The organism is Psychrobacter immobilis (genome assembly GCF_904846175.1).
GTDB classification, from domain to species: Bacteria; Pseudomonadota; Gammaproteobacteria; order Pseudomonadales; family Moraxellaceae; genus Psychrobacter; species Psychrobacter immobilis_E.
The window spans coordinates 230,686-288,356 of the sequence record NZ_CAJGZM010000004.1 but is presented as its reverse complement, the minus strand read 5'-3'; the positions used below and the strand labels follow the sequence as shown (position 1 = coordinate 288,356).

The following is a 57,671-nucleotide window of genomic DNA, read 5'->3' as shown; positions in this document are numbered from 1 at the left end:
AACAACTGAATAAATGGCGGTGAAGGAGGGATTCGAACCCTCGATACGCTTACACGTATGGTTCCTTAGCAGGGAACTGGTTTCAGCCACTCACCCACTTCACCGAACGATTTAAGACACTTATCGAAATATTTTTATTAAAAATGCTTCTTTAAACACAGTATCGATGCTAATGATACGTCTTATGCCGTGGGCGGTATTATAGCAAAGCCAAAACGAATTGCAAGCGTTGTCTACAGATTTAACGCGGCTTTTGCCATAATTATCGATTTAAATGCCTTTATCTGTTTCTAAAGATAAAAAAATGCCTGATTTGGCTATGAAAATCTAGATTAGTTTTCGGTTTTACTACTAATGAGTTTTTATCACTAATTGACCAAAATCTAATGGCTATGGCTTTTTGGGTAATCGATAGCTATAGTATTTATGATTCATTATAGAATAAATAAAAGGAAGGGTTATGCGACCAGTGGTACTGTGTTTTTCAGGATTGGATCCGTCGGGCGGTGCTGGATTACAAGCAGATATCGAGGCTGTCGGTCAAGCAGGCGCTCATGCCGCAATCGCTTGTACGGCAATTACCATACAAAACTCGCAGCAAGTATTTGGTTTTGAGGCTTGTGCAGCAGCACTGGTAGAAGCGCAGGCGACCACAGTGCTCGATGATTTACCTGTTGCGGTAATTAAGTCAGGTATGCTTGGCACCACTGACAATATCGCGATGCTGACGCGCCTATTTGCTGAGCAAATTATCGCTGCTGACACACCGTTTGTACTCGACCCTGTATTGGTTGCCAATAGCGGTGGCAGCTTAGGAGATGAGCAAACTTTGGCAACTGCGTTTAGGAAACTGCTTCCCTACGCGACTTTAATCACCCCAAATACCCACGAGCTACGAGCCTTAAGCGCTGAGCAAGATTTGCATATCGGTGCGCAAAAATTATGCGCCCAAGGGTGTTATGCGGTATTGGTTAAGACCTCACACGACTTTGATAGCGGTGATATCGAGCAGTATCTGTATATCAAAGGTGAGATGGTACATAAAAGTATTTTGCCGCGCCTAAAAGGCGAATTTCATGGCTCTGGCTGCTCATTAGCGAGCTTTATCGCTGGACGCTTGGCAATGGGTGACGCACTTATCGAGGCAGTAAAGTCTGCGGATAGTTGGATTACCCAAACGCTGCGCGCCGCCGATGCGCCGCATCCTGATGATGCTGACGCCCAATTAATACCCAATCGTTTTATAGAATTTTAGAATAATCTATAGATGGTAAATAAAAAAAGGCGCTCTATATTTTATAGATGAACTGACCCCCATAAGTTGGACACAACTTATGGGGGTATTTTCATGCGTTACAATCTAGACTTTAAGATGCAAGTCATCGCATACTATCGGCAAGGCCATAGTAGTCATGCCACCGCTAAGAAGTTTAACGTCAATCCAGAGTTTGTACTCAAATGGGTTAAGCAATACCAAAGCGGTGGCATAAATGCCATCAAGCCAAAGACAAGTAAGGCCAAATACAGCAGTGAGTTTAAACATCACGTGATTACCACCATGCTTAAGGAAGGATTAAGTCAATCCGAGGTCGCTCTAACGTTTGATATCAGCTCACCGGCCTTAATTAGCCACTGGCACAAAGCGTATCGGCTTTATGGTATGTCTGGACTAATATCCAAACCTAAAGGTAGAACCGCCATGAGTAAACCCTTTATTACAGACAAACCTGATGATGAAAAGACGCTAGCAGAGCTTAAGCGTGAACTGGAATATTTGCGTGCAGAGAATGCTTACCTAAAAAAGCTCGATGCCTTGCTCAAAGCGGAGGAACAAGCAGGCAAAAAGCAAGGCTCATCGAAGGACTAAGACAAGAGCACCCTTTATCTGCTTTGCTAAACATCGCTAAGATGGCTAAGAGTGTCTTTTACTACCATAGGTGTCAGTTTGATGTTAAAGACAAATATGCAGACTTAAAACATCATATTGCTCAGATATACCACAAGCACAAAGGCAGGTATGGTTATCGTAGAGTCACGGCGGCGCTAAAGCAGTTAGGGGTTTATCAAAACTATAAGCTCATCGCTAAGCTTATGCATGACATGAAGCTTAGCGCAAAGATAAGACGTCAGAAGTACCGATCTTACAAAGGACAACAAGGCAAGATTGCGAAGAACTATTTAAAGCGCTAGTTTCATGCAGATAAACCAAATAAGCGCTGGCTCACCGATATTACTGAGTTTAAGGTGGGTGACGATAAGCTGTATTTGTCGCCCATACTTGATTGTTATAACAATGAGATTGTCAGCTATACACTCTCAAAGCGCCCGACTTATGACTTAGTGAGTAATATGCTAGGGCGAGCTTTAGCAAAGACGAAAGTGTGTCGTGATAAGACACTCATGCTACATTCTGATCAAGAATGGCATTATCAAATGAGACCGTTTGGAGTGGTGCTTAAACAGCATGGTATTAAGCAAAGTATGAGCAGAAAAGGCAATTGCTTAGATAACGCACTGATGGAAGGGTTCTTCGGTACGCTGAAGTGTGAGACGATTTATATTGAAAAACCTCAAACGATTGAGGATTTAGAACAACAGATTCACGAGTATATTCATTATTACAACAATGAGCGTATTCAGATCAAACTAAAAGGACTGAGTCCTGTGCAATACAGAACTCAGTCCTTGGGGTAAACTAAACCGTCCAATATTTGGGGGTCAGTTCAAGAGCACCCTTTTTTTAAATCTTTTAAGAGGTAGTTATTTTTTCAACTCAGCAAACTTTAACTTAGCCCAACATCGGCATAAAGCTTGATGCCAATCCACCTATAAATATCTCAAGTAAATAAAAGGCAAAAAATGCAATCATTGGCGATAAGTCAATCATGCCTAAGTTTGGCGTGATACGGCGAAACGGCGCTAAAATTGGCTCTGCTAAATTAACAATGATACCAATTATCGGATGCTGAGATTGGGTAAACACCACAATCCAGCTCACAATGATAGACCCGATAACGAGATAACGGCACATACGCAAAAAGTCTAATACTAAGCTGATAGTACCAGTAAAGAATAGCGGTACAGGCGCAATACCTTTATGGGTTAATGCTGCTTTTCCTGCGATATCAATCAGGCGAATCAAAAACATCAGCACAATAGCGGCAATACTAATACGACCTTGACCAACAGTTGGGAAAATACGCCCAAACACATCAACGATATGCGTTGCTTTATAAGCAGGGGCAATCATAGGATTACTAGCATCCATTCCCGCAAACTGTAGCATAAAGCGGATAAATACTAACATCATGGCGAAGGTGGTGACCAAATCAAAAATTTGCAATAACAGGTTGTTCATGAAGTGCTACTCAATGTGACATTATTAACGGGATTTAGGGTGACGAATGTCATTATCAGGCATTTTTATGACTTTACATTTTTTATGATTATTAATAGGGCATCTCATGAATCTGACATACCCTATCAGTAGAGCACTAACCATTAAAGGCTATTTACTCATCTCTTCACTTAACGCTTGGCTACGATCATAACAAGCCTGCATGGCCTCACTGATTTGACGACTGATGTCATTGGCTTGCATGGACTCAATGGCCGCTTGGGTCGTGCCGTTTGGTGAAGTGACTTTACGACGTAGCTCGCTTGGTGCGTCTTCACTACCTAGCGCCATTTTTGCTGCACCCAGCATGGTTTGCATGGCCAGTGCTGACGCTTGTTCTTTATCCAATCCTAACGCCACTGCCCCATCGACCATCGCTTCAATGAAATAGAACATATAAGCGGGCGCTGAGCCTGATACGGCAGTCACCGCATGCATGTGTTCTTCATTACCGACCCACATGACCAAACCTGATGCTTCCATCACTGCGGTTGCCAATTGCTTTTGTTCGGCAGAAATATCGTCCGTACCGTAGAGACCGGTCGCGCCCATTTGAATCATCGCTGGCGTATTTGGCATCGCACGGACGATGTTGCTATATCCGCCAAGCATATTTGATAACAGCGCAGTCGATAATCCTGCTGCCACTGAAATCACCAGCTGCTTGTCTAAAACATCAGAAAAACCACTGACCACTGCTTTCATGACTTGTGGTTTGACTGCCAATACCACGATATCAGCACCGATAACCGCCGCTTTTGCATCGGCAGTTGGATCAACCGTATTCAATCCTTTAGCAGCCAATTGCTCGCGCGCTTCGCTATTCGGATCCGCAACAGTAATCAGACTCGGTTTGACGCCGCAGCTGACTAGCCCGCTAATCAAAGCCTGCGCCATATTTCCGCCACCGATAAAGCTGATTTTTTTATTATCTAAGACTGACATAGCTGTCTCCTATTCAAAAAATGCAAAGGCATTCAAACTAACATAATGATAGGTAAAATGACACTCAGTTTACCATACTGCTACTAGCGCCGTTTGATAAATTCAAAGGCTCAGTAATGGCGCTACCGTTTAAGTAATCATTATAGTGGACGCCGCATATTTATTATTTACCATGTTTTACGCATAGTTAGCCGGCTTTTGATAAGGGTGGCAAGTTGTTTTACATTCACATTAATACTCGACTGTTCAGCAGCCAACACCCAGCTTTCGAAAGGTGATAATAATAAAATAGGACAGTTTATCGGGCGCTCATTTCCAATATTTCTGTCATTTATAAAAGTTACGCTAACTACCACCAAACTCTCACGCATCCATGATGGAATACCTAAGGTTTGATAGAGCTTTTTGCCCGATTGTGGACGAGACGTCAGTACAGTTTGCACACGCTGATGACGCTCTAATGGCGCAAAGGTGAACTTAACCTTATCTTTATAGATTCCTAATGGTTGCGCTACTTCATTTAGCATAATCTGCAATTGCCAAGTAAATTTATTATCATTACGTAAGGTCATGGAAACGGACTTACTGTCAGTTGTATGAATAACAGTAAGATTAGACTCAGTATGACTAGATAAGGTCTGCGTCTGCTCGGTAAAGGGTAACTCTAACCATTTGAGCCAGTCACTGCTGAGACGATAAAGCTGCTGACGGTAGCGGCGAACAGTATACGACTGCTTGCGACCTTGCCAAAATAGCACCGTTTGGTGATCATTATCATCACGTTGGCTTAGGCGTAAAACATCATCAACGAGCTGCTTTGCAGGAGGCAATGGCTCATCTTGACCGAGCCAATGGTGCAATAATTGTCGCTGACGATAGGATGGTAAGGTTTGTAGTTTATCTATATTTAGTACGCGCTGTGCATATTGAAGTTGTAACAGTGCAACCTCTATCTGCTGCAAATCCTCGACTGCTTGGGCATTGATAATTAATTGAGCATCGCTTAATAACTGCGCGCTACGAGCAATATTATCAATGACGTTTGGATTATAGGTCGCCAATATCGGCATGATATCTCGGCGCAGTCCACTACGCACATTATCGCCAGCCTCATTGGTTGGGTCATCGATATAGGGTAGCTTTATAAGCTGTGCATAGGCGCTGATATCGGCGCGTTTCACCGTTAGCCAAGGTCGCCATAACGCTATGCGATGTGCGCCTTGCATCTGTACACGCCACGACTGCATACCTGATAAACCATTTACTCCAGCGCCTTGAATCAAGCGCATTAATACGGTTTCCGCTTGGTCATCGGCATGATGCGCTAGTAGTAATACATCATCTTGATTAAGTTGCGCACGCATCACATCATAACGTGCTTGGCGTGCTGCCTGCTCATCATGACCATTTACTTGTGCGGGTAAAATCCGACACGGTATCTTTTGTACCTTTGACCAATCGGCAACATGCGCTGCCCAAGCGCCACTATCTGCTTGTAGACCATGGTTAACATGCAGCAATTGCGGCAAAAATGGCAATTTACCTTGGCGATAAAGCTGTACGCAAAGTGCTGCCAGTGCCAATGAATCACGCCCACCACTACAGGCTAGCCAAACTCGCCGTCCATGCAGCTGTTCGCCATATTCAGCCAGACTGCTTAATAATGCTTCTGCCAGAGCAGCATCGACGGGCAATGTGGCTATCGGTTTAATAGCATATGGGAGGATTGCACTATTCGTCATTATTAACCTTATTAATCTTTAACTTATTAACAGCCGAACCACTTTAACGCCAATGCAGATTTGCTAGGATAAATGAAGCCGCACAAAAAAACGTGCCATAAAATGACACGTTTTTATTTTAACATTAAGCGTAAATCGATATCGTTAAAAGCTAAGTTTAAATACCTTAGCAATATAAAATCTTAGCAAGGCAACATCACTTCTGAGTTAAAAGATTTTAATTTCTCATAACGCAGCTCGCAACGCTCATGCGCATCCATGTCTTTAAGCTCATCTAATTGCTCAACGATTAATGCTTTTAGCGCTATAATCACTGGCTGCGGCTGAATATGTGCGCCCTCGCCTTCGTCGATAACCGCATCAATTAAGCCCATTTGATAGAGATTGATGGCATTCAACTTCAATGCTTCACTAGCATCTTGGGCTTTTTCAGCAGTTTTCCATAAAATAGACGCACAGCCTTCAGGAGAGATAACCGAGTAAATACTGTTTTGTAGCATATTTACCTTATCGCCAACGCCTATTGCCAATGCGCCGCCTGAGCCACCTTCACCGATAATGGTGACGATGATAGGTACTTTTAGGCTAGAAAACACAGCGATGCTTTCAGCGATGGCTTGCGCTTGGCCGCGCTCTTCAGCTCCGATACCGGGGTAAGCGCCTTGGGTATCGACAAAGGTCATCACCGGAATATTAAAACGCTCAGCCATTTTCACCAAACGAATAACCTTACGATAGCCTTCGGGGTTTGCCATGCCAAAATTATGGGCGATACGCTCACGCGTACTACGACCACGATGCTGGCCAATCACCATCACAGGCTGACCATCTAGGCGCGCAAGACCGCCAAGGATAGCTTTATCATCTGCATAAGCACGGTCGCCATGCAACTCATCAAATTCGGTAAACAGCTGATTCACATAGTCCATAAATAATGGACGTTTGGCATGCCGTGCAAGCTGAACGCTATCCCAGACGGTACTCATAGACGATTCCCTTTCGTAATTCTATATAATGTGGTGATGTTTAATAATGACACTGTTAGTTGATACTGTTATCAGCTTTTGGATAATCGATTATCAAAGTACAGTTGTAAACTCAATAGAAGCTATAGTAGCACATCTTAAATCGCATGACATTACTCACAACGCCGCTTTTGTTACGTTAATCTGTAGCGCCATTATTACAATAGTAACGGCTTAGTATTAAGAATCAGTATTAAGAATCATGGTTAGCGCTCAGCGCTGATGCCTTAACCACATTCGGCCTCAACGACGCTTAGCTTCACGCCCCATTTAGCGAATTGCTCAACCTCAGTATGTAAATCTGATAATAGGAAAGCATAGTGCTCACTACTCTCTCCAAGCGTGATTTGCCAGCGATTATTATCAATTACTTTTAACGCTAGCTTTGGCAACTCGTACTCACTACGGCTATGATGCGCGAGTACCGCTAGACGTAGCAGCAAACACAGATAAACGAGCGAATCACCACCGATGGTACAGGTCTGCTCTAACATATCAGCTTTAAGCTTACGACGATGATTGAGCATCAATTGCGCCATCCGCTTTTGATCAACTTGCGAAAACCCGGGAATATCAGAATATTCAATCAAGTAAGCACTGTGCTTATGATAGCCGCTATGCGCAATCGCCAAGCCTATTTCGTGTAAGGACGCCGCCCGTCTGAGTAAATCGCTATCTTCACTAGTGAGTGCAAGCTTTTCTTTGACTTGCTCAAATAGAGTAAGACTGGTTTTGACCACTTGTTTGGCTTGTTTTTTATCACCAGAATAACGCTTTATCAACGCCAAAACACTGCGATCACGCACATCTTCGCTAGCAAAGCGGCCAAGCATATCGTACATGACGCCTTCGCGTAGCGCGCCATCTGAGTAAACCATGGTTTCAATGCTCAACACCTTCATGATGGCACGCAGTACCGCAACGCCCGCTGGGAAGACCGCTTTACGGTGCTCTTTGACGCCTTCTAAGTCTATATCATCAACGTTGCCAATTTTAAGCAATAATTTTTCTAACTTTTTAACGCCTTTATAGGTAATACGCTCTTGCTCATCCGCCCAGCCTTTTGAGACAAGGACGTTGCGAACCGCTTTAATCGTGCCACTCGAGCCAACGACACTACTCCAGCCCACTTTTTGATAGCGGCCATTAATCGCCAGCACTTCTTTACGCGCAGCTGAGATAGCATTATTAAAAGCTTCTTTGGTAATCAAGCCGTCCGCAAAATACTTTTGAGTAAAAGCGACACAGCCCATCTGTAAGCTTTCGGTCAATAACGGATCGAACTCTTGCCCAATGATAAACTCTGTCGAACCACCACCAATATCAACGACCAAGCGTTTGTCACTACTAGCATTAGTGTGCGAGACGCCCAAATAAATCAAGCGCGCCTCTTCACGTCCGGCGATAATCTCAATCGGTTTGGGCAAAATTTTGTTGGCACGGGTGATAAAGTCATTGGCGTTTTTGGCTTGGCGTAAGGCGTTGGTCGCGACGACACGAATACGCTCAGGCGGCACCGAATCCAAACGCGCGACAAAGCGACTTAAACATTCAAGACCGCGCTTTTCAGCAGCAGCGCCCAAAATATTATTCTCATCGAGTCCGGCAGCGAGCTGCACCTTTTCAGACATAGACACCACTTTTCGCACCTCACCATGGTCGAGGCGCGCAATAGCTAGATGAAAACTATTGGAACCAATATCAATGGCTGCCATCATTTCATCATCTGCAAGTGGTGGGTTTTTCAGGTAGTCTTTGGGCATAAGCGAGATCGTTACCGTGTCAGATAAAAGAGAAAATCATTAAAAGAGCTGAGTTATTTAACAAAGAAAGTGTTTTTAACTATCACTGTCATTGCTCGAAACTATAGCGCCGTGCTATTCAAACGCCGCCAAGCATAGCAAGTTAAGCACGGCCAGTTTTGTCATTAAAGCATTTATGCCAAACAGTGGCAAGTAAGCGGCTACCATCGCTAAACACAGTATTAACAAGGCAAGTAAGCGCTTGGATAAACTAAGTCAACCTGCATTAAACCTTAGCTAAACAGTCATTAAATAACAATGCTAAAGTTAGCTTCTACTGCTTGTTTTCATAGCAGCGCTTTGCTACATTAAAAACACAATCTATTGCGTTAAATAATAAGTATATTGTAAGAAAGAACAAGCACTTACTTATATCGATAAATGCTCTATCTATACCATTCGATATATACAATAAGTACTAGCTTTCACCAGTTAAGTCCATCACGGAATGATGACGCTCAATCAATCACACCCTGCAAGGAAGCAAAAGTTATGAAGCAGACAACCGCCCAAGCCGCAAAAACAAAATTGTCTACTGACACGAAAAAAACTAATCATGGCAATCTTATTTACGTAAAACGTTTAGTTAAGCTAAAATTTTACGATTTTTATTTAAATGAGCATCAAAACATGGCTTGTCGACGTTTGCATTTCGCCGGTAGTAGCTTTGGTCTTTTGGGATTGGCAAAATCTGTTAAAAACCGCTCGGCAAAGCCACTACTGAAAGGTATTGCCGCAGGATATGCCTGCGCGTGGGTTGGACATTTTTTCTTTGAGAAGAACAAACCCGCTTCTTTTAAATTCCCTCTACAGAGCTTTGCCAGCGACTTTCGCATGTATAGCGATGTGCTACGCGGCAGACTCAGCTTAAAAGACCGTAAGTTTGATAAAATCTAATAAGCATCATTTAACAGATTCAATTCAATAAACTCAATTTAATAAGCAAAAAAAAGCCAGCATGATGAATCATGTTGGCTTTTTATCTTTACTATTAAGATTCAAATACTCTTAACGTATTTAAATAGTGTTTAAACAGTTTTGAAACAGTTCTTAAACTAAGCTTTTGCCATTTCAGCAAAAATATCATCAGCGGCTTTAATGGAGGCTTCAATGTCTGCATCACTATGCTTAATTGACATAAAGCCTGCTTCATAAGCCGATGGCGCCAAATAAATACCGCGATCTAACATGCCATGGAAGAAGGTATTAAATACGTCCATATCGCACTCGGTGACGTCATCGAAATTCTGCGGTACGTTTGTTGCCTTGTCTTTAACAAAGAACATACCAAACATACCGCCCAATTTATTTGTACGCATATTAATCCCATGTTTGTCTGCTGCAGCTTGGAAGCCATCAACGAGCTGATCTACTTTCGCTGATAATTCAGCATAAAAACCATCGACGGTTAAGTCTTCAAACATCGCGATACCGGCACGCATTGCCAATGGGTTGCCTGATAACGTACCCGCTTGATAGACGCCGCCAAGTGGCGCGATACAAGACATCACTTCTTTTTTACCACCAAAAGCACCAACCGGTAAACCGGCACCGATGATTTTACCAAAGCAGGTTAAATCAGGGTCAATGCCAAAATGCGCTTGTGCACCGCCAAGTCCGACGCGAAAGCCGGTCATTACTTCATCAAAAATCAATACCGCGCCATTGGCGGTACATTCTGCACGCAAGGTATCATGGAATTCTTGGCTCGGAATGACCATATTCATGTTGCCAGCGATTGGTTCAACAATCACGCAAGCAATCTCACTACCCCATTTCTCAAAGCAATCTTTAATCGCCTGTGGGTCATTATAAGGAATGGTAATCGTATGCTTAGCAAAATCCGCTGGCACGCCTTTTGACGTTGGTTCACCAATATCAAGCATACCCGAGCCCGCTTTTACCAGTAGGCTGTCTGAATGACCATGGTAGCAACCTTCAAATTTGACGATTTTGTCACGCTCCGTAAAACCGCGCGCTAAACGAATCGCGCTCATGGTCGCTTCTGTACCAGAGCTGGTCATACGAATCATCTCAACGCTCGGGACAATTTCGCAAATTTTATCGGCAACAGTGGTTTCAAACGGCGTTGGTGTACCAAAGCTCAAACCATCATCAGCGGCTTTTTTAACGGCATCAATGACTTTTGGATGCGCATGACCCAAAATCATCGGACCCCAAGAGCCGACATAATCGATATAAGCATTGTCTTCGGTGTCATAGATTTTGCTGCCGTTAGCACGGTGCATAAAAATAGGCGTGCCACCGACACCGGCAAAGGCGCGAACCGGTGAGTTTACGCCGCCAGGAATATGCTTACGTGCTTGCGCAAAAAGTTGTTCATTTTTAGTACTCATAATTATTCTCTACTTATTCATTCGGTCTTATTTTATTAACAATACATTAGGCTTTTTTAACCACCGACGATTTCAGCTTCATTGGTCCATAACCATCGAGTTTACAGTCGATATCATGACCATCAGACGCATCGGGCAGTAGGCGGATACCTTTTGCTCTGGTGCCGACTTTGATAATGGTTGATGAGCCTTTGACCTTTAAGTCTTTGATCACGGTGACGGTATCACCATCTTGCAGCTCATTACCGACCGCATCACGGATGACCGCATCTTGCTCTTCAGCTTGCGCCGCATCAGTGTCAGCCGCGGTCCATTCATGAGCACACATGGGACATACCAGTAACGAACCATCTTCGTACGTATATTCAGCATCGCATTTTGGGCAATTGGGTAAGCTCATAATTTCCTCGTCAGCCGTGATAAATTGGGTGTATTCTACAGCTAACATTGTACCGTAACTCGCCAGCTTTAACCAATCGCTTAGATTGTAAACGCCGTACGGTGATTAATGGATACATTCGTTTATCTCTTAAAACAGGCGTTTTTTATCACATGGTTTTTTATGGTACTCTGCTTTAACCAAGTTTGATTTGATAGCCATTTGCCTTTAGATGGTAAAAAACCTCAAACACCATTTCTCAAACATTATTTTAACAACTACTTTAATAACTCAGTATTAACCCTAATATCTGAGGCTATAGCGACTGATAAATAGGACAACAATAATGACTCAATCAACACTGCCACAATTTGCTCAGCTAACCATTCAAGGTGAAGACGCGGAAAAATTCTTACAAGGACAATTGACCTCTGATGTCACCAAGCTCGGACTCAGTTATCAAGCAACGGCGCTTAGCAATTTAAAAGGTCGCATTGATTTTGGTCTATGGATAAAAAAACAAGACGAAAAACATTATGATGTGGTTATCAGTGCCGATTGCGTTGAGGCTTTCCAAGCCCATTTAAAAAAGTTTGGCGCCTTTTCAAAATTTGACATTAGTGCACCAATGCCGATTTATCCTTGCGTGGTTGATGGGTTGCCAACCTTTAGCCATAAACAGGAACATAACACGCCAGCAGACACCCAAGCGTGGATGCAAGCGAGTCTCGCAATCGGTAACTATTGGATAGTTGCTGCCACACAAGGTCTGTTTCAGCCGCAAGAGCTACGGCTGCATCAGCGCGGCGGTATGGATTACGATAAAGGCTGCTACCTTGGTCAAGAAGTCATTGCCCGTATTTATTTTAAAGCGGCGCCAAAAGCCTTTTTAAATTATGTTAGCGGGACAGGCGACGTACCAGCAGCAGGTGACAAGCTCGATAAAATCCAAGTGGTCAATGCGATTGCAGATGAGAGTGGCTTTAAGGCATTGGTCGTCGCCCGTCCAGAACATATAGCGGATAGCGAGCTTACGATATTAGACTTACCGCCAGCACTGCAAGCGGATGTCGCCCGCCAAAAATAATGCGAAGTAATCAATAACAAGAAACAGTAAGCACTATTTAAAGCACTTTTACTAAGAACCCAGCAGAGCAATTTATGAGTCATATTGCGGTACTCGGAGCGGGTGTGGTGGGCGTGACCACCGCATGGTATCTTCGCCAAGCAGGCTACGATGTAACCGTCATTGAACGTGAGTCAGACGCAGGTATGCAAACCTCATTTGCCAATGGTGGGCAAATATCTGTCTCGCATGCAACGCCTTGGGCAAATCCTGCTGCCCCAATGAAAGCCCTTAAATGGCTGTTTCGCGAGGATGCGCCGCTGCTATATCGCTTGCGTGCTGATAAGGCGCAGCTTAAGTGGGCGATGCATTTTTTAAAAGAATGCCGCGCAGAACGAGCCAATGCCAATTTGGTACAAATGGTACGCTTAGGTTTATATTCACGAAATACACTACAACAGCTGCGTGCTGATATCGGTATTGATTATGAGCAGCAAACGCGCGGCATCATGCATTTTTATACCAACCAAGCTGAGTTTGATGCCGCCATTGCACCAACTAAGCGCATGCAAGAGTTAGGCTGTGAGCGCCATATTATTGATATCAATAATGCCGTCAGCCTCGAGCCCGCGCTCTACCCTATTGCCCATAAGCTCAAAGGCGCAACTTATACCAGTCGTGATGAATCAGGTAATGCCCATTTATTTACCCAGCGCTTAGCCGAGCGCTGCGTCGAAGTTGGCGTGCAGTTCTTATATGATACCGAGATTTTGGCGTTAAATGCGGACACCGACTCTACTAGCCCGCATATCCATAGTATTACTATTCGACCCAAGGGTGAAAACGCGCAGACTTTTAGTGCGGATAGCCATGTACTAGCGCTTGGCAGTTATAGCGTAGCGCTGATGAAGCCACTGAATATGCATCTGCCTATCTTTCCCGCTAAAGGCTACTCGGCTACTTATCAAATCAATCCCCGCGCGCCGCATCTGGCACCCTTCGTCAGTCTCATCGATGATGAGTTCAAATTGGTCACCTCACGCCTCGGTGACAAATTACGCGTGGCTGGCACGGCAGAATTTAACGGCTACAATTTGGATTTAAATAACATACGTTGTGAAGCCATTACTCGCCGTGTGCAGCAATTATTTCCCAAAGGCATTATTGCTAATTCTGTCCAATATTGGACAGGACTGCGACCGATGACCCCATCAAATGTGCCGTTAATAGGACGCGCGCATAGGGGTCAAGTCTGGCATGGTAGTCACAATATAGACGCTAGCTTCGATAATTTATGGCTAAATACTGGTCATGGCACACTTGGCTGGACCCATGCTTGCGGCTCCGCAAAGGCTCTTAGTTTACTAATACAAGGTGAGACACCGCCAGTCGATTTTGATTTTGTTGGTGAAGCAATGCAAAAAAGACGCTGATATAAGCGCCTTTCTTATTTACGTTAAAGACTTTTATTCTAGAGCTGTTCTATGCAGCGCTTCCTGATTTAATATTAGCATCAACGTCAGAATCAATGGTCTTCAAATCAACCACTTTTGGCTCGATTGCTTCCAATTGTACAGGTACGCCATTGACTGCCGCATTGCCACTTAACTGGTCAATTAAGGTATCGTCCGTCAAGTCATTAACACTGACGCCGGCATGCGCTTGCGCAATCTTTTGTTTCACGCCTTTACGGCCGTGTCCCCAGCCGTGAGGAATACTTACCACTCTTGGCATCAGCTCGTTCGTGACTTCTGCAACTATCATTACACTACCAACGCGCGAGGTAACTTTTACATTTTGACCATCTTCGATACCGTATTCTTTGGCAGTTTCAGGATGCAGCATAAGCGTGCAGCGCGGTTTGCCTTTTACCAACCGATAGCTATTATGCAGCCACGAGTTATTACTGCGTACATGACGACGACCGATGAGTAAAATCTGTTTGTGATCATAGTCCTGCATCATAGCCTGTACGCGCTCTAAATCTGCTTGATAAAAATCAACATTAAGATGAATTTTCTTATTTTTATGCTTTAGTGCCTGCGGTAGCATTCTTTTGAGCGTCCCTAAATCAAACCCATGCGGATTATTCTTTAGTTTATTTAGCGTCATGCCAGCATAAGGTCCACGTCTTAATCCTTGATCAAGCAAAAATTTTGGTCCTAAGGTCTTAACCAATCGGCGCTCAATTTTGGTCGCAAGCGGCGCTTTTTTATCCAGACGTTTTGCTAACTCTAAGTAGATTTGCCAGTCGTGTTTGGCATTTTTTTTCTTAGCAAACAATGCTTTTGAATATTTAGCCACATTATGAACGGCGAAATTATTAAAGGTAACATCATAATGGTCACGTTCTAGCGGCGATACCGGCGGCAAGATAATATTGGCATGACGACTGGTTTCTGTAACGAAATAATCAATCGCGACCATAAAGTCCAAGTTGGCAAAGGCTTTATCCAACTTTTCACCATTCGGCGTGCTTAGGACAGGATTGCCAGCCACCGTCATAAAGCCTTTTATTTGACCCTCACCTTCTACCAACATTTCATCACCCATCGCTACCACTGGATAATCGCCGTTAAAATCAGGCAAGTTACTCACTCGGCTATGACGTTTACCTAAATAACCTGGGCCAGAGTTATTGACCACATCTACCGCAGGATTAGGGAACATCAGACCACCCACTTCATCTAAACGTCCGGTGATAATATTAATCACCATAATCAGATATTGACTCAGTAACCCAAACTCTTGCACCGATACGCCCATGCGCCCGTAACAGACGGCGCTTTTAGCTTCGCAAAATTCTTTGACCAGTCGTTTAATCTCATCTGCCGCAATACCAGTAATATCAGCAACTGACTCTGCGCTATAGTCTTTGGCAAAATCTGCTAAGCGCGCAAGCTCTGGCGTCAGTGCTGCGGCTCTATTATGAGCCTGTGCCTTGTCCGCGTAACCTTGAGCATAGATTTCATTGAGCATAGCGAGCAAAAATAAAACATCCGTTGCTGGACGAATAAAATGATGCTTGCTGGCAATGTCTGCCGTTTCGGTACGCCTTGGATCAATCACTACTACTTTGCCATCACGGGCTTTGATATCTTTTAACTTTTGGCGCATGTTTGGTGCGGTCATAATACTGCCATTAGACGCCAACGGATTGCCGCCAATGATGAGCATATAGTGAGTTCGATTAATGTCAGGCACAGGGATACGTAGCATATGCCCAAACAGGTGCATGCTAACAATATGATGCGGTAATTGATCGACTGAGGTCGCAGAAAAACGACTGCGCGTCTTGATACTGCTTAATAGATGTTTAATCGTCAGCATGCCGCCTAAATTATGGACATTGGGATTACCAAGATAAATACCGAAAGCATTTTGACCGTGTTTTTTCTGTACTGACTGAATACCCTCGGCTACTTTATCGAGCGCCTCAGGCCAGCTAATCTTTTTCCAGCCGTTAGCTGTTCTCTCAACGGGATGACGCAGACGGTCAGGGTCTTCATGCAAGTCTTGCAAAGCAGTCGCTTTTGGACAAATATAACCTTTAGAAAATGGATCGTTTTTATCGCCTTTAATCGACAATACCTTTGCTCCATCGTGCTTTATCTCAATACCGCACATTGCTTCGCATAGATTGCAGGTTCTAAAATGTATTTGTTCATCCGTGTGAATCTTTTCACTGGCCATGGTCGCGCTCCCTGTTATTTTTTATTATAGTCATTCCATTATAAAAATATTACTGCGTTAACCTCGCTTGAAGTATTAGATATACATCTACACTCGGTTGCCTTGTACTACTTTTAAATTGAATCGACTATATTGCTTTCACTATATAAATTCCGTTTTATGAGTTTAATAAACTTTCTAGCTTTAACAATATTAAGAATTAGTCAGAGTTAGACATTAATAGGCTGAATAACTAGCCATCTACTCTGCGCTTGTTTTTGGCGAAAAAACTATTAAAAAGTCCATCAAAGTTTTTGCACAATATCTCAATGGCCTGCTGCCGTGAATAACGCTCTTGATGACAGCCCAATATCAACTCATGAACTTGTGCGGTCGCGATATCGACACAGAGATTAACGTCAGACTCATCAAAAGAGCATTTGGCTGACTGTAATCCTTGTATAAATATCTTGCTCCATTCGTCGCGTATTTCTGTAATCAGACTCTCCAAGCCTTTATTTTCTGCTTGCAAGTCAAAGCGCAAACTGTCTTCGATTAAACGCTGGAATAACGCAATATTTTGAAATGCGGCATCAAAAATCATCGTCAAGCAATGCTGACAGCGCTGATTAAACGCCTCTTTAGGCAGCGTTGCATAGTCTTTAAGCATATCTATCCACGCCATGCGCATCGGTGATAAATAGTTGTGCTTAAGCTGTGTGCTCAACTCATTTTGCAATCCCTCTAAACTAGCAAAATGATTATAAAAACTGGGCTGCGCAATACCGGCACCTTTTGCGATTTTGTTCATGCTCATACCGCAAACGCCTTCCACGCTATAAAGCTGCAAAGCACTTCTTAACAATGCTTGACGGGTTTTCGCTTTTGCCAACTCACGCTTTGTTTCCGTTTTTGTAGCATTGACGGTATTAAGTAAGCTCATTATCAATCTGCCTATGTTTAACAATGCTTGTGTTTAACAGTGCTCATGTTCATTAATATCTATATTTAATAAAGCCTATGTTTCATAAGACATACGTTTGATAAAGCTCATAAAAGTACTGTTATTTCAACTATAAGGCTATAGTTATTTAAAAGATAAGTCTATATTTAAATACCTAAATAGCGGATTATTCATCATCATTCTTTACCTGTTACACTGACAAACTGCCCTCTCTATTACACAACTATGTTGCCCATAACATAGTGGCGACTTTTATCATACTTGAGCAACACTACGAACACTGCCCATACAGACAAGCGCCGCTGGAATTCATATATTGGTATCACAAGTTAGCCACTGGCTAGTTGTAGAGTACTTAAAAATAGTACTGAACAAGCAATAAGAATCATAAATAATAATTTAATACCAAAGCGTCATATAACTTGTCGAGTTAAATTTTTAAATAACAGACATCCAAAGACGCAATAACTAGAATAAGGAATATCAAGATGAACGAACATACGCTAAAAGGCGAGTGGAAACAGATGAAAGGTACCGTTAAACAAAAATGGGCTGATCTTACTGATGATGACTTACTACATATCGAAGGTAGCCGTGACAAGCTAGTTGGCAAAGTCCAAGAGCGTTATGGTCATAGTAAAGACGACGCTGAGCGCGAAGTCGACGCATGGCGTACTGAAAACAAATATTAATGAATAATTTTTCTTATAAAGTCTTGTTATAAACATACATCTTTATAAGTTATTAATTAAACAAAAGGCCGCATTGATTCCAATGTGGCCTTTTTTTATTTACTATTCATACCTAATTAATCATATCGACAATAGCAGTAGTAGATATTTATTGTTTTTGACAACTGGCATTTTTGCTATCGAGCATTCTTGATAAATATTATGAGAGATATTTGCTGAGGAATGCGTTATAGAAAATACTTAACACCCAGACACGATAAAACCGCATAGCAATTAATTGTTATGCGGTTTTATTGTTAACTATCCTTGTTATCCATCACCACTCTAATCGCTGCGTCCTTGCAGGTTATCGAGTATATTGTGATAGCTGGGTATCCTGCCCATTCTTTCTGACTACTACTGGCATTATCTGCCTGCAGCACGGGTCATGTGTCCTTATTCCAATTGCTATTATCATCCTGATGCTAGCGATTGAACTATTATCCTTAATACGGTCAACTCAATCCTTGAGTCACATTCCCTCATGCCGTGTGTGTATAGTGTCAAATTATGAGGCACCTGTTAAGTCGCGTAAGCGTCATTGCGTGTAAGCATATGCTTACATGGTCTCTTGTCAAAACAGCCATGATTAAATAAGTCATTGATAAAGCTCTTATTATTGAAAATGAATGACTTCTAAATCACTGTAGTATTTATTTAAACGCAAAAAGAGTTAGCGATGTTTAATAAGCTTAGCAACAGCTTAGTCACCTAAAGCGCCGAATGCTTACGCAAATATTTGCAAAATTTACAACTTCTTAACACCAAAGACATGTATTAATGATTTTTAAGTCTTACTATGTGTATGTAAGAAAATATTTCAAGATTAAAAAACAAATATCGATTATTAATAATCATCACTTAATAATCCTTTATAAAATATTTAACCCTTTATACCAATCACTATTAAAAATTCAAATCTCATCAACAACAGTCCTTTACTCAGATACGCTATACCAAAGGAGATTTTATCGTGAAAATTCTACCTGCTTTCTCATTTAAAATAGCAATATCTGCTGGTTTGGCGCTGACTATGTTAGGGACAGTAGCCGGTTGTGCCGTTGTCGGTCCAGGTTACGAAGACTACCCAATATATGGCGGCAACAGCGATTACGGTAATGCTGACTATAAGCATGTGAGTCAAACTTTACGCAATAACCTGAGCCGCCAAGGCTATCAAGTCATGGACATCCGCTCTGATAACTATCGTGGCAATCGAGCCATCACCGCTATTGCTAGAAAGAACAATCAAACCTATGAGTTAAAATACACCTATCCTGATTTAAGACTCATTAGCTCAAACAAAACAGCCTCTTCTAACATTTGGCAAGATGACAGATACGATAAAGACCGTTACGACAAAGACGATTATAAAAAAGATAAGTACAAGAATAATGGCAAATATAAAAACGATAAGCGTTATAAAAATAATACTGAAGGCAGCATTAAGAGAGAATCGCGTTATCCAGCGATTAAGCAAGGTGCGGTCAACAAGGTAAGATCAATGGGTTACCAAGTTAAAGATATCGAGTTCGAAGAAAAGAACGGGCGCGGCGTGTTTGAAATTGAAGCGAAACGTGGCTCGCAAGAATATGAGATTTTACTTGGCTATCCAAACTTGAATGTGATTAAGGTTGAGAAAGATTAATCCTTAACAAAAAAATCTTTGCCCATAGTTATTTACATAGCATCTGAATGGGATTTTTGCGTCACTGGTAAATTGATGCCTTTAGTCAGATAAGCTAGTTTGGGATAATTAATCTTTAAACAGTCCAGTTTTAGGTTGATTTAGCATTTCTATGCGCTAGCTTTTCTTATGCAACGCTATTGTGGTCATGCAACATTAAGATCAGTAATCAAACACCAGTAATCGCCAAATTATTAATAAGATAGTAGGAATATTTATTATGAAGATATTAAGCTTCTCAACTTTAAAAACCGCTTTTTCTGCTGGTATTGTGATTGCTTTGTTCGGCACCACCGTTGGTTGTACCGTCACGCCAAGTCATGATGGTCAAAGAGTTTATTACCCAAACGGTCAGCATCAGGGCAATGGTAAGTATAACAATAATGGTCGTTATAATAATGGCGGCTATAAAACTAATAATGCTCACCATGATACTAAAAAAGGTAAGCATAAGAATAAAAACGATCATCACAAGAATAAAAAAGCTAAACATAAAAAAGATAATGGCCGTTACAACAATAATGGTCGCTACAATAATAACCATTATCGCTATAAGTAAATCGACAGCCTTTAATAACTCATAAAAAAGAGAGCTGCAGTTTATCGACTATGCGTGTAGACAGTAGCTATGGTTGTAATTTCTACTCACATCACACTTTATTTAGTTATCTTAGGCTTAATGAAAATTGCTCGTACTTAATATTTGCTTAAATTCCCTTTTAGTACGTATAGATAAGATTTTCGGCATCGTTGATTACTTGATGCCTATGGTCAAATACGCCAGCCCTTGGTTTATTTGACCATTTTTTATAGCGCGATTTTGTATGGCATAGTTGCTGATGCTTTTAACATCATAAGAAAATATTATGAAAAAACATACTTTCTTAAAGACCATCGCTGCGAACAGCGTCATTGCAGCGTTACTGACCATAACGACTGGCTGTATCACCGCACCTGGCTATAATGCATACGGCGACCTTTACGAAGACGTTTATAAAGACACTAAAGTTTATAAAAAACATAAGAAGACCATCAAGTCTATTGATAAAGAGCTTTATCAGCCTGCTATCGAACAACGCGCTGCCAATCAAGTCAGTAATATGGGTTATCGGGTCAAAGACGTCAGATATAAAAAAGGCGACAGCAAAATAAAAGTAAAAGCTACACGCGGGGGTAAAGATTATAAAATTGAGCTTGGCTATCCAAGTTACAACGTGATTAAAATCAAAGAAAACTGATAATTGGTCTTAAAAGTCTAGTACTTCGATAACATCATAGGCGGGCGTTTCATAAGGATGCGCCTGCTTTAACGCCTCGACAACCTCTTTAATATAAGCAATAGCAACTACCATCTCTACCCGCCATTCATCAACAGTTTCAAGTTTATCATGCACCCCAATATTTGGCTGACTGCCTGCCAGTGGCAAAAACTGACCGCTGCCCTGCACTTGCCAGCAGCACTGTTCATAGTTACCAATCGTTCCTGCACCTGCCGCAAATAAAGCGCTCTTTACCTGCTCTAACGCTGCATCTGGAATAAAAACGGTCAGTTTATACATAAATTAATCCTATCAAGCCTATTTATAAAAACTGTTATCAGCTATAAATTTGCTATCTTTTGGATAACGAAGGATGGTCGGTCCAAATATAGCGCAATAACCAATCTTTTGCTGCGCCCGCATAATCGATCCCAATCCGAGGACGCAGTGATATTGGTGGCTGACAGCCATCATCTTCAATCCAAAGTCCTGAGGCAGGCGAAATGGGTTTGCCATATAACTCACGGTCGATTCGCAAATGTTTTGTCAACTTACCAGGGCCGGCAAACTGCTTGGAATGGTTAAGCTGCTTATCTGCGCTAAGTAACTGCTCATCAATTAAACGCTCGCTATCGTCTGTTAAAAATCCTGCTCGTATCAATACCGCTTCTGGCGACTCTGCTGTTCCGCTCACCAAATTGAGCATATGATGGATACCATAGGTCAAATAGACATAAAACACCCCGCCTTGGCTATACATAACCTCAGTACGAGCAGTTCGAGTACCGGCATGAGCATGGCAGGCGGCATCACCTTCGCCAATATAAGCTTCGGTTTCTGAGATACGCATGCGCAGAGTTTTTTGCTTACCGTCGCTATCAGTTAGCTGTCGGCATAAAATTTTGCCAATTAAATCAGCCGCGACCACGCAAGTTGGACGGCTAAACCATACTGGTTCTAAAATGGTGGATGGGCGCTCGGGTAGTTTAGGCGTTAACATCAATGATGACCTTTTTATTTTATTTATAACGACATCTTTATATGCAGTATATAAAGTTAACATAAAAGTCTATCTAACGATGTCGAGCGATAGACGCTATTACCTATTGCAACTGATGCTATACAGACAGTTAACTCATTCTAATAGTAAGCTTAAATCTGGCTATTCAATATTAAAAACATCCAATATTAAAATACTAAAATGCATAATCAAAAGGATATAACAATGAGTAACTCTAATGCGAATAACAACAAGCAGCACAATAACGATAGAAATAAGAATGAAAAGGACTCGGATCAAAACGCAGCAGTAAAAGATAATGACACTAATGCTACTAGCGATTCAAAAACTAATAACGCTAAAACAGACGATAATAGCAAAAACGATAAGCAGAATAATCAGTCACAAAGTAAAGATAGCAAAGACGAAAAATCATCTAGTAATGACAATACTAATAACAGCAAAGATGATAAAACGTCAGATAAAGATAGTAATAAAGACAGTAAATCATCTAACAAAGAAAATAGTAAAGACAAAGACGCCTCTGATAAAAAAGATAAAAACAGTAAAGATGATGACTCTAAGTCTAAAGACGACAAAGAATCCTCTTTAAAAGACACTGCGACGACTAAAGCTAAAGAAGTGGTTGGCTCATTAGCTGATAAAGCTGCGGATGCAATGGAGCTGGCAGCGAAAAAAATTAAAGAAGCGCGTAAAGATAAGTAGTATAACTATCAATAACATAAATGGCTTCTAACATAAACATTTACATAAAAAAACTGAGCTCGAGGCTCAGTTTTTTTATGTATTAGATATGTCTAGCTTAATGGTACACCAATACGTTTTGCCACTTCTTCATACCCTTCAATCACATCACCCAATGACTGACGGAAACGGTCTTTATCGAGCTTTTTCTTGGTAGCTTTATCCCAGATACGGCAACCATCAGGCGAGAACTCATCACCTAAGACGATACGGTCATGGAATACGCCGAACTCAAGTTTAAAATCTACCAGTATCAAATCACCTGCATCAAACAGCTTTGTTAATACTTCATTTACTTGATGGCTTAACTCTTTCATTTTCGCCAATTGTTCTTCGTTAGCCCAATCAAGAGAGATAGAGATTGATTCATTGACCATCGGATCACCAAGCGCGTCGTCTTTGTAGAACAGCTCATAGGTAGGCGGCGTCAATGCTTGCCCTTCCTCTAAACCTAGACGACGTACCAAACTGCCTGCGGCAAAATTACGTACCACACATTCAACCGGAATCATCTCTAAGCGCTTAACCAGTACTTCGTCGTCTGACAATTGCTTTTCAAAATGGGTTTCGATACCAGCGTCAGCCAGCTTTTGCATGATAAAGGCATTAAAGCGGTTGTTCACCACACCTTTACGGGCGAGCTGTTCGATACGCTTGCCATCAAGCGCTGAGGTATCATCACGGAAGTGTAAAACCAGCAGATCATTGTCTTCTGTTTCATAAACAGATTTGGCTTTGCCTTTATACAGCAGTTGTTGCTTTTGCATGAGGAGAGTTCCTGTTCGTTCAAGCTTATGTGGTAAAAACGCGCAGTGACCGCTAAGCGCTTTGTATTAAGTTATGAATAAAATATATTTGACCATAATACAAAACCAGCGGTACAGATAGGGATAAAAAAATATTTATTCTGATACTTGGGTGACCGCAACAGCACGCTGAGGTTTAGGTAATTGATATTGCTTACCCGACTCATTCTCTAACTTTAAGGTATTTGCACCTGCATTAGGCGTTGGATATAACGGCACAAATGGCGCTGTCTCTTGCGCCGCTGGCAACTCTAATGGCGCCAGTTTTTTGCTTTGCTGATATTCAAGACTACCGTTATCGCGCTTACCAAAAACGCCTTTTGTCGCTTGGCAACCACTTAATACCAACGTACTGCCCAAAACTACAATCATGAGCGTTGGAAATATCTTTGCAGGGCTTGATGATACTGTCATCATATTATCTCTCTGAGTTAGCAGTTATTGCTTATTTGGTGCGTATATAGGCAATGCGCTTATAGCTTTACCATGTCTAAATATTTTTACCTAATAGCCGAAAACCTATATGGCGGCTATAAACAGCATTTTTATTAAATTTATAAAAATCTAAAGTAAGTTTGCACGAATCAAGGCTTCATCAATCGTTGCATGGTGCTTTTCAGCCAACCATACCAATGGCAGACGAATACCTATGTCTATCATGCCCATTTTATGTAGCGCATATTTGGCAGGGATAGGACTTGATTCGATAAATAAGTCACGGTGTAAGTGCTTTACCACATCATGGACTTTATGAGCGGCGTCAAAATCACCACGCAGGGCAGCACTAAAGGTTTCGCTCATGGCTTTTGGAGCAACATTAGCAGTTACTGAGATGTTGCCTCTACCACCCAGTTTCATCAATTCAAGGGCGCTACCATCATCACCAGATAGCACCACCATTCTGTCACCGACCGCTTTGATGAGTTGCTCGCCACGAATCGTAGAACCTGTGGCGTCTTTAATAGCGACAATATTATCAATATCAGCGAGGCGTTCAACCGTTTCTTGAGCGATATCAACAACGGTACGACCCGGTACGTTGTAAAGCATTTGCGGTATTTTTACCGCTTCAGCGATGGCTTTATAATGCTGAAACAAGCCTTCTTGTGGCGGCTTATTATAATAAGGGGCAACCAATAGCGCACAGTCTGCACCCGCATCCGCCGCATCTTGAGTCAGCTTAATGGCTTCCATCGTATTATTGGCGCCAGTACCTGCAATCACAGGCACGCGACCTTTGACATGCTGGACAAAATAGCGAATCACATCGCTGTGCTCTTGCATTGACAAAGTCGCTGACTCGCCAGTGGTGCCGACCGCGACCAAACAATGCGTGCCCTGTTCAATCTGCCAATCTATGAGGTCTGCCAGACGTTTATAATCGACCGTGCCGTCAGGATGCATGGGCGTTACCAAGGCTACCATTGAGCCTTGTAGTCGGGTTTTAATCTCGTCGTATGCTGTGCTCATAACCGTGCCTTACTGTATTATCCTAGCTTTTGTTAAAGCTATCACATGATAAGTCGTGTGCAAGTGTGCCTAAAAGCTTAACGTTTAATAAAAATAACGTAAAGGGCAATACCTTGCTTGATGTTAGTCTTTATTAATTATCATAACGTCTTAAACGCTATTTTTGCTTACTATCAATCTGATGATAGTAAGCCATAAAAACGCCTGTTAGTGTAGCATATTTTGGCTTCATCGCTATCAATCAATTAACCCATAATTCCTTTATACAGCAAAAAATCGCCCATCGATTGCTATCATAAACGCTACTTTATTTAACCTTACAATCTAGCCGAAAAACTAAACAGTTAGTGTAGCGTAATTACGGATTACCGCTAAAACCTTTTCTAAATTTTTAACGAATCGTCAACACATCGGTTGTTGGACGCTACGAGCAGATTATCACTCTATTATGAATAGCCTCGATTTTCTCTTGTCTACTTACTACTCAATTCGCAAACCAATAATACCCGGAATACCTTGACGCATCATCTCCAGCGTCACTACCCCTTTTTTGGGTAATAATGAAACGGCACTAGAAAAATCGTTGACCGTTTTAATAGGCTTTTGATGTAGATTGGTGATAACGTCGCCAGCCAGTATACCTGAGCGTGCCGCTAGTCCTGTTGGCTCAATAGCAGTGACCAATACACCTGTCTTGTTATCAGACGCCAGCTCTATTTGCTCCTCAGGCGTTAAGTTACGCAGCGCGAGCCCTAAGCTCATGCCGCTACCCTGCTGAGCAGAAGTTTGCGACTGCATATCGTTAGAGGCGTTACTGAGCTTGCCGCTTACGATAGATTGCTTACCATCGCGTTGAATTTGGACGCGAAAGGCATCATTGGGGCGTGCCCGATTAATGAGGTTTAATAAATCTGAGGCTTCCATAATTTGGATATCATTGTATTTTAAAATGATGTCACCTGATTTTAGCCCTGCTTTTTGCGCGGGTGAATCTGGTGACACACGCGTTAATAACGCCCCTTGTGGTCGCGCTAAGTTATAAGCTTCGGCTAAATTACGGTCGATATCTTGTGGAAAAATACCCAAATAGGCGCGCGCAACCTCACCATTATTTTTCAGCTGCTCATAAATATCCATCGCCGCATCAATCGGGATGGAAAATGACAGCCCCATATAGCCGCCTGTACCACTAAAAATACGCGAGTTAATACCAATCACTTCGCCGCGCTGATTAAATAAAGGTCCACCTGAGTTTCCAGGGTTCAATGCCACGTCGGTTTGGATAAAAGGCACGCTGGTTTCACGCGAAAAATTACGCGACTTGGCACTAACAATGCCCGCCGATGCGGAATAATCAAAACCAAACGGTGAGCCAATTGCTAGTACGGGTTCGCCTACTTTTAATGCATTGGAATCGCCGATTGGCAGCGCTGGGAACTGGCGACCCGTGACTTTTAATACTGCCACATCTGAGCGCTCGTCACTGCCCACTAAAGTCGCATCAAGCTCCGTTCTATCATTAAGTGTCACAGTAATTTTGTCCGCGCCCGCCACCACATGATGGTTGGTCAGCATATAACCATCAGGCGTGACAAAAAATGCGGTGCCATAAGCGTGCTCAATCGCTGGCGTCGCTGCTTGGTCAGGAATGCGCAAGCGATCACCAAAAAATTTACGCAATAGCTCAGCGGTTTGGGCTTTGGCAAGCTCAGCTTCACTGACAGTTTTGGTGACGTTTACCCGCGCTACCGCTGGGGTAACTTGCTGAACCAAACCTGAAAAATCTGCAGTGGTAACGGCCGCTTCAGCGCTTGGTACGCCAGCTATATTAATACCCGCAACCATAGTCGTCGCAACGGCAATTGCCAACGTGCTCTGTTTTAACCAACGGCTCAAATTGCGTGTATTCGGTTTAGACATATTGATAGGCATATTTTTAGGCATGTTACCCTCCATATAATGGGTCTTATAGTCGTTATAAATTAATTGTTATCAACGGTTTAAATAGAACCGTTATTAAGCGTAATTTTGGCGTATGTTATCAATTTATTTTATTTCACTAAAAAAATAAACTCTAATCACTATTACCCAACTTGCTACTTCGATGAGCTTTAAAAAAATCGTCTTTAGTTTTTGGACTAGAAATTTACTGCCTGCTTTTATCATAAGCTTTATCATGAGTTTTCAATAATACAAACTTGCAAAGAATAATGCTTGTTAGTTTACAGTCGATTTTGGACTTATGGTATAAAACTTTATCTTTTCTATTATTTACGACAGAATGCTATCCATTCAACCAGCTCTTTGAATACTGCCATTAGATAGCAATTTTTATACAGTGAATAAATCTAATTTCTTATTATACTGTTTATACAGTGCTAACAAATAACGCAACCTCACCTTATTGACACTATATTTTCCCAGCTTCTTTGACAAACTCTATAATCAAATAGTAAAGCCGCTCAGAAAAAGAGCCTCGAAATACATAAAATAAAACCGTGTTATGATAACAAGCCGAATTATTTATATCACAAACAAAAGTTAATTTTTGTAGGTCGTTATTTTATCAGACTGGCGATCATCACCTTATTTTTCATCTTTTGCGTTTTTAGACTATGCTTATGGGTCTAAGAAAGCTTTCCTCTTTATTGCGATATCATATATATCATATCTCAATTTATTTTGAGCAATGCTATGACTCATACTTTGTGTGATGCTGTGATTGATGTTATTAATGAATAGTTAATAACATCAATCACAGCATCAGCGTCTCTAGCATGTGGCGCGCACTTTTGTAGATATAAAATATAACAAGATTTTAAAAGGATTAATTTATGGATACCGCCCTATTGTTATCCGGCGTGGTTGGGATTGGCATTGCCGCCCAATGGTTAGCTTGGTATTTAAAGCAACCGTCCATTTTGTTTTTATTACTGATTGGTATTATTGTTGGCCCGATATTGGGAGTTTTTGACCCAGACTTGGTACTTGGCGAGCTGATGTTCCCCTTTATCTCATTAGGCGTTGCGATTATTTTATTTGAAGGCTCGCTGACTTTAGAGTTTGATGAGATTAAGCAACACGGCTCTGTGGTACAGATGCTGGTATCGGTCGGCGTGCTTATCACCATTGCCATCGTGGCGCTATCGACCTACCTTTTGTTCGATGTTGACCCTTTGATTGCTTTGCTATTCGGTGCGCTGGTTTGTGTGACTGGCCCTACAGTCATTATGCCGTTGCTGCGCAGCGTGCGTCCCAATAAAACCATTTCTAACATTTTGAAATGGGAAGGTATCATTATCGACCCTATCGGCGCGATTGCGGTGGTATTGGTCTATGAATATATCATCTCAGGTGGTGAAGCCAGTAGTATCTTGCTGTTTGCTAAAATTGTGGTATTAGCAGTAGCGATGGGCTTAGCGGGCGCGTGGGCATTAGCATTTTTAATGCGTCGCCATATGATTCCTGAGTTTTTACGCAATGTCTTTACCCTTGCCTTTGTGCTGCTACTGTTTTCTATCTCCAACCATTTAGAACACGAGTCTGGCTTATTAACGGTCACCGTACTTGGGGTGGCGCTGGCTAACTGGCCAAAATTCCCACGCGAGACGATTTTAGAGTTTAATGAATCACTGACTATTTTACTGGTATCGGTATTATTTATTATTTTAGCTGCCCGCGTTGAGCTTGAAAGTCTGTTAAGCGTTGGCTTTGCTGGACTGGTGTTACTAGCCATTGTGATGTTCGTTGCGCGGCCTTTATCAGTATGGGCGTCATCTATTGGCTCCAATCTAAAAACCAATGAAAAGCTGATGATCAGCTGGATTGGTCCACGTGGTATTGTCGCCGCTGCTATCTCCTCACTGTTTGCCATTCGCTTGCAAGAATATGATATTCAAGGGGTAGAATTACTCGTACCTTTGGTATTCCTGGTTATTATTGGGACAGTGATGATTCAAGGCTTGGGTGCAAAAATGGTTGGTAATTTCTTGGGCGTGCGTGAGCCTGAAACCAACGGTATATTAGTCGTTGGCTCCAATCCAATCGCGCTATTGGTCGCGACTTCCCTAAAAGACCAAGGCTTCGATGTTATCGTTGCCCACAATAACTATACCAATATCGCTAAAGCTCGTATGAGCGGTCTGCGGACCTACTTTGGCAACCCCATCTCTGATCATGCGGATCACCATTTAGACCTGATCGGTATCGGGCGTCTGTTTGCCATGAGTATGGATAAAGAGATGAATACCCTGTCCGAGATTCATTATCGTCATGAGTTCGGCGAGCGCAAACTTTATCGCCTTAAATTCAGTGATGAAAAAGTCAGAAGCGAGCGCGATGATAAGCAAGGCAACTTCCATTCGCAGTGGCTATTTGGCAAAGATGTCACTTATACCAAGCTTGCCAGTATGCTGTCGAAAAAAGCGCGTATCAAAATTACCAACATCACCGACAGCTATAGCTTTGAGCAATATAAAGCCGATAATAAGCAATTCGTGCCGCTTTATACCGTTGATAAAGAAGGCAAGCTACATGTCATTACCGATAAGTTTGATGGCACGGTACCGCGTGATCGTAAACTGATTTCATTGGTCGTCGATGATGAAGTACAGCCAAAACCGGTCGATGTAACGCCAAAACAAGAGCAGGCGCGCGCGGCAGCAGATGCTAGCTTTGAGTCTAGCTCGAAAGCGCCTGAAAAGCGTAAAGAAATAGAACTTACGGATGCTAGTAATGACACTGCTATGCCAGAGGCTGCATTAAACACTGCTCAAGAGGCCGATGTAGAAAAGGTTACTGATATAAAAACTGCACAAGAAAATCAGTCCGATACCGTTACTGATACGCTTAATCAAACTCCAGCATCAGACGTTAATGCTGAAAAAGTGAATATTCAAACGGTAGAGTCTGATTCTACTTACGCTGGCAATTCTACTAATGCTATGAATAAAGGGGTGATGTCGGATAATTCGACGGCAACTTCGAAAATCAAGACCTCTAGCAGTACCAATGGTAATGGCAGCGCACCGAAAACCAAAAAAGGCGTGCTTGACCCCAACCGTCTACCTGACTCTAGCGGCGATAGCATTGATATAGATAAAGAGTAGAGTTATCTTTTTAAAATTTGTTTCATAAACAATAAAAGCCCCAACTGCTTAGTTGGAGCTTTTTGCTTAATTACTTTAGGGTAAAAATGCTAATGTTAAATGTAAGTTCTTAACTTTAAAACCGCATTACACTAATGCAAATTTTTCCTGAACGGTTTGCCAGATACGCGCGCCGACTTCATCGGCACTGCCTGACGCATCAATACGTTGGATGCGCTCAGGCTGTTCACTGGCAAGAACGCTGAACCCTTGATGAACTCGAGTAAAAAACTCCGTCGCTTGCTGCTCAAAACGGTCAGCGGCGCTACGTTTATTGGCGCGTGCCATCCCTTCTAATACCGGTAAATCCAACCATAAGGTCAGCTCTGGTAACTGCACCACAAACTGCTCGATAAGTATATCGATTTTGCAACGTACAGTAGCGTCGCCATTCGCCCGTCCAAAGCCTTGATAAGCAACGGTCGAATCGGTAAAGCGGTCACATATTACCCAAGTACCGCGTTGCAGCGCTGGCAAAATCACTTGCTGTAGATGGTCGCAGCGCGCCGCAAACATGAGTAGCAGCTCAGTATCATCATTAATCGTGGTATTCGGATCTAGTAAAATAGCGCGTAATTGCTCGGCAAACGGACTACCGCCTGGCTCGCGGGTACGCAGATAATCGATGCCCTTTGCTTGTAGCTGGTTGCAAAGCTGCTCAATAGCGGTGGTCTTGCCAACGCCTTCAGTACCTTCAAAGCTAATAAAGCGCCCTTGATTGGACGCTGTATTAATCGAATGCTTAGGCCATTTTATTTGCGATGATTTGTCTTGTGGTAATGCTGACATGATATGACCTTATGTCATTGATGAGCGTTATATAGATATTGATATAAATAGCTATATCTATATAACGCTCAGTACACGATAGATTTCAAGAAAATATAGAGGATTAAATTACGGCGGCGGTGTTTGTGCTTTCTTCTGACGCATAACGCTCAAGTACTCTTTTACCGCTTGGTTATGCTCATTTAAGCTACTGGTAAATTTGTGCCCGCCGTTACCCGTCGCGACAAAATATAATGCTTCGCTATCGGCAGGATGCAAGGTTGCTTCAATCGAGGCTGCAGATGGCAGCGCGATTGGTGTTGGCGGTAAACCATCGATTTGATAGGTGTTATAAGCGGTCCTTTCATCGATGTCTTTACGACGAATATTGCCTTCATAACGACTGCCCATACCATAAATAATAGTCGGATCAGTTTGCAAACGCATACCCTTATTCAAACGATTGTTAAATACTGCCGATACCAAAGGACGCTCTTCTGCCACGCTGGTTTCTTTTTCAATAATCGATGCCATTACTAGCGCCTCATAAGGAGTCTTATAAGGCAAATCAGGGTCGCGATTCTCCCACGCTTTGGTCAATGCTTGCTGCTGGCGCTTATACAAGTCGGTCAATACCTGCTTATCCGTGCTGCCTTCGCCATAATAATAAGTATCAGGCGCAAACCAGCCTTCAAGATTGTGATTGACGATAGCATCATTACTATTGACGACCGCATCCGGCAATATGCCAACCAAATCCAATGCCTGCGCGATACTGGCATTAGTACTGTCCGCGGTCAGCACCTCTTTTTTGATGCCTTTATTATCTCGTAGCGCCTGATATAAATCTTTTGAGGTTTTACCTTCGATAATTTGTACCTTGACCATCGACGCTTTTACCCCTTGCCCCAATACTTCCAGCGCTTCAGCAAAGGTGGGGTTTTCTGGTAATTGATAAATACCAGCGTGCAATGGACCCTCGACTTGCGTTTTCATATAAAGCTTGGCAATGGTGGCAGAAAACAGCGGTATCTGCTGCTGCCACTGCGGCAATAGCCCATAATAGGTCTGACCCGACTCAATTGTCACCATTTGCTTTGGCTGCTCAATCCGACCAAACAAGGTCTGATAAACCATCACCAAAAAGAACGCCGCAATCAGCCCAAGCACCAATAATACCTGATAGCCACGCTGCATAAAGAACGAGGGGTTATCGGCTTTATAGTGGCGTGGTTTGTTGTTACCGCTAATGAGCGAGATATCCGTCGCCGGCACTTCCTCTGCAGGAACATCGTCAATGACGGGTTTTGTGTCCAACGGTGTTGTATCGATAGGCTGACCATCAGTATAGTCACGGTTGTTTGATGGCGACTCATTAGGGCGTTCAGGCGGTATTTCAGGTGTTGGGGTGCTCATGTTCACTCGCGAGGGAGAAGTTTGCTAGAATTTAGCATTGAACTGGGCGATTTTCAATGGTATTTGCTTAGCTTATCGATTAACTTGATGGTTAGCTTAAGAGTTACGGCTTAATATCCATACTCTTTTAATGTTATTTTCGCACTTCATCATTGATTACGAAAACTTGTTATGAATCTACATTTCAATCAAAGTCTTGCCAAAAACTATAAGTCACCAAGCCAAATCATTAGAGTACTAAGTGAAGATTGGGTTGCCAATCAAAGCTATTGCCCTAATTGTAATAATGCGCCATTGGCTGAATTTACGAACGGAAAGCCTGTTGCTGATTTTTATTGCGCACATTGTAGCGAAGAATATGAGCTAAAAAGTAAGAAAGCGAAATTAAGCAACATTATCAATGATGGCGCTTATGACACTATGATTGAGCGCATCAACAGTGATAACAATCCAAACTTTTTCTTTTTAACCTACTCCCAAGCATTGAGCGTTAATAATTTTTTAATCATTCCCAAACAGTTTTTTAAACCAGACATGATTATAAAACGCAAACCATTATCCGTTACTGCCAAACGCGCCGGTTGGGTCGGCTGCAATATAGACTTGCATAAAGTGCCCGAATCGGGAAAAGTATTTTTGGTCAAAGACCAGCAGGTCATACCACGCGAAAATGTCACCGAGCAATTTCAAAAAACTTTGTTTTTACGCGAACAATCTACAGCTTCGCGTGGCTGGACGCTAGATGTATGGCAATGTATTGATAGACTAGAAGATAGCTTTTCTCTCAATCAAGTTTATGCGTTTGCCGACTTATTAAAGATTAAACATCCTGAAAACAACCATGTTAACGATAAAATTCGTCAGCAATTACAAGTGTTACGCGATAAAGGCATTATTGAATTTACCAGTCGTGGGCAATATCGCAAATTATATTAAGTGTTTTTATTATCCCAAAGAGGTAAATCTGCACTTGATACCAAAATCTCATAAAATCTATGAGGAACGTAGGTTTTACCTAACTCACCATGTACTAAAAACATAGGATTTAAGTCATATTCAAATGAGTTACTGACTTTATTCTGTACATATTTATTCCAATCTGTCAGTAATCCTAATGCTGTACGAGCAGGTTTAGTAAAGGGCTGTCCTTTGACAGTAATGGTACACATTGGATAATCACTATGTATAGGAATATCGAAATCATATTTAATACCTTCATCTAATATGTACGAATATTCAAAAACTCCGCCGTAAGCTACATATTTTTTACTGTCCTTAAAGTACATAACGCTAAATGCTAGTTGGGATTTAGTATTTAAATAGACATTTTCATGAGGGCATTTTTTTGCCTTAAGACAAATTTCACTAAATATTATTAATCGACGTACTTGTAGTGGAATTCGTTTATTTTCATAGATTGGGCGCATGCGATTTTATCCTTTTTCAAAAACAGGATCATTGATCGATTTTACTTAGCGCACAAGTCCACTTAACAAAAGACGATCACTTCTTTTAAGCGCCTTTGCTAACCTATCGGATATAAATCCTAAAGACACTTTGATAGGTGTGTATTGAGAATAGTAATGATAAAAATAGATAAGAAAGTAGAGAGAATATTTCAGATAGAAATTATTGAGACGCTAAGTAACATCGTGGAAGTGTTGGCAGAGAACGAGCAAGAAGCACTATTAAAAGCGCGAGATATTTATCGCAATGAAGATATTATTTTGTACCCTGACGACTTAATTGACACCAAATTTAATATTTTTAAATACGGTTAAATCGCGTCAAAACCCACCACTTCACCTGACAATAAAGTCAGACTGGTCATTGGCATGATACCGCGCAGCGCATTGCAAAAGAACAGCCGGCTTAAATGAGGTAAATCCTCATCTTGTAAAGACCTGATGATAACGGGGTTTTTGGTAGTCGATAACTCATCGATAATCACTTGCCGCATCACTCCAGCGACGCCCGATTGCGCCATCGATGGCGTATACCATTGACCAGCGCTCAGATAGTTGCTGTTGCTTTGAGCATGTGGACGATTGGACGATTTTGCGACTGGCGATTGTGATAATTGATAAAACACATTACTCGTCGTCCCCTCAACCCATTGTCCGCTCATATCGCGTAGCAGACCTTCGCCGAAGCTTGGTTTGATATTGCCTTCCAATGCTTTGGCTTTGATAGCTTGCAGCTCGCCACTTGCCAGTACATTATCCAGACGATTTAAGCTTTTCAGTCCAGCTAGTGGCAGCGGTAGACAAGCAATCTGAGACGATAAGCAAATGGCGCTAGCGGCTGGTTGTAGCGGGATGAATTGCCCATTAACCGCGATAGGCAGCGATTGCGCAGTGGTAATGCTCATTGGCGAAGATTTAAGCCAAATCTCGCAAATACTGCCGCAAGTATTTGGTGTATAACCATAACCACGAACTTCTTGGGAAGCACGCGTTACGATAAGTTTTAGCATGCCTTGCTGTAATTGCTTGGCATGCGTTTGTAATATCGCTAATAGTGAATCGCTGTCAAGCTGCAGTTGTAAGGCTATCGCATGCGAGTTCAGGCGCTGCTGATGATAGTCCAACCATAGTATCTGCCCATCAATGATGCCCATGGTGGTAAAAAAACCATCACCGTATGCCAGCCCGCGATTGTCTAATGACATAGTAAGCTTGGCAGCATCTGTCGTAGCATTGGATGGATGCAAACATATCCAGGTATTGGGCGACATCAAGGCTAGCCCCGCTTATTTATCAGCGGCTTGAGAAGCGGATTTATTAATCACCAGCATACAGCTATAAAACTCGCATTTTGCTAGCTCTACTTTTTGACCGCCGATGGTTTTATTTTTGATAATTTGACCACCGAGCATATCAGCGACCAGCTTGCCGCCTTCATCACCCATCAGTTGGCGCGCCAGCTGATAAGATTTTTTAGCATGGTTTTGGCTGAGCTCTTTTTCTTTATCAGAGTCAGTCGGATTGGCAAAATACCAGCCAAGCTCAAGATATTTTTCAGAATCAATCAAGTCTAAATACGGCGCATCATTCTGCATAAAGCGATATTTGGACGCCGGATTACTGGCATAATCCAAGCTATTTTCATCAGTGCTGACCACTTTACCAAATGCTGACTTTATCGCGCTAAGCTCATCAACGTTCAGAGCTTTAACTTTAGCGGTGCCCCAAGAGGCGACGTCATATTTTATTGGTGTCCCTTGCGCCGCAGTGGCGCCATCGAGGTCAGCATTTGCCTTGGTATTGTCTGGTTTGGAGGTTTCAGCGATGGTCTGCTCGCTACTCTCAGCGCTGACGTCTTCAGCTGCTGTATCGCTTTCTTTGTTGCTATTACAGGCGCTCAAAGACACGCCAACTGCCATTATCGTACCGACCATCAGGGTCTGTAGGCTATTCTTCAACATAGGCAATTTACTCACACTTTTATAAAGGTCTGAAAATAGTATCAACGAGCGGACAGCGATGCCGCTGGTAATGAACAATGTTTGTTAATTTTTTATATTTATATACTCTGTTATCGACTGGTCTTTTCTTTTTATACTGTAGTAGTTATTAAAACACAAAGCCAATAGAAATTTTGATGCTCCCTAGTTTACCCAACTGCTTAACACTTGACTAGCCTTTACGTTACGGATAACACTCCCACAGAGTACAGATTTGTTAAAGACCTCACGAGGCAAAAATATCATCTATTAAAGCATTAATTGAACGATTAATTTACGCAGTACAAATTTGTGCAAGATAGCGTTATCCCCTATGATGAACGGAAGAAGTGCGATTAATTGGAATGATTGGATTATCAACTTTTTATTGATAACTTCTTGCCTGTTAATTTTGCCACTATTTTAACCCTTATAGCCAGCGAACCCTTTATGACCCAGCATTTTATCGTTATTGGCAATCCGATTGCCCACAGTAAATCTCCTGAAATCCATACGCAATTTGCAGCGCAGGTGGGTATAAATATTAGCTATCAACGCCAGTATTGCCCCGATGATGCAGCCGGTTTTACTGCGGTAATTGAGGCCTTTTTTCAGGGCGGCGGCGTTGGTGCCAATGTGACCGTGCCCTTTAAGCAAGTGGCTTATGATTGCTGCGCGGCGCGTGGCGGCTTGTCTGAACACGCCAAGGTCGCTGGCGCAGTCAATACCTTGCTGCTAAATAAAGCGCTGTTAAAAAGTGGCACACCGATAGCCGAGGCAATATATGGTGATAATACCGATGGTCAAGGTTTGGTCAATCACATCACAAGCTTAGGCTGGCCGCTAAAGGATGCGCGCGTGGCAATTATCGGTGCAGGTGGCGCGGCACGTGGGGTGATATTACCATTGATTGAAGCGGGTATCGCCGAGCTAACCCTTGCCAATCGTACATTAAGTAAAGCGATTAATTTGGTTGCTGAGCTAAGCGTAGCGAGTGAAACCATTAATGACCAGCAAATTAAAACTTGTAGCACTGAAGCGCTAAGCGGTGATTTTGATATCATCATCAATGCCACCTCGATTGGTTTATCGGGCGATACGCTGCTGCTTAGCGACGAGCTCAGCGGCCATTATGCCTACGATATGATGTATGGACGTGAGCTGCCATTTTTACAGCATTTTGCCGAGCGCGGCGCGCAAACATCTGATGGTTATGGCATGCTTATCGGGCAAGCGGCGTTAAGCTTTGAGTGTTGGACGGGACATACGATTGATGTGGTAAAAGTCACTAAAACCTTACAAGCGCTTTGATTGCTATTTTTAAACATCTTTAAAGTATTGAAGGTATTAAACGTGACGATTAAAAAGGCCGTATAAATATTACTTATACGGCCTTTTCTAATCATGTATACCTTCTTTTATAAAGGTATTTATTTAGCCAAAACGCGCCAATAACCAATCCTCCATCCGGCGCAGCGGTACGCGTAAATTGGTTGAATGCATCACCACGCCGCCGCTTAAACCGACCAAGCAACCAATAATGGTATCAAACAAACGTGCCAAAATGACTTCTTGGTAAGCTTGCTCAGAAAACGGCAAACCACTGCCGTATTCAGCAATAAATATCGTTAGCGGCGTGATAAATATCACCGCCAGCCCATAATGGCGGTCGACCAAGGTTTCAATACAGAGCATCATTGCCAATATCGCCAGCGCCACGCCCCATATCGGCAAACCCCACGATAGCATCCAACCCGCCAGCCCCACGCCTAATATCGTCCCAAGCAAGCGATGTATCTGCTTAATCCACATGGTACGCAAATGAATACCTTGGATAATCAAAAAGCAGCTGACCGCCGCCCAATACGGATTTGATAAATTCAAGGTAAGCGCGATAACTAGCGCTAAACTCACAAAACCGGCGACAATCACACTTTCCGTGATGGTATCGGGCTCATAGCTATAAGTAGGTGTCGGCGTCGATGGGCGCGTCGCCAATAAAAACAGCGAATATAACAGCGCCATCACCAAAGCAAAGCCGCTGCCGAGCATTACCAAACCCGTGGCTGGCATGACGTCTTCTAGGGGCAGCGGTATAAATAGCGCAATCGCTCCCGCCATCATCACAAACAAGCCTGCAGGCGGTGGCTGGCGATAATAACGCCCAAAAATCACAATGCCAAAAGCCATCAAGGTAAATATGGGCAATTTTAATGGTGGGATTTGCTGTGCTATCAAACCGAGCGCAAAGCACAACGACATTGCAAAGCCCCATGCCATCACTGTCACCAACCGATACGGCAGCTTACCGACTAAGGGGACGTTTAAAATAACCATCGCCCCCAAAGACGCCTTGATACCAGACGATAAGGCGTCAAAGTAGGCACCCACAAATACCGGAAAGCTAATCGCAATCGCAGCAATAATCGGCATATGCCACGGGCGCTTGCTACGATTGACCGTCAGCAAGTGATGGAGTTCGCCGTCGATGAGATTTTTTAAGCGCGCAAATAATGCTATTAGCCAAGATGCTGGCATTACCTTGTGTTGTGACTTATGTTTTGCTTGGCGCTTTGATGCGCTCATAATTGGCTTTCTTTTATTCATCATTCATCTTATTGGTTCACGTAAATCATATCGTTAAATATTTTTGCTACTATCATCTATCTTTAAACCACATTATGCGAGTTATAGACAGTTCAAAATAAAAAGGGTCATTCAAAACAATATTCTATATTTATAACCAAATGTTTTGTTTTTAATACCTAATTATGAATATTAGTTATTAGTTGTATATTTGTCGTTATAGAAGATTTATACTGACCTCAATGCCAAAACAGCTATTTTTTATCAAGGACACCTTAACGGTTATCGAAATGGATAAGCTGTTCTTAATAAAACTGCATGACAACGCCTGATATTGTCCACCATTACCCCAAATAATTAAACAACCGCTTCCATAAATCGTCGCTTACCTACTAAGTTGACAGTCTATATTAGCGAATAACCAAAGAGAGCGACTATGTTAACTTACAAAGCACCTTTGCGTGATATCAAGTTTTTGATAAATGATGTTTTTGACTTCCAAACCCACTATAAAGATTTAGACAACGGCGAAAACGCTGATCCTGAAACGGTTGATATGATTCTTCAAGGTATGGCTGATTTTGCCGAAAACGTCCTTGCACCACTTTATCAGCCAGCAGACGCAGAAGGCTGTCATTTTGAGAATGGCGTGGTCACGACCCCTAAAGGCTTTAAAGAAGCTTATAACCAGTTCGTTGAAGGCGGCTGGCAAGGTATTTCGTACCCTGAAAAATTCGGTGGTATGAACCTACCAATGTCAATCAACCTTATCAAAGCTGAAATCATCGGTACGGCGAACTGGCCTTGGGCAATGTATCCTGGTCTATCGACTGGTTGTATCAATACCATTATGCAATATGGTACGGATGAGCAAAAAGAAACTTACTTACATAAACTGGTTGAAGGCTCTTGGGCGGGCACCATGTGTCTGACTGAACCACAATGTGGTACGGATTTGGGTCAAGTTAAGTCGAAAGCCATCCCGCAAGAAGACGGTAGTTATAAGCTTAGCGGCACTAAGATTTTCATCTCAAGCGGTGAGCATGATTTAACTGAAAACATTATTCACATCGTACTAGCGCGCCTACCAGATGCACCAGAAGGCACACGCGGTATCTCATTATTTATCGTACCGAAATTCCTACCAAATGCTGAAGGCGAAATCGGCGAGCGTAATGGCGTTGGTTGTGGCTCTATCGAACACAAAATGGGTATCAGCTCATCAGCGACTTGTGTCCTGAACTTTGATGATGCGGTTGGTTACTTAATTGGTGAGCCAAACAAAGGTCTAAAAGCCATGTTCACCTTTATGAACACCGCCCGTATTGGTACCGGTATCCAAGGTTTGGCGCATACTGAATTGTCATTCCAAAACGCCCTACCATACGCTAAAGACCGTCGTTCTATGCGCACCTTGTCAGGTACCAAAGAGCCTGAAAAAGTGGCTGATGCCATCATTCATCATGCAGACGTTCGCCGTATGCTATTGACCCAAAAAGCCTTTGCAGAAGGCGGTCGCTCAATGATTTATCATTCAGCTCGCTATGCCGATAAAATGTCTCAAGGCATCGCCAATGGTGATGATGCAGAATTTGAGAAGTGGGATGACAAATTAGGCTTCTATACGCCAATCCTAAAAGGCTTCTTAACTGAGCTTGGTATTGAAGCGGCCAAACACGGTCAGCAAGTCTATGGCGGTCACGGCTATATCAAAGAATGGGGCATGGAGCTGATCGCTCGTGATGCTCGTATCGCCACCATGTACGAAGGCACGACCGGTATCCAAGCACTAGATTTATTGGGTCGTAAAGTTATCTTGCAATCTAAAGGCAAAATCATCCGTGATTACACCTCAAGCATCATGAAATGGTGTGGCGAGTATGCCTTAGATAAAGACATGCGCAAATTCGTTTGGGCATTGACTAAGCTATGTGCTGAGTGGAATACTCTTACTGTACGCTTAATGCTGATGGCACGTAAAGACCGTGAAATCATCTCAGCGGCATCAGATGACTTTTTGATGTATTCAGGTTATGTAATGATGGGCTACCACTGGGCGCGTATGGCAGCGGTTGCTTATGAAAAGCTTGAAAATGGCGGTACAGAATCACCAGAATTCTACAAAGCCAAAATCCAAACGGCAGAATTCTATTTCGATAAGTTGTTACCACGTACTTCAGGTCATGCCGAAGGCATGGTTGCACCAAGCAGCAGCATGACAGCGATGGACATCGATAACTTTGCTTTCCTAGATTAGAATTGCAAAAGTATTAATTAATGATTGATAAGAAAAGCGCCTATTATTTAGGCGCTTTTTTATGCTTAACTGAAAGTCAGAAAGTACTAAAGCTGGAAGTAATAGATAGATGACAAACTAAATGAGGAGATAATGGTGTTTTCCATTCATAACAAGAGCAACTTATTAACCACACGGACGATAAACACGCTGTTACTTAGTGCCAGCTTAATCAGTGTGGGCGCAAATAGTGTATTGGCTAAAAGTAGCGACACCCCTATTCATTTTGCCAAAGGTGCTATCAGTAGCACGGTGACTGGGAAATTAAAACCCAATGAAAATGAGCGCTGGTATCGCTTTGATGCCAGTAGTTGGCAATATGCCATTATTAATATTGCACCACTTACGGGCACGCCTGAAACTGCCAATGTCGGCGTATTACATATGCCAAACGGCACACAGGATGGCACCAAAGGCGGTATCATTTATCAAGGTTGCCTACCCGCCACCGGAGAATATCGCTTACGTATCGCGCGCAATTTGATGTCCACTCAAGGTAAAACGGCCGGTTATAAAGTTGAAGTGATGATATTACCTAAATATGCCAGTGAATCCTTATGCGAGTATTTATAAGTTTATAAAAATACTCATAATAATTCATAAGCACTTATTAGTCCGCAAGCATCTTCTTATGATAAATCGCGCTGATTTCTTCCACCTCAACACAGATTTGTACGCCTACGCGCCCTGATTGTTCGCCATCTAACGCCTTTTCTATGGCAGCCGTTAATAGCTCAGCGAGCTGATGCCGTATGACCTCGTCACGACCGCTCATTATTTTTAGATGCGCATAAATAAAGCCACTGCGTTGCTCATCGTCTGCAACACCCACCAAGAATGTCTCAATCGGTATCATGCGCGTTTTGATATCAGTTGGCTTACTAAAATGCTCACTGTCCCATAATGCTTGATTTAATGCTTTAAGAAATGATTCTTCATGAGTAATGATGATATTGGGCGTCACTTCAATAGTTAAATGTGGCATAGGTAAAATCCTTAGAAAGGGCAAAGCCTGCTAGAAATTAATCATCAACAATATCTGCAAAGCGTGCAGCAAGGGCGGCTGCCAATTGCTCAGGCGGCAATTCAATCTCCAGACCTCGGCGACCGCCGCTGACATAGATGCTACTTTGCTCTTGCGCGGAGGTATGAATGAGAGTCGCTAAGCGCTTTTTTTGACCCAATGGACTGACACCGCCAAGCACATAGCCGGTAGTGCGTTCGACCTGCTTTGGATCTGCCATTTGCACTTTTTTGCAGGTCAGCATTTTATGAGCAGATAGCGCCTTGGCCATTTTTTTGAAATTTAAGGTTTTATCCACGGGTAAAATAGCCACTGCTAGACCACCAGTGTCAGTTGTGACCACTAAGGTTTTAAATACACGCTCGGCAGCAATGGCCAGTTTTTCAGCCGCTTCTAACCCAAAGGACGCAGTGTTACTGTCGTGAGTATATTCATGCAGCTTATAATCAAGGTTACATTGTTTGGCAAGTTTGATAGCAGGAGTCATAATGTTTTTAGCTTAGATAAAAGGTTAGAGAATAAATTTAAAAAGGATTTGAAGAACAATATCTTAATTCTGCTTTAATCTTAATACAATATGATGTGAAATCGCTAATTTTTCTACCTATGACTTCAAATAATTGCGCCTCTAAATAGCCATCTTAGCTGATATATTCTCTGGTGATAATGTTAATATTAACAGTATATACAGACACCATATATCGCTTTGATGGCTTTTATGGCATCATAAGCACAACATATTTGACTAATTTTGATACTGATTATGATACCGAAGTTCTTAAAAAAACGGATTTTTAAAGCGCCCGTAGCGACCAACGATACGGCAGTGACTAAAGACTTAGACACTGATATCAGCCCAGTCGCGCCAAAGCCTTATACTAATGCACCGATTAACCAGCTGTATCGTAAGCTTTCGGGGCAGATGCTTGATGTTGCCGTTAAGCCAAAGCTATTGGGCGAATTGCCTGAGTTTGATGACGACGACAATATCCTCAGGTTTTATGTGCTGCAAGACTATTCGCGCTCCAACAGTATTTTGATTGACCTCCAAACGCAAGAGCACAATCTGCCACCCGCCTTGGTTGGGGTACAAGATATTGCCCACGGCATTAAAGAAAATGCGGCGATTATATTCTTACATCATCCACATGCAAAAGACAGCCAGCTATCCCCTCGCTTATCGCGCTTGGTTTCTGCCGTTTTGCAACACCCAGAATTGAAAGTTCGCTTGGTACCCGTCTCCATCCTATGGGGACGCGCGCCAGAAAAAGAAGACTCGTTATTTAAGCTATTGACGGCTGATAACTGGCAAGACCCCAGTATCACCAAGCAGCTATTTAATATCGGCGTCATGGGACGCGACACCTTTGTGCAATTCCATCCACCGCAAGACTTGCGTACGCTTATTAATGACAGCCTAAAAGGCGATGGCGAAGCATTCTCTGTCTTTGATTCAGTGGCCAGCGATTTAACAGATAGCTTCGCACAAGACAGTTTATTAAAAGACAGTACTTTAGAAAACAGCACTTTAGAAAATAGTGAATTAAAAGCTAACGATTTAAAAGATAACAGCAATATCGTAAAGGATGGCGACGAAGCACCAAGCTATACCATGGTTGCAGCAGCCGACGGCAATCGCGAACTGGTGCGCTCTTTGCAACAACAGCTTAATATTTACTTAGACAAACAACGTGCCAGTATGCTCGGTCCTGATTTGTCAGACAGACGTAACTTGGTCGACAAATTGGTATATTCGCCAGCTATTAAACATGCCATAGAAGCTGAAGCTGCTGCGTCAGGTACCAGCGTACGTGAAGCGCGTATGTTGGCAAAAGGCTACGCCAATGAGATGGTTAATGACTATTCGCACTCGATTGTGCGTGGTTTTTATAAATTCCTCACTTGGCTATGGACGCAGCTTTATGATGGCGTCGAAGTGCATCACTTTGAGCGTGTGCGTGAGCTAGCGGCAGATCACGAACTGGTTTATGTGCCTTGTCACCGTAGTCATGTCGACTATCTATTGCTCTCTTATGTCATTTATAAGCGCGGTCTGAGCATTCCTTATGTTGCTGCCGGTGACAATTTAGATGTGCCAGTATTAGGGCCATTATTACGCGGCGCCGTTGCCTTTTATATTCGTCGTAGCTTCCGTGGTAACGCGCTGTATACCGCGGTACTGCGTGAATATATGCACACATTGATTACCCGTAATACGCCGATTGAGTACTTTATCGAAGGTGGTCGTTCGCGTTCAGGACGACTGTTACCCCCGAAGATGGGTATGCTGGCCATGACAGTGCACAGTCAATTACGTCATTCTGTGAAGCCAGTGGTATTTATACCGACCTATATCGGTTACGAGCGCATTATGGAAGGTGGTACCTATGTTGGTGAGCTAAAAGGCAAACCAAAAGAATCTGAATCGTTAATAGGTTTACTCAAAGTTGGGCGTAAGATTGAGCGTATCTTTGGTAATGTACATTTAAGCTTTGGCACGCCGCTATACCTTAGCGACTTTATGACAAAATTCGATGTGCCGGCCAACAGCTTACCTGCCGATCGCACCGATACGCCGCTCGATGATAAAACCAGCGCGATGGTCGATAATATCGGCGTCAAAGTGATGCAGCATATCAATAAAGCAGCGGTTATTACCCCTGTATCACTATTATCGTTGGTATTATTATCCGCACCAAAATCGGCGCTTGACGAAGAAATTTGCCGTGAGCAAATTGCCCTATATCAAGGTCTGGCGCAGCAGCTACCTTACTCAGCTGATACCGTCATCACCGATATGTCGCCGCAGCAAATCATCGATTATGGTATTAAGCTCAAGCTTATCGAGCGTATACCGCATATCTTGGGAGATATTATTCAAATTGCCGGCAAGCAAGCTGCTCTACTTAGTTATTTCCGTAATAATATCCTGCATGTCTTTATTTTATTATCATTCCTAGCGGCATTGGTAGCGCGCAATGGTCGCATCGAGCGCAGTCGTTTGAACAGTATTGCCGAACAATTATATCCATTCCTTCAAAGCGAGCTGTTCTTATACTATCCAGCGCATGGTTTGACAGAAACGCTCGACAAGAAAGTCGATAGCCTGCTTGCGAGTGGACTGATTGTAGAGTTAAGCGATGGTATATTGAGCGTGCCTGAAACCAATAGTAAATGCTATCAGCAGCTACAAGTGCTCGCGACGCCTGTCGAACAGAGTCTTGAGCGTTACTTTATGACCCTTGCGCTACTTGCACAGCAAGGCTCGGGCAATCTGACTGAAAACGAAGTCGTTGACCTCTGTCATCTATTGGGTCAGCGCTTGTCAGTGCTATATGCTGACGACATTCCTGATTTCTTTGACCGCGCGTTATTTACCAGCTTCCTTGGTGCTTTAACCCGTTTGGATTATCTACAAAAAGATGAAGAGACGGGCATATTAGTCTTTGATCAGCGCATCGACCATATTGCCCATCATGCCAAATATGTACTCAGTCCTGATATGATGCAAATTTTGCAGCAAGTGGCTAGCCTCAATGAAGAAGAGATTGCTCATGCGATTACTGAGATTAGTAATAAAAAGCAGCGTAAATTTGGCCGTAAACGTTAACTTATAGTCCGCAACATTCAATCATTTATTACAAAAAAAGACCTCTAATATATTAGAGGTCTTTTTTATTATCAATTTTAAACTTCTATACAGCCATATTTTTATCAGCTGTTAGATAGCTATCTTAGGTAGATGTCCTAGGTACTAATCTTTTTATACTTCATACGCTTAGGACTGGCGTCATCACCCATGGTCTTTTTACGATAAGTTTCAAACTCAGAATAGTTACCATCGAACCAAACTGGGCCTTCATCTTCAAACGCCAAAATATGAGTGGCGATACGGTCAAGGAACCAACGATCATGCGAGACCACCATTACCGTACCTGGGAATACTTGAATCGCATCCTCTAGCGCACGTAAGGTTTCGATATCCAAATCGTTTGATGGTTCATCAAGCAGCAAAACGTTCGCGCCTTGTTTTAGCGTTTTCGCCAGTTGCAAGCGGTTGCGCTCACCACCAGATAATTGACCAACATGCTTTTGCTGGTCTGAACCTTTAAAGTTAAAACGTCCGATATAAGCGCGACTTGGGGTGGTATAGTCGCCAACGGTAATGATATCAAGCCCGTCAGAAATTTCTTCCCAAACGGTTTTGCTATCATCTAAGTTGTCGCGTACCTGACCAACATAAGCGACTTTGACACTTTCACCCAATTCGACTGAACCGGTATCTGGCGTATCACGTTCGGTAATCATGTTAAATAGCGTGGTTTTACCCGCACCATTTGGACCGATAATACCAACAATGGCACCTGCTGGAACGTTAAAGCTTAGGTTTTCATACAGCAAACGATCACCAAATGATTTAGAGATATCATTCACTTCGATGACTTTATTACCCAAACGAGGACCCGGTGGAATATAAATCTCAGAGGTCTCGTTACGCTTTTGGAACTCTGTTGAGTTCAATTCCTCAAAACGCTGTACACGAGATTTAGACTTAGCCTGCTGACCTTTTTGGTTTTTACGAATCCAATCTAGCTCTTTTTTCAGCGCTTTAGCAAACGATTCTTCTTGCTTATTCTGCTGCTCTAAACGGGTGTTCTTTTGCTCGAGCCACTCAGTATAGTTGCCTTCATACGGATAGCCATGACCACGGTCAAGCTCCAAAATCCACTGAGCAACGTTATCCAAGAAATAACGGTCATGGGTAATGGCAACGATCGTACCGCTATAGTTCTGTAGGAACTGCTCCAACCATGCAACGGACTCAGCGTCCAAATGGTTAGTCGGTTCGTCAAGTAACAGCATATCTGGGCGTGACAATAGCAGGCGGCATAGTGCCACACGGCGTTTTTCACCACCAGATAGTTTGCTGACGTCAGCATCCCATGGTGGCAGACGCAGAGCATCGGCCGCTTTTTCAAGCTGGGTATTTAAGTTATGCGCATCCCATGCTTGGATGATGTCTTCCATCTTACCTTGCTCTTCAGCAAGCTTGTCAAAATCTGCATCCGGCTCAGCATATTCTGCATAAATGGCATCTAAACGAGCAAGTGCATCTAAGGCTTCACGCATACCATCTTCGACGTTACCACGCACGTCTTTACTGTCGTCAAGCTGTGGTTCCTGCGGCAGGTAACCAATTTTGGTGCCAGTTTGCGCGCGTGCTTCACCACTAAATTCAGTATCCACGCCCGCCATAATGCGTAGCAAGGTTGATTTACCTGAACCGTTGATACCTAGTACACCGATTTTGGCACCAGGGAAAAACGATAGGTTGATGTTCTTTAAGATTTCACGCTTAGGTGGAACAAGTTTTGACACGTTGTTCATCGTGTAAATATATTGAGCCATTAACACTCCGATAGACTGCATAGACGAGGCTGACAAATCCTATTCAGCAATAGTGCCAAACGGACTGCGCCTCAAAAATCAGGGTTATAAATTGTCTGCCATTATCGCATTGTGGCGCAACCCCTGCAAGCTAACAGGCTGTTTTAGCTGTCGTTTTGCGTCTTTTAACTTTTTTTGCTGTCTTTTTGCCGATAGCGGTCTGTTTTATCGACTATCTAAGCCAAAACCTTTATAAAAAATCATTCATTACAAACTCTTGCAGCGATGTTTGACATAAAGTAAGGCTATTAACATTCGTCCTATCTAGCCTTACGGTAAATGACTAGAAACTTAACTTAAAAACGCCCACAATAACCTAGATAAGACGTTTAAGAGTAATAAGACGTTTAAGAGTAAGATGTTTAGCATTGAAAGATGCTTCAGACTAGAAGCAAAATAAACGTCTGATTAATAGCTAGTAATAATTATAAATATTAATAATGGAGAGTTTCTATGAGTAATGATAACAAACAGAATCTAGATATCGTACACGATGAGCAAGCGAAGCGTTTTGAGACCTCAATCGATGGTCATACTGGTTATATTAGCTATCAAGAGCGTGATGATAAATTGGTCTACGACCATACCATTGTACCGCAGGAATTGGGCGGCCGCGGCGTAGGCTCGGCATTGGTCAAACATGCGTTAAACTATGCGCGTGACAATAATAAAAAAATCGTACCACAATGTTCGTTTGTTGCCTCTTATATCGATAAGCACCCTGAATATCAGGACCTGCTATAGTGCAGGTAAGTTATGAGCGTATTTAGCGCTATATAACAATGATAGTTTTTACTACCAACCGCTATACTAGAGCTATATACTCTAAATATTGACGCCTCACAGCCCTCCTATCTTTCAGATGTTTTTCATTATTTATTTGCAGCCAAATAAATAATAAGATATCCGTAATAGGTGGGTTTTTTGTCCCAAAGTTTTTGTAGTCTACGCGCTTATCACGTGAGTAAAAGCGCCTGAAGCTCATCGTAATCGCCACACTATTTTATCGTTAATAGTGATTTTTCCATCCACCATAATAATAAAGGATATCACCATGAGTAGTTTATCTAATCAACAAGTTGATTTGCAGTTGGAAGAATTGCCAGGCTGGCAGCGTGAGGGTAATAGCATTGTCAAAAGCTATCACTTTAGCGATTTTATTGAAGCCATGAGCTTTATGAACCAAGCGGCTTTTCATGCTGAAGCATTAGAGCATCATCCTGAATGGAGTAATACCTATAATGTGGTCGAAGTTCGCCTGACTACTGGTGATACCGGCGGTATTACTAGCCATGATGTTCGTTTGGCAAAACGAATGGAGCATATCATCCAACCTAAAACCTTTTAGTATTTGATAGTAGGTTTGATGGCGTTGATAGCAATCAAATCTACAAATATTAGCCATAAAAAAAGTCCTCTATAGAGGACTTTTTCTTATTATTACAATGAATACTTAAAATCTAAGCAGTCACTGTTCTCTATTACATACGGCGGCTAACAAATGCGACAATAAATAGAATCACAGCAATTGCTAGTAGAATGTAGGCAAAGTTTGCAGATAGGCCAGCAACACCGCCAAAACCTAGGAAACTTGCAATCAACGCGATAACGGCAAAAATAATAGCCCAACGAAACATAATATTCTCCTCAAATAATGATTGAAAACTAGGTATAAAGATAAGTGCAGTAAACGTCTATAAGCAAGTCATTAGCTTATTAGGCTAATTGTTGACTAATGCGATTTACTAGCAATATCTTAATTACCCAATATTTTACTTTTTGTTTTTAATACTACTTATAACTGCTTACGAATATAGATTAGCAATAATCACCTCTAGAAAACGTTCATTTTGGTAATAATGTCGATAGGTTATGTAAACTTTGTAGCAAATCTTACCGTTTTGAAGTTTTTACTTGGCTTTTCAGGACTTATGTGTAGAGATAGTGAACGCTTGCTTAAATCTTTCTATTTTTATGAGAAAATCTGCAATAGCTTTCAATCCACACCACTTCTTTTATGACCTATCCCAGGTTACTCACAGGCATTACTCTCAAATGGTTATTTAGCAAAAGTCACTTATAAAGAAGTGATTTAAGAAAATTACTCGGTAAGAAGTTATTTAAAAAAAGTTACTTAAGAAAAGTCATTGGGTAAAAATAATTTACCGATGCTCTTGAGAACAAGCATTTAATAATGCTCGTTTAACAGTTACCATTTAATAACAGCCAATAAATAAGGAAAATAAATATGAATACGGATTCTTCAAACAATATAAAAACGTCAAATAATGAGCAATCAATTGCAATCGAAAAACGCTCTTATGCGGTGGTTCTATACGGAGCAACAAGCTTTGTTGGACAGATTACCGCGCATTATTTAACGGAATTTTTATCAAACACTAAAGACAAAAATGGCGCTAACGTCACTTGGGCGATAGCCGGTCGTGATGAGGAAAAACTCAATGAGCTGCAATCTAAGCTTGCTAGCAAAGTTGACATTATCATTGCCAATAGTGACGATGCAGCTAGCCTCGATAAGATGACTAAGCAAAGCCAAGTTATTATCTCAACCGTTGGCCCTTACCTAAAATATGGTGAGCCTTTGATTAAATCTTGTGCGGAGAATGGCACCGATTATGTCGATCTGACAGGTGAAGCTATCTTTATCAAAGACATGATGGATAAGTATAAGGACGCCGCAAAGCAAAGCGGTGCACGTATCGTCAACTCTTGTGGTTTTGACTCTATTCCGTCAGATTTGGGCGTGTATTTTACTCAGAAAAAAGCGGAAGAAAAATTCGGCAACGCCTGTGATGTTATCAATATGCGCGTCAAAGCAGCAAAAGGTGGTTTATCTGGTGGCACGATTGCGTCGATGGCGACAATCTTTGAAGAAGTCAGCCAAGATAAATCACGCCGTAAGCAAGTAGCAAATCCTTATTTACTGAACGATGATAAAGACGCGCCAAACGTGCGCCAAGCCAATGTCAGCAAACCTGAATACGATGACGAGCATAAACGCTGGTTGGCACCTTTTGTCATGGCAAGCATCAATACCCGTATCGTGCATCGCAGTAACCAACTGCTTGGCTATGAATATGGTCGCGACTTCAAATATGACGAAGCGATGTGGATGAAAGATGGCGTAAAAGGCAAACTATCAAGCTATGCATTGAGTGCAGGCTTATTAGGCTTTGCTACTGCTATGATGATTACGCCAAGCCGCGAGCTTTTATCTAAGCACGTACTGCCTAAATCAGGCTCGGGTCCTTCTAAAGAAGAGCAGGAAAATGGCTATTTTGATATTCGCCTATTTGGGCAAACTGCCAGTAATGACACCATCAATACCAAGGTAACGGGCGATAAAGACCCAGGTTACGGCAGCACCTCACGTATGTTGTCACAAGCGGCATTGTGTCTCGCGCAAGATATTAGTAAAGACGATGTCGGTGGTGGTTTTTGGACGCCTGCCTCGGCGATGGGCGATAGTTTAATTGAACGTTTAGAAGCGCACTCTGGTATTAGCTTCGAAATAGTCGAAGATTAATAACAGCCATAGTTAAAATTAAAGCAATGTAATTTTAACCAACATAGTAACGACCGCGTCTTGGCAACAAGAGGCGGTTTTTTATTACCTATATTTTTACCTCGTTGTCATAAATATTTTAGACAAATGTTAATAAATAATAAAAGCGTATTTCTTTGGTAAACGATGTTGCCCATTTGCTCTTTTTCAATACATTAAGCTACACATTTCCGGACTAATGTCACAGCCATATTGCTAGAACTGACGTAGGATAAAAGAGGTTATGGCACGGGTTTTATCTACCGAGCACAAACATACCAAACCCAAAGAAAAATATTAACAATAATTAATAGGGAAGGATTATGAAAATGAATGTATTAACAGCGGCTATTCTAACATCAGGTGTCGCTATGTTTGCAAGTACCGCCAATGCTGGCATGACGACTGATAATCATGGCAACGTTGGTTATGATAGCTACGATGAGTGTGTCATGGCGGTCAAAGATGGCTCTGCCAAATTTTATACCCCTTATACTTATCAAAAACCAAAGATGCAAACGGGCGAAGCTTCTGTCAAAAAAATGCGCTTATCTGAAGTGATGATTCCTAAAACTGTCGTGAATAATAATAACTTGAAAGCCGATGGCTATACAGCCGGTGCTTGTGACTTAGGGGTTGGACAGTCAAATGGGCGCTACGGTGTTTCAGGCGCTTTAGTAGGTAAATATGTTCCTATTGCCGCTGATATGCCGGTTAACGTCTATATGGATAAAGCGGGTAATCCAGTACGTTTAAGCATGCAACAGTGTGATAATCATTTTGGTGCAAAATTCCCAACGCCTATCATGAATGAAGCAAAAGAAACGGAAGAACCCGCCCTAGAGGCTGAAATCGCTATCACTGAAGAGCGTAGCATGGAGCCGATCGTTGTAGAAACCACACGCGTTATACGTCCTGCTAAATACCGTGTGAAAGAAGTCATCATCGCGCCACAAGGTCAAATTAAACGCGTTAATACGGCAAATGGTACTGCTATAGCGATTGAAACAGATGCCAATCAAGCTGTCATCGTTGGTCAAGAAGCAGATGCTGAAATACTTGAAGATACCGAAATCAGTCAAACCTTCCCTGTTATTCGTGTGCCCGATAATAATAAGCAACGCGTTCTCGATCCAAATACTGGTAAATACGTGATTATTGAATAAATCATTGATAATAAATCGATGATAAAAGTATTGATTCAGCATTTTTATGATTGATTAATACAAGGTTGATATAAAAATTCACATAGAAAGGTAGAGGATCAACTCTACTTTTTTATCTGACAATAACCATACAGTAATTGCACAAAGTCACCTACAAACATAGCTCTGTTAGACTCTTAATCTATGTGCTACTGAACTTACGCTTATTTAGTTGCTATTGTCCCCTTTAGATTTTTATCGCTGATTTAGGTTAGCTTATAAAACTCTTTATACAAATCGATCATGATAATCACTGGCTGGTTATCATGATTTTATTTTATCTATAGGGTTAATATTAGTTATATTAAATATATAGATTCGAAATACTAAATGGATTTGTGATAAAAGGCTGTTATATACAACAGCACATAAAATAAGCGTCAAGTTTGAAATGTTTTAGACTGGCATTATAATATTGTAAATTAAGGATTTTATTAATGAAAAAAACGACTCTATCTTTATCGCTACTTATTGGCGCTGCGCTTACTATTCCAAGTTTGGCTATGGCGGCACCTGCTGGTACTACAGCAGTAGATATGCAAACTGCTCCTACCTTAGAGGCTGAAGGTAACAATACAAATGATATAAAAGCAGCAAATCAATCTAATCCTTTTCAGTTGAGCGAAACCCAAATAATCAAAAGAGCAAAGGTTAATAATATCGCTAGCCAACAGCCAATGACCACTGAGCTACAAGCAGAGCAAGAGAATATTCAAAGCACTATGCAAGAAGACATGCAGGCGCAACAAGCGGCAATGCAAAACTCTGATGAAGCGATGCAACAACAAGATTTACAACAAGCCATGCTAGATGAAGAAGCAGCCCTACAAGAAGAAACATTATTAGAAAGCGAATAAGATACCGAGCTAATGCAAGCGCTATAAATTATAATTAGCGAAACCAGTCTGAGAGAGAATCCTCCAATATATTCTCAATAAAAAAGGCAGCCATCTGGCTGCCTTTTTTATTTAATCTTCATGCATAAATATTATTTTTTAGCTTTAGTGACGCCAGCTTCTTGTAATAGCGCACCAAGGGTGCCCATTTTACTAGGTGCCTCTTTACTAGATACTACTGCTTTCTCAGTTCTTGGCGCTTTAACGCGGTTATTAGCGTTGTCTTTATCTTGACGGCTGCTACGCGGTTTTGACGGACGCTTGTCAGCAGCTGGACGATTACTAGCTGGACGATTGCTACGTGGACGGCTATCCTTATCGTCATTACCGGTACTTTCAGACGCCTTTACTGCTGGGCGTACTGTTTTTTCAGACTCTGGCTTCATACTAAAGCCAATACGGCCACGTTTTTCATCGATAGAGATGACACGTACCGAGACGATATCGCCGGGCTTAACGCGGTTCATCGGGTCAGCGACGAAGTCATTGGCCATCTGTGAGATATGAACTAGACCATCTTGATGGACGCCAACATCAACGAAACAACCAAAGGCTGTGACGTTGGTCACTACCCCTTCAAGCTGCATGCCTTCGCTCAAGTCTTTAATACTACTAACGTCTTCACGGAAGTTAGCAGTTTTAAATTCAGGACGTGGGTCGCGTGCAGGCTTGGCAAGCTCTTCTATGATAGCTTTAACACTGATGTTATCGTCATTAGCAGCAAGTGCAGTGGTATCGATACTGTTTAGCACACCATCGTTACCGATGACTTCTGGCAACGTCTTACCAGTTTTCTCAAGTAAGCTATTAACCAGCGCATAGCTTTCTGGATGCACGCCTGTCGCGTCAAGCGGATTACTGCCACCATGGACACGTAAGAAACCTGCGGCTTGCTCAAACGTCTTAGCACCTAAGCGCGGGACGTTTTTTAATGACTCGCGGCTATCAAAGGCGCCATGCTCTTTACGATAGGTGACTATTTGCTGGGCGACGTTTCTATTCAAACCAGCAATGTGCGCTAAGATAGCAGGGCTTGCCGTATTCACATCGACACCAACGGCATTTACGCTGTCTTGGGTGACTTTATCCAAGCTATCAGCCAACTGGGTTTGGTTAACGTCATGCTGATATTGACCAACGCCAATCGCTTTTGGGTCAACCTTAACCAATTCTGACAATGGATCTTGTAAGCGACGAGCGATAGAAACCGCACCGCGTACCGAGACGTCTAAATTAGCAAGCTCGTCACTGGCAAGCTCACTCGCTGAATAAACAGAAGCGCCTGATTCATTCACGATAACGGCTTTGGCTTTTAACTCAGAGTTGGCTGCCAAAATCTCTTTAATCATCGCATCTGTTTCGCGACTCGCCGTACCGTTGCCGATAGCGACCAAATCGACATTATAAGTGCTTAATAGCTCATCGATGACTTTCTTGGCTTCATCCATCTTATTGTCAGGAGCAAACGGATAAACGGTTGCGACGACAGACTTGTCTTCGCTATCCAGCATCACATGGCCTTGGGCATCGACAATCGCCATTTTAACGCCATGACGGATACCAGGATCGACACCTAAAATCACTTTACGGCCAGCAGGCGCTGACATGAGTAAATGCTGTAGGTTATTGGCAAAGACATCAATCGCATCGGCTTCAGCAGTCAGACGTTTTTCCGTCAATAAACGATGCTCAATATGCGGACGCCATTTTTCTTTCCATAAGCTGGTCGCCGCTTCTGTCAAAAATTCTTGACGTTCTGCTGGCGCTTTGGCATCAATCTCAAAATGCTTAATGATTTTTTCAATAAAGGGCGCATCTTCGCCTTCAATTTTTAGACCCAAAACGTTTTCTTGGCGACCGCGCAGCATCGCTAATAAACGATGATTCGGCAGACGCGCCAGGCTTTCACTATGCTCAAAGTAATCTTTGAACTTCTCGCCGACTTCACGTTTCTCTTCACTGGCAACAGCCGAGACGATACTGGCCGTTTTGGCAAAGCCACTGCGCAGATTATCAAGTAAACCTAATGCCTGCGTCCACTCATCAACGATGATGGCCTGTACGCCCGCCAATTGCTTGTCGATATCGCTAAAGTCGACTTCAATCTCATTACCACTTTCATCGGTAATGCTCGATTGAACTTGATAGTCTGCTAATGCGTCAGTTGGCGTGATTTCTTGCGTCAACACTGCTTGAGCAGCAACGTCAAGACCTGCAGCGCGTGCTTTAGCAGCAGGAGAGCGCCGGCGTGGACGATATGGCAAATAGATGTCTTCAAGCTCAAGTTTCGACGTCGCATTATCAATACGCGCCTGTAGCTCGTCGGTCAAATTGCCCTGCGTGCTGAGCAGCTCAGTAATTTTGAGGCGACGGGTTGCCATGTCGCGCTCATAGTTAAGCGACTTCTCTAAAGCACGTAGCTGCGCATCGTCAAGATTCTGTGTCTTTTCTTTACGATAACGGGCAATAAAGGGAACAGTCGCGCCTTCATCATAAAGCTTCACAAACGCATTGACTTGAGCAGTCTTAATGCCAAGCGCGCGAGCAAGCTTGTCGTGAATATTCGCGTGTGTGGTTGCATCCAAAACCTGTGCATTTGTCGAGGTTTGAGATGGCGTTAAGGTATCAGTGCTACTCATAGACGTATCAATCGTTGAGAAATGTAGTTTTGCATTATAGCAAAAGCTGCATGAATAAAAATCCTTTTTATCTTTTCGTTATTTATCGCCTGTTTTATGGCAAAAATCGTCTCATATCATCCATTCTCACGCCTTGTTAAACAAACGCATACAGCATTTATCCGTATCAGTGATGCAATTAGGCATGCAATCTTATACACTAAAGTATCAAAACCACAAATATGGCTAAGTATTGCTATATTGAACAAAAGTCTTTATTTTTATAGATTTTTCTCGACAACTATATTTTTTATGACAACTAGTGGTTTGCTAATCATGATTTACTTATCAACGGATTGATCATTAAATAATAACAATATTTCACCCACGTTTTAAAAATAGCTTTTACTAATGGTTTCTACTAATAATAATTTTTATAAGAGGATAACTGTATGACAGACAATAACAGCCCTGACACCCTAAACCAGCGCATTTTAGTCGTTGATGACGATGCACGTTTGCGCTCTTTATTACAACGCTTTCTAGAAGACGATGGTTTTATCGTTCGTACGGCTCATGATGGCAATCAGATGGACAAATTGCTACAGCGTGAGCTGTTCTCATTGGTGGTTTTAGATTTGATGTTGCCAGGCGAAGACGGTATCAGTATCTGTAAGCGCTTGCGTGAAGACAATGGCGATATTCCGATTATCATGCTGACGGCTAAAGGTGGCGATGCCGATCGTATCGCTGGACTTGAAGCAGGCGCTGATGATTATCTGCCAAAGCCCTTTAATCCAAAAGAGCTATTGGCTCGTATCAAAGCGGTGCTGCGTCGCCAAAATCGTGAGTTGCCGGGTGCGCCAAGCCATCAACTTGAAGTGGTTGAATTTGGACCATGGACACTTGATTTATCGACTCGTACCCTTAAACGTGATGGCAATGTGGTTACTTTAACAACCGGTGAATTCTCGGTATTAAAAGCCTTGGTGCAACATCCACGTGAGCCATTGACACGTGATAAATTGATGAACCTTGCCCGTGGTCGTGAATGGGGTGCGATGGAGCGCTCTATCGACGTGCAAGTGTCACGTTTGCGCCGCTTAATTGAAGACAACCCTTCACAAGCGCGTTATATCCAGACCGTTTGGGGCGTAGGTTATGTATTCGTACCAGATGAAGCAGAAGTAGAATCCGCTAAGAGCGAATAGGTTTAGCGTTTAATATTGATAATATTCAATGCCATAAAAAAACCCTGCAATCAATGTGCAGGGTTTTTTATTGTTCTAACTATCGTCAGTTTGAAATAAAATCGATACGTTAATATCCATGTGCGACTGGTATAAATTTTCCTTGCTTGCCCTTATCACAGAGGCTACGAAAAATTCATCTCAGTCGCACTGTATCGTTTTTAAAGTGAAGCTACTATATTACTTTAACGTTGAATGCTTTATACCTAAAACTAACGTAATTGGCTGTCTTTACTACCGCGGCGATTAAATAATTCAGTCGCCTTTGCTTCTTGTTCCAGTTGCGACTGACAGCCGACGCAGTGCTGCACGCCCGGCACGGCAATACGCCGCGCTTCTGGAATCGGGTTGCCACACTCATCGCAAAACTCAGCGCTTTTACCCGTTGGCAGCGCTCGCCGTGCGCGTTCTAACGCATCGTTGACAGTCGCATCCATTTGCTCATGCTCTGCCCCATCTCTTGACCAACCACCTGCCATAATCTCATCCTATTTTTATTAGTCATACTTAAATTTTTATAAAAGTCTTTAATAACAAATAGATGGGGTTATATGCCGCTTATTTCAACAAATAAGCGGTTTTATCAATGATAAAAATAGCTATGAAATTATTGCTCAATAGAACTGTAGATGAAAATTAGTCTTTTGGTTGGAGCTCAACTACTTGACCGCGTACGCCGATGCTTTCATCACTCATCAAAAACACATAGCCGCCCATAATATCCTCAGGAGTTTTCAGGCTCATCGGATTTTCACCGGGAAAAGCATGGGCGCGCATATTGGTACGGGTGCCGCCGGGATTGATACAGTTAAAGCGCAAGTTAGTGGTATTTTGCGTTTCTTGGGTAAAAATATCGCTCATACCTTCTACCGCTTGCTTGGACAGCGCATATGCGCCCCAAAACGCGCGAGGATGGGTGCCAACGCTACTAGAAGTAAAA

General features: G+C 42.4%; 53 protein-coding genes and 1 tRNA gene (1 of these 54 running past the window's edge). 25 read left to right on the top strand and 29 right to left on the bottom strand.

Annotation, left to right across the window (positions count from 1 at the left end; translation table 11 throughout):
* Window positions 1-14: 14 nt before the first annotated feature.
* Window positions 15-104, bottom strand: a tRNA-Ser gene (locus tag JMW39_RS07775).
* Between the two features lie 356 nt (window positions 105-460).
* Between JMW39_RS07775 and JMW39_RS07770 the strand changes: the two genes are divergently transcribed.
* The 4 genes from JMW39_RS07770 (at window position 461) to JMW39_RS07755 (ending at window position 2,694) form a co-directional block, all read left to right on the top strand.
* Window positions 461-1,255, top strand: coding sequence for a hydroxymethylpyrimidine/phosphomethylpyrimidine kinase (locus JMW39_RS07770; RefSeq protein ID WP_201545396.1), 795 nt, complete (start codon window positions 461-463; stop codon window positions 1,253-1,255).
* Between the two features lie 93 nt (window positions 1,256-1,348).
* On the top strand, window positions 1,349-1,867 hold the full coding sequence (locus JMW39_RS07765; RefSeq protein WP_201545394.1) for a helix-turn-helix domain-containing protein: 519 nt from the start codon (window positions 1,349-1,351) through the stop codon (window positions 1,865-1,867).
* A 41-nt stretch (window positions 1,868-1,908) separates the two neighbouring features.
* Window positions 1,909-2,190 carry an IS3 family transposase gene (locus tag JMW39_RS13400; protein ID WP_201545392.1) on the top strand — a complete coding sequence of 94 codons (282 nt, stop codon included), beginning with the start codon at window positions 1,909-1,911 and terminating at the stop codon, window positions 2,188-2,190.
* A gap of 54 nt (window positions 2,191-2,244) precedes the next feature.
* The gene (locus tag JMW39_RS07755; protein WP_413786223.1) at window positions 2,245-2,694 is read left to right on the top strand and encodes an IS3 family transposase; all 450 of its coding nucleotides are present in this window, start codon (window positions 2,245-2,247) and stop codon (window positions 2,692-2,694) included.
* Window positions 2,695-2,788: 94 nt separating this feature from the next.
* Here JMW39_RS07755 and JMW39_RS07750 read toward each other — a convergent pair whose 3' ends face one another.
* The 5 genes from JMW39_RS07750 to ppx form a co-directional block, all read right to left on the bottom strand.
* On the bottom strand, window positions 2,789-3,358 hold the full coding sequence (locus JMW39_RS07750) for a YggT family protein (RefSeq protein ID WP_201545390.1): 570 nt from the start codon (window positions 3,356-3,358) through the stop codon (window positions 2,789-2,791).
* 150 nt (window positions 3,359-3,508) lie between these two features.
* Entirely contained in the window at window positions 3,509-4,342 is an 834-nt protein-coding gene (proC, locus tag JMW39_RS07745; protein WP_201545388.1) for a pyrroline-5-carboxylate reductase, read from the bottom strand.
* A 167-nt stretch (window positions 4,343-4,509) separates the two neighbouring features.
* The gene (gene tilS, locus JMW39_RS07740; protein ID WP_201545387.1) at window positions 4,510-6,084 is read right to left on the bottom strand and encodes a tRNA lysidine(34) synthetase TilS; all 1,575 of its coding nucleotides are present in this window, start codon (window positions 6,082-6,084) and stop codon (window positions 4,510-4,512) included.
* Window positions 6,085-6,266: 182 nt separating this feature from the next.
* Window positions 6,267-7,070 carry an acetyl-CoA carboxylase carboxyltransferase subunit alpha gene (locus JMW39_RS07735; RefSeq protein ID WP_201545384.1) on the bottom strand — a complete coding sequence of 268 codons (804 nt, stop codon included), beginning with the start codon at window positions 7,068-7,070 and terminating at the stop codon, window positions 6,267-6,269.
* Window positions 7,071-7,336: 266 nt separating this feature from the next.
* Window positions 7,337-8,872: an exopolyphosphatase gene (gene ppx, locus JMW39_RS07730; protein WP_201545381.1), complete on the bottom strand. Its 1,536-nt coding sequence runs from the start codon at window positions 8,870-8,872 to the stop codon at window positions 7,337-7,339.
* A gap of 531 nt (window positions 8,873-9,403) precedes the next feature.
* On the opposite strand from ppx, the gene JMW39_RS07725 reads away from it, so the two are divergent.
* Complete coding sequence (locus JMW39_RS07725) at window positions 9,404-9,808, top strand: DUF962 domain-containing protein (RefSeq protein WP_201545379.1); 405 nt, start codon at window positions 9,404-9,406, stop codon at window positions 9,806-9,808.
* A 158-nt stretch (window positions 9,809-9,966) separates the two neighbouring features.
* Here the strand turns inward: JMW39_RS07725 and hemL are convergent, their stop codons facing one another.
* A complete protein-coding gene (gene hemL, locus JMW39_RS07720) occupies window positions 9,967-11,268 on the bottom strand; it encodes a glutamate-1-semialdehyde 2,1-aminomutase (RefSeq protein ID WP_201545377.1) in 1,302 nt (433 codons plus the stop codon).
* A 46-nt stretch (window positions 11,269-11,314) separates the two neighbouring features.
* Entirely contained in the window at window positions 11,315-11,668 is a 354-nt protein-coding gene (locus JMW39_RS07715; protein ID WP_320157915.1) for a zinc ribbon domain-containing protein YjdM, read from the bottom strand.
* A 325-nt stretch (window positions 11,669-11,993) separates the two neighbouring features.
* Between JMW39_RS07715 and JMW39_RS07710 the strand changes: the two genes are divergently transcribed.
* Together JMW39_RS07710 and JMW39_RS07705 are read left to right on the top strand one after the other, a co-directional pair.
* On the top strand, window positions 11,994-12,734 hold the full coding sequence (locus tag JMW39_RS07710; protein ID WP_201545375.1) for a YgfZ/GcvT domain-containing protein: 741 nt from the start codon (window positions 11,994-11,996) through the stop codon (window positions 12,732-12,734).
* Between the two features lie 74 nt (window positions 12,735-12,808).
* The gene (locus JMW39_RS07705; protein ID WP_201545373.1) at window positions 12,809-14,146 is read left to right on the top strand and encodes a D-amino acid dehydrogenase; all 1,338 of its coding nucleotides are present in this window, start codon (window positions 12,809-12,811) and stop codon (window positions 14,144-14,146) included.
* 49 nt (window positions 14,147-14,195) lie between these two features.
* Here JMW39_RS07705 and JMW39_RS07700 read toward each other — a convergent pair whose 3' ends face one another.
* The gene (locus JMW39_RS07700) at window positions 14,196-16,406 is read right to left on the bottom strand and encodes a molybdopterin oxidoreductase family protein (protein WP_201545371.1); all 2,211 of its coding nucleotides are present in this window, start codon (window positions 16,404-16,406) and stop codon (window positions 14,196-14,198) included.
* 232 nt (window positions 16,407-16,638) lie between these two features.
* Complete coding sequence (locus tag JMW39_RS07695; RefSeq protein ID WP_201545369.1) at window positions 16,639-17,328, bottom strand: TetR/AcrR family transcriptional regulator; 690 nt, start codon at window positions 17,326-17,328, stop codon at window positions 16,639-16,641.
* 509 nt (window positions 17,329-17,837) lie between these two features.
* Here JMW39_RS07695 and JMW39_RS07690 point away from each other — a divergent pair.
* From JMW39_RS07690 to JMW39_RS07675, 4 genes are all read left to right on the top strand, one after another.
* The gene (locus tag JMW39_RS07690; RefSeq protein ID WP_201545367.1) at window positions 17,838-18,041 is read left to right on the top strand and encodes a CsbD family protein; all 204 of its coding nucleotides are present in this window, start codon (window positions 17,838-17,840) and stop codon (window positions 18,039-18,041) included.
* 1,012 nt (window positions 18,042-19,053) lie between these two features.
* A complete protein-coding gene (locus JMW39_RS07685) occupies window positions 19,054-19,728 on the top strand; it encodes a hypothetical protein (protein WP_201545358.1) in 675 nt (224 codons plus the stop codon).
* Between the two features lie 259 nt (window positions 19,729-19,987).
* Window positions 19,988-20,326: a hypothetical protein gene (locus tag JMW39_RS07680; RefSeq protein WP_201545356.1), complete on the top strand. Its 339-nt coding sequence runs from the start codon at window positions 19,988-19,990 to the stop codon at window positions 20,324-20,326.
* A gap of 307 nt (window positions 20,327-20,633) precedes the next feature.
* Window positions 20,634-21,005: a hypothetical protein gene (locus JMW39_RS07675; RefSeq protein WP_201545354.1), complete on the top strand. Its 372-nt coding sequence runs from the start codon at window positions 20,634-20,636 to the stop codon at window positions 21,003-21,005.
* A gap of 9 nt (window positions 21,006-21,014) precedes the next feature.
* Here the strand turns inward: JMW39_RS07675 and JMW39_RS07670 are convergent, their stop codons facing one another.
* A complete protein-coding gene (locus tag JMW39_RS07670) occupies window positions 21,015-21,326 on the bottom strand; it encodes an NGG1p interacting factor NIF3 (protein ID WP_201545352.1) in 312 nt (103 codons plus the stop codon).
* A 52-nt stretch (window positions 21,327-21,378) separates the two neighbouring features.
* Entirely contained in the window at window positions 21,379-22,026 is a 648-nt protein-coding gene (locus tag JMW39_RS07665; protein ID WP_201545350.1) for a DNA-3-methyladenine glycosylase, read from the bottom strand.
* A 225-nt stretch (window positions 22,027-22,251) separates the two neighbouring features.
* Between JMW39_RS07665 and JMW39_RS07660 the strand changes: the two genes are divergently transcribed.
* Window positions 22,252-22,752, top strand: coding sequence for a hypothetical protein (locus JMW39_RS07660; RefSeq protein WP_201545348.1), 501 nt, complete (start codon window positions 22,252-22,254; stop codon window positions 22,750-22,752).
* Between the two features lie 92 nt (window positions 22,753-22,844).
* Here JMW39_RS07660 and purC read toward each other — a convergent pair whose 3' ends face one another.
* The 4 genes from purC to JMW39_RS07640 all read right to left on the bottom strand — a co-directional run bounded on the left by purC (window position 22,845) and on the right by JMW39_RS07640 (window position 26,999).
* Window positions 22,845-23,558, bottom strand: coding sequence for a phosphoribosylaminoimidazolesuccinocarboxamide synthase (purC, locus tag JMW39_RS07655; protein WP_201545346.1), 714 nt, complete (start codon window positions 23,556-23,558; stop codon window positions 22,845-22,847).
* 135 nt (window positions 23,559-23,693) lie between these two features.
* Window positions 23,694-24,014, bottom strand: a complete 321-nt coding sequence (locus JMW39_RS07650) for a hypothetical protein (RefSeq protein ID WP_227679456.1) — start codon at window positions 24,012-24,014, stop codon at window positions 23,694-23,696.
* 147 nt (window positions 24,015-24,161) lie between these two features.
* Entirely contained in the window at window positions 24,162-25,067 is a 906-nt protein-coding gene (dapA, locus tag JMW39_RS07645; RefSeq protein ID WP_201545344.1) for a 4-hydroxy-tetrahydrodipicolinate synthase, read from the bottom strand.
* A 480-nt stretch (window positions 25,068-25,547) separates the two neighbouring features.
* Window positions 25,548-26,999, bottom strand: a complete 1,452-nt coding sequence (locus JMW39_RS07640; RefSeq protein ID WP_201545775.1) for a Do family serine endopeptidase — start codon at window positions 26,997-26,999, stop codon at window positions 25,548-25,550.
* A 902-nt stretch (window positions 27,000-27,901) separates the two neighbouring features.
* On the opposite strand from JMW39_RS07640, the gene JMW39_RS07635 reads away from it, so the two are divergent.
* Window positions 27,902-30,175, top strand: coding sequence for a cation:proton antiporter (locus tag JMW39_RS07635; RefSeq protein ID WP_201545342.1), 2,274 nt, complete (start codon window positions 27,902-27,904; stop codon window positions 30,173-30,175).
* A 126-nt stretch (window positions 30,176-30,301) separates the two neighbouring features.
* On the opposite strand, the gene tmk is transcribed toward JMW39_RS07635, so the two are convergent.
* Window positions 30,302-31,003 carry a dTMP kinase gene (gene tmk, locus JMW39_RS07630; RefSeq protein ID WP_227679455.1) on the bottom strand — a complete coding sequence of 234 codons (702 nt, stop codon included), beginning with the start codon at window positions 31,001-31,003 and terminating at the stop codon, window positions 30,302-30,304.
* A gap of 108 nt (window positions 31,004-31,111) precedes the next feature.
* A complete protein-coding gene (gene mltG, locus JMW39_RS07625) occupies window positions 31,112-32,398 on the bottom strand; it encodes an endolytic transglycosylase MltG (protein ID WP_201545340.1) in 1,287 nt (428 codons plus the stop codon).
* A gap of 171 nt (window positions 32,399-32,569) precedes the next feature.
* Between mltG and JMW39_RS07620 the strand changes: the two genes are divergently transcribed.
* A complete protein-coding gene (locus JMW39_RS07620) occupies window positions 32,570-33,334 on the top strand; it encodes a DpnI domain-containing protein (protein ID WP_201545330.1) in 765 nt (254 codons plus the stop codon).
* On the opposite strand, the gene JMW39_RS07615 is transcribed toward JMW39_RS07620, so the two are convergent.
* A complete protein-coding gene (locus tag JMW39_RS07615) occupies window positions 33,331-33,825 on the bottom strand; it encodes a hypothetical protein (protein WP_201545328.1) in 495 nt (164 codons plus the stop codon). The genes JMW39_RS07620 and JMW39_RS07615 overlap by 4 nt on opposite strands.
* A gap of 156 nt (window positions 33,826-33,981) precedes the next feature.
* Here JMW39_RS07615 and JMW39_RS07610 point away from each other — a divergent pair, with 156 nt between their 5' ends.
* Complete coding sequence (locus JMW39_RS07610; RefSeq protein WP_227679454.1) at window positions 33,982-34,179, top strand: DpnD/PcfM family protein; 198 nt, start codon at window positions 33,982-33,984, stop codon at window positions 34,177-34,179.
* Here JMW39_RS07610 and JMW39_RS07605 read toward each other — a convergent pair.
* Window positions 34,176-35,135, bottom strand: coding sequence for an aminotransferase class IV (locus JMW39_RS07605; RefSeq protein ID WP_201545326.1), 960 nt, complete (start codon window positions 35,133-35,135; stop codon window positions 34,176-34,178). The two genes, JMW39_RS07610 and JMW39_RS07605, sit on opposite strands and share 4 nt — an antisense overlap.
* 15 nt (window positions 35,136-35,150) lie before the next feature.
* Window positions 35,151-35,825: a hypothetical protein gene (locus JMW39_RS07600; RefSeq protein WP_201545324.1), complete on the bottom strand. Its 675-nt coding sequence runs from the start codon at window positions 35,823-35,825 to the stop codon at window positions 35,151-35,153.
* A 468-nt stretch (window positions 35,826-36,293) separates the two neighbouring features.
* On the opposite strand from JMW39_RS07600, the gene aroE reads away from it, so the two are divergent.
* Window positions 36,294-37,154, top strand: coding sequence for a shikimate dehydrogenase (gene aroE / locus JMW39_RS07595; protein WP_201545322.1), 861 nt, complete (start codon window positions 36,294-36,296; stop codon window positions 37,152-37,154).
* Between the two features lie 123 nt (window positions 37,155-37,277).
* Here aroE and JMW39_RS07590 read toward each other — a convergent pair whose 3' ends face one another.
* Window positions 37,278-38,429 (bottom strand): FUSC family protein, encoded by a 1,152-nt coding sequence (locus JMW39_RS07590; protein ID WP_227679453.1) that lies wholly within the window; start codon window positions 38,427-38,429, stop codon window positions 37,278-37,280.
* A 436-nt stretch (window positions 38,430-38,865) separates the two neighbouring features.
* Between JMW39_RS07590 and JMW39_RS07585 the strand changes: the two genes are divergently transcribed.
* Together JMW39_RS07585 and JMW39_RS07580 are read left to right on the top strand one after the other, a co-directional pair.
* Entirely contained in the window at window positions 38,866-40,686 is a 1,821-nt protein-coding gene (locus tag JMW39_RS07585) for an acyl-CoA dehydrogenase C-terminal domain-containing protein (RefSeq protein WP_201545314.1), read from the top strand.
* Between the two features lie 132 nt (window positions 40,687-40,818).
* Window positions 40,819-41,298, top strand: a complete 480-nt coding sequence (locus JMW39_RS07580) for a hypothetical protein (RefSeq protein ID WP_227679452.1) — start codon at window positions 40,819-40,821, stop codon at window positions 41,296-41,298.
* A 37-nt stretch (window positions 41,299-41,335) separates the two neighbouring features.
* On the opposite strand, the gene JMW39_RS07575 is transcribed toward JMW39_RS07580, so the two are convergent.
* Both JMW39_RS07575 and ybaK read right to left on the bottom strand, forming a co-directional pair.
* Window positions 41,336-41,710 (bottom strand): 5-carboxymethyl-2-hydroxymuconate Delta-isomerase, encoded by a 375-nt coding sequence (locus JMW39_RS07575; protein ID WP_201545312.1) that lies wholly within the window; start codon window positions 41,708-41,710, stop codon window positions 41,336-41,338.
* A gap of 37 nt (window positions 41,711-41,747) precedes the next feature.
* Window positions 41,748-42,236: a Cys-tRNA(Pro) deacylase gene (gene ybaK, locus JMW39_RS07570; RefSeq protein WP_201545310.1), complete on the bottom strand. Its 489-nt coding sequence runs from the start codon at window positions 42,234-42,236 to the stop codon at window positions 41,748-41,750.
* Window positions 42,237-42,512: 276 nt separating this feature from the next.
* Between ybaK and plsB the strand changes: the two genes are divergently transcribed.
* On the top strand, window positions 42,513-45,359 hold the full coding sequence (gene plsB, locus JMW39_RS07565; protein WP_201545302.1) for a glycerol-3-phosphate 1-O-acyltransferase PlsB: 2,847 nt from the start codon (window positions 42,513-42,515) through the stop codon (window positions 45,357-45,359).
* Window positions 45,360-45,496: 137 nt separating this feature from the next.
* Here plsB and ettA read toward each other — a convergent pair whose 3' ends face one another.
* Complete coding sequence (gene ettA / locus JMW39_RS07560) at window positions 45,497-47,158, bottom strand: energy-dependent translational throttle protein EttA (protein WP_201545294.1); 1,662 nt, start codon at window positions 47,156-47,158, stop codon at window positions 45,497-45,499.
* Window positions 47,159-47,650: 492 nt separating this feature from the next.
* Here ettA and JMW39_RS07555 point away from each other — a divergent pair, with 492 nt between their 5' ends.
* Window positions 47,651-47,941, top strand: coding sequence for a GNAT family N-acetyltransferase (locus JMW39_RS07555; protein WP_201545292.1), 291 nt, complete (start codon window positions 47,651-47,653; stop codon window positions 47,939-47,941).
* A gap of 310 nt (window positions 47,942-48,251) precedes the next feature.
* Window positions 48,252-48,545 carry a 4a-hydroxytetrahydrobiopterin dehydratase gene (locus tag JMW39_RS07550; protein ID WP_201545286.1) on the top strand — a complete coding sequence of 98 codons (294 nt, stop codon included), beginning with the start codon at window positions 48,252-48,254 and terminating at the stop codon, window positions 48,543-48,545.
* Between the two features lie 133 nt (window positions 48,546-48,678).
* Here the strand turns inward: JMW39_RS07550 and JMW39_RS07545 are convergent, their stop codons facing one another.
* On the bottom strand, window positions 48,679-48,834 hold the full coding sequence (locus tag JMW39_RS07545; RefSeq protein ID WP_068407724.1) for a DUF1328 domain-containing protein: 156 nt from the start codon (window positions 48,832-48,834) through the stop codon (window positions 48,679-48,681).
* Between the two features lie 611 nt (window positions 48,835-49,445).
* Between JMW39_RS07545 and JMW39_RS07540 the strand changes: the two genes are divergently transcribed.
* From JMW39_RS07540 to JMW39_RS07530, 3 genes are all read left to right on the top strand, one after another.
* A complete protein-coding gene (locus JMW39_RS07540) occupies window positions 49,446-50,744 on the top strand; it encodes a saccharopine dehydrogenase family protein (protein WP_201545285.1) in 1,299 nt (432 codons plus the stop codon).
* A gap of 347 nt (window positions 50,745-51,091) precedes the next feature.
* Window positions 51,092-51,928 carry a hypothetical protein gene (locus JMW39_RS07535; protein ID WP_227679451.1) on the top strand — a complete coding sequence of 279 codons (837 nt, stop codon included), beginning with the start codon at window positions 51,092-51,094 and terminating at the stop codon, window positions 51,926-51,928.
* 476 nt (window positions 51,929-52,404) lie between these two features.
* Window positions 52,405-52,824, top strand: a complete 420-nt coding sequence (locus tag JMW39_RS07530; protein WP_201545277.1) for a hypothetical protein — start codon at window positions 52,405-52,407, stop codon at window positions 52,822-52,824.
* 131 nt (window positions 52,825-52,955) lie between these two features.
* Here the strand turns inward: JMW39_RS07530 and JMW39_RS07525 are convergent, their stop codons facing one another.
* Complete coding sequence (locus JMW39_RS07525; RefSeq protein WP_201545275.1) at window positions 52,956-55,502, bottom strand: Tex family protein; 2,547 nt, start codon at window positions 55,500-55,502, stop codon at window positions 52,956-52,958.
* 431 nt (window positions 55,503-55,933) lie between these two features.
* On the opposite strand from JMW39_RS07525, the gene ompR reads away from it, so the two are divergent.
* Window positions 55,934-56,692 carry a two-component system response regulator OmpR gene (gene ompR / locus JMW39_RS07520; RefSeq protein ID WP_201545273.1) on the top strand — a complete coding sequence of 253 codons (759 nt, stop codon included), beginning with the start codon at window positions 55,934-55,936 and terminating at the stop codon, window positions 56,690-56,692.
* A 251-nt stretch (window positions 56,693-56,943) separates the two neighbouring features.
* Here the strand turns inward: ompR and JMW39_RS07515 are convergent, their stop codons facing one another.
* Together JMW39_RS07515 and JMW39_RS07510 are read right to left on the bottom strand one after the other, a co-directional pair.
* A complete protein-coding gene (locus JMW39_RS07515) occupies window positions 56,944-57,210 on the bottom strand; it encodes a DksA/TraR family C4-type zinc finger protein (RefSeq protein ID WP_201545268.1) in 267 nt (88 codons plus the stop codon).
* A 157-nt stretch (window positions 57,211-57,367) separates the two neighbouring features.
* On the bottom strand, window positions 57,368-57,671 hold the end of the coding sequence (locus JMW39_RS07510) for a YciK family oxidoreductase (protein WP_227679450.1). 533 nt of this gene lie beyond the right edge of the window; only the last 304 of its 837 coding nucleotides appear in the window; its start codon lies beyond the right edge, outside the window; the stop codon is at window positions 57,368-57,370.

Coding starts and splice junctions, on each gene's coding strand:
- JMW39_RS07660 (WP_201545348.1), top strand. CDS start 22,252: ATGAGTAACTCTAATGCGAATAACAACAAGCAGCACAATAACGATAGA.
- JMW39_RS07545 (WP_068407724.1), bottom strand. CDS start 48,834: ATGTTTCGTTGGGCTATTATTTTTGCCGTTATCGCGTTGATTGCAAGT.
- JMW39_RS07705 (WP_201545373.1), top strand. CDS start 12,809: ATGAGTCATATTGCGGTACTCGGAGCGGGTGTGGTGGGCGTGACCACC.
- JMW39_RS07540 (WP_201545285.1), top strand. CDS start 49,446: ATGAATACGGATTCTTCAAACAATATAAAAACGTCAAATAATGAGCAA.
- ettA (WP_201545294.1), bottom strand. CDS start 47,158: ATGGCTCAATATATTTACACGATGAACAACGTGTCAAAACTTGTTCCA.
- JMW39_RS07700 (WP_201545371.1), bottom strand. CDS start 16,406: ATGGCCAGTGAAAAGATTCACACGGATGAACAAATACATTTTAGAACC.
- JMW39_RS07590 (WP_227679453.1), bottom strand. CDS start 38,429: ATGAGCGCATCAAAGCGCCAAGCAAAACATAAGTCACAACACAAGGTA.
- JMW39_RS07650 (WP_227679456.1), bottom strand. CDS start 24,014: ATGATGACAGTATCATCAAGCCCTGCAAAGATATTTCCAACGCTCATG.
- JMW39_RS07515 (WP_201545268.1), bottom strand. CDS start 57,210: ATGGCAGGTGGTTGGTCAAGAGATGGGGCAGAGCATGAGCAAATGGAT.
- JMW39_RS07615 (WP_201545328.1), bottom strand. CDS start 33,825: ATGCGCCCAATCTATGAAAATAAACGAATTCCACTACAAGTACGTCGA.
- JMW39_RS13400 (WP_201545392.1), top strand. CDS start 1,909: ATGGCTAAGAGTGTCTTTTACTACCATAGGTGTCAGTTTGATGTTAAA.
- JMW39_RS07610 (WP_227679454.1), top strand. CDS start 33,982: ATGATAAAAATAGATAAGAAAGTAGAGAGAATATTTCAGATAGAAATT.
- JMW39_RS07750 (WP_201545390.1), bottom strand. CDS start 3,358: ATGAACAACCTGTTATTGCAAATTTTTGATTTGGTCACCACCTTCGCC.
- JMW39_RS07770 (WP_201545396.1), top strand. CDS start 461: ATGCGACCAGTGGTACTGTGTTTTTCAGGATTGGATCCGTCGGGCGGT.
- JMW39_RS07715 (WP_320157915.1), bottom strand. CDS start 11,668: ATGAGCTTACCCAATTGCCCAAAATGCGATGCTGAATATACGTACGAA.
- plsB (WP_201545302.1), top strand. CDS start 42,513: ATGATACCGAAGTTCTTAAAAAAACGGATTTTTAAAGCGCCCGTAGCG.
- JMW39_RS07665 (WP_201545350.1), bottom strand. CDS start 22,026: ATGTTAACGCCTAAACTACCCGAGCGCCCATCCACCATTTTAGAACCA.
- JMW39_RS07555 (WP_201545292.1), top strand. CDS start 47,651: ATGAGTAATGATAACAAACAGAATCTAGATATCGTACACGATGAGCAA.
- JMW39_RS07525 (WP_201545275.1), bottom strand. CDS start 55,502: ATGAGTAGCACTGATACCTTAACGCCATCTCAAACCTCGACAAATGCA.
- JMW39_RS07620 (WP_201545330.1), top strand. CDS start 32,570: ATGAATCTACATTTCAATCAAAGTCTTGCCAAAAACTATAAGTCACCA.
- JMW39_RS07640 (WP_201545775.1), bottom strand. CDS start 26,999: ATGCCTATCAATATGTCTAAACCGAATACACGCAATTTGAGCCGTTGG.
- ompR (WP_201545273.1), top strand. CDS start 55,934: ATGACAGACAATAACAGCCCTGACACCCTAAACCAGCGCATTTTAGTC.
- JMW39_RS07735 (WP_201545384.1), bottom strand. CDS start 7,070: ATGAGTACCGTCTGGGATAGCGTTCAGCTTGCACGGCATGCCAAACGT.
- JMW39_RS07695 (WP_201545369.1), bottom strand. CDS start 17,328: ATGAGCTTACTTAATACCGTCAATGCTACAAAAACGGAAACAAAGCGT.
- JMW39_RS07725 (WP_201545379.1), top strand. CDS start 9,404: ATGAAGCAGACAACCGCCCAAGCCGCAAAAACAAAATTGTCTACTGAC.
- JMW39_RS07690 (WP_201545367.1), top strand. CDS start 17,838: ATGAACGAACATACGCTAAAAGGCGAGTGGAAACAGATGAAAGGTACC.
- JMW39_RS07530 (WP_201545277.1), top strand. CDS start 52,405: ATGAAAAAAACGACTCTATCTTTATCGCTACTTATTGGCGCTGCGCTT.
- tilS (WP_201545387.1), bottom strand. CDS start 6,084: ATGACGAATAGTGCAATCCTCCCATATGCTATTAAACCGATAGCCACA.
- purC (WP_201545346.1), bottom strand. CDS start 23,558: ATGCAAAAGCAACAACTGCTGTATAAAGGCAAAGCCAAATCTGTTTAT.
- JMW39_RS07585 (WP_201545314.1), top strand. CDS start 38,866: ATGTTAACTTACAAAGCACCTTTGCGTGATATCAAGTTTTTGATAAAT.
- JMW39_RS07765 (WP_201545394.1), top strand. CDS start 1,349: ATGCGTTACAATCTAGACTTTAAGATGCAAGTCATCGCATACTATCGG.
- JMW39_RS07635 (WP_201545342.1), top strand. CDS start 27,902: ATGGATACCGCCCTATTGTTATCCGGCGTGGTTGGGATTGGCATTGCC.
- hemL (WP_201545377.1), bottom strand. CDS start 11,268: ATGAGTACTAAAAATGAACAACTTTTTGCGCAAGCACGTAAGCATATT.
- JMW39_RS07670 (WP_201545352.1), bottom strand. CDS start 21,326: ATGTATAAACTGACCGTTTTTATTCCAGATGCAGCGTTAGAGCAGGTA.
- ppx (WP_201545381.1), bottom strand. CDS start 8,872: ATGCCCAAAGACTACCTGAAAAACCCACCACTTGCAGATGATGAAATG.
- aroE (WP_201545322.1), top strand. CDS start 36,294: ATGACCCAGCATTTTATCGTTATTGGCAATCCGATTGCCCACAGTAAA.
- JMW39_RS07710 (WP_201545375.1), top strand. CDS start 11,994: ATGACTCAATCAACACTGCCACAATTTGCTCAGCTAACCATTCAAGGT.
- JMW39_RS07680 (WP_201545356.1), top strand. CDS start 19,988: ATGAAGATATTAAGCTTCTCAACTTTAAAAACCGCTTTTTCTGCTGGT.
- proC (WP_201545388.1), bottom strand. CDS start 4,342: ATGTCAGTCTTAGATAATAAAAAAATCAGCTTTATCGGTGGCGGAAAT.
- JMW39_RS07535 (WP_227679451.1), top strand. CDS start 51,092: ATGAATGTATTAACAGCGGCTATTCTAACATCAGGTGTCGCTATGTTT.
- JMW39_RS07575 (WP_201545312.1), bottom strand. CDS start 41,710: ATGCCACATTTAACTATTGAAGTGACGCCCAATATCATCATTACTCAT.
- JMW39_RS07550 (WP_201545286.1), top strand. CDS start 48,252: ATGAGTAGTTTATCTAATCAACAAGTTGATTTGCAGTTGGAAGAATTG.
- JMW39_RS07605 (WP_201545326.1), bottom strand. CDS start 35,135: ATGTCGCCCAATACCTGGATATGTTTGCATCCATCCAATGCTACGACA.
- mltG (WP_201545340.1), bottom strand. CDS start 32,398: ATGAGCACCCCAACACCTGAAATACCGCCTGAACGCCCTAATGAGTCG.
- ybaK (WP_201545310.1), bottom strand. CDS start 42,236: ATGACTCCTGCTATCAAACTTGCCAAACAATGTAACCTTGATTATAAG.
- tmk (WP_227679455.1), bottom strand. CDS start 31,003: ATGTCAGCATTACCACAAGACAAATCATCGCAAATAAAATGGCCTAAG.
- JMW39_RS07580 (WP_227679452.1), top strand. CDS start 40,819: ATGGTGTTTTCCATTCATAACAAGAGCAACTTATTAACCACACGGACG.
- JMW39_RS07600 (WP_201545324.1), bottom strand. CDS start 35,825: ATGTTGAAGAATAGCCTACAGACCCTGATGGTCGGTACGATAATGGCA.
- JMW39_RS07675 (WP_201545354.1), top strand. CDS start 20,634: ATGAAAAAACATACTTTCTTAAAGACCATCGCTGCGAACAGCGTCATT.
- dapA (WP_201545344.1), bottom strand. CDS start 25,067: ATGAGCACAGCATACGACGAGATTAAAACCCGACTACAAGGCTCAATG.